This is a genomic window from Nostoc sp. MG11, assembly GCF_014904695.1.
GTDB lineage: Bacteria > Cyanobacteriota > Cyanobacteriia > Cyanobacteriales > Nostocaceae > Komarekiella.
On the sequence record NZ_JACXXN010000037.1, the window covers coordinates 1 to 53,030 of the forward strand.

General features: G+C 42.1%; 42 protein-coding genes, 1 tRNA gene and 1 pseudogene. 16 read left to right on the top strand and 28 right to left on the bottom strand.

Annotation, left to right across the window (positions count from 1 at the left end):
• A pseudogene (locus tag HCR01_RS29405) lies at positions 1-398 on the bottom strand (hypothetical protein); the annotation flags it as partial.
• A 210-nt stretch (positions 399-608) separates the two neighbouring features.
• On the opposite strand from HCR01_RS29405, the gene HCR01_RS29410 reads away from it, so the two are divergent.
• The 5 genes from HCR01_RS29410 to HCR01_RS29425 all read left to right on the top strand — a co-directional run bounded on the left by HCR01_RS29410 (position 609) and on the right by HCR01_RS29425 (position 5,434).
• A complete protein-coding gene (locus tag HCR01_RS29410; RefSeq protein ID WP_193199560.1) occupies positions 609-770 on the top strand; it encodes a hypothetical protein in 162 nt (53 codons plus the stop codon).
• Positions 771-1,544: 774 nt separating this feature from the next.
• Entirely contained in the window at positions 1,545-1,790 is a 246-nt protein-coding gene (locus HCR01_RS39165) for a hypothetical protein (RefSeq protein ID WP_162397317.1), read from the top strand.
• Positions 1,791-1,800: 10 nt separating this feature from the next.
• Positions 1,801-2,838 carry a hypothetical protein gene (locus HCR01_RS29415; RefSeq protein WP_193199561.1) on the top strand — a complete coding sequence of 346 codons (1,038 nt, stop codon included), beginning with the start codon at positions 1,801-1,803 and terminating at the stop codon, positions 2,836-2,838.
• Between the two features lie 279 nt (positions 2,839-3,117).
• Positions 3,118-3,981 carry a nuclease gene (locus HCR01_RS29420; RefSeq protein WP_193199562.1) on the top strand — a complete coding sequence of 288 codons (864 nt, stop codon included), beginning with the start codon at positions 3,118-3,120 and terminating at the stop codon, positions 3,979-3,981.
• A 196-nt stretch (positions 3,982-4,177) separates the two neighbouring features.
• The gene (locus HCR01_RS29425; protein ID WP_193199563.1) at positions 4,178-5,434 is read left to right on the top strand and encodes a DUF3574 domain-containing protein; all 1,257 of its coding nucleotides are present in this window, start codon (positions 4,178-4,180) and stop codon (positions 5,432-5,434) included.
• Between the two features lie 309 nt (positions 5,435-5,743).
• Here HCR01_RS29425 and HCR01_RS29430 read toward each other — a convergent pair whose 3' ends face one another.
• The 5 genes from HCR01_RS29430 to HCR01_RS29450 form a co-directional block, all read right to left on the bottom strand.
• Positions 5,744-6,040: a type II toxin-antitoxin system RelE/ParE family toxin gene (locus HCR01_RS29430; RefSeq protein WP_193199564.1), complete on the bottom strand. Its 297-nt coding sequence runs from the start codon at positions 6,038-6,040 to the stop codon at positions 5,744-5,746.
• Positions 6,037-6,294 carry a type II toxin-antitoxin system ParD family antitoxin gene (locus HCR01_RS29435; RefSeq protein WP_193199565.1) on the bottom strand — a complete coding sequence of 86 codons (258 nt, stop codon included), beginning with the start codon at positions 6,292-6,294 and terminating at the stop codon, positions 6,037-6,039. The genes HCR01_RS29430 and HCR01_RS29435 overlap by 4 nt, the downstream gene beginning before the upstream one ends.
• Before the next feature lie 28 nt (positions 6,295-6,322).
• Positions 6,323-6,466, bottom strand: a complete 144-nt coding sequence (locus HCR01_RS29440) for a hypothetical protein (protein ID WP_193199566.1) — start codon at positions 6,464-6,466, stop codon at positions 6,323-6,325.
• A gap of 38 nt (positions 6,467-6,504) precedes the next feature.
• Positions 6,505-9,279: a M16 family metallopeptidase gene (locus tag HCR01_RS29445; RefSeq protein WP_193199567.1), complete on the bottom strand. Its 2,775-nt coding sequence runs from the start codon at positions 9,277-9,279 to the stop codon at positions 6,505-6,507.
• Between the two features lie 347 nt (positions 9,280-9,626).
• A complete protein-coding gene (locus tag HCR01_RS29450; protein ID WP_193199568.1) occupies positions 9,627-11,696 on the bottom strand; it encodes a prolyl oligopeptidase family serine peptidase in 2,070 nt (689 codons plus the stop codon).
• Between the two features lie 151 nt (positions 11,697-11,847).
• On the opposite strand from HCR01_RS29450, the gene HCR01_RS29455 reads away from it, so the two are divergent.
• On the top strand, positions 11,848-12,492 hold the full coding sequence (locus tag HCR01_RS29455; protein WP_193199569.1) for a transglutaminase-like domain-containing protein: 645 nt from the start codon (positions 11,848-11,850) through the stop codon (positions 12,490-12,492).
• A gap of 52 nt (positions 12,493-12,544) precedes the next feature.
• Here HCR01_RS29455 and HCR01_RS29460 read toward each other — a convergent pair whose 3' ends face one another.
• From HCR01_RS29460 to HCR01_RS29480, 5 genes are all read right to left on the bottom strand, one after another.
• Positions 12,545-18,106 (bottom strand): response regulator, encoded by a 5,562-nt coding sequence (locus tag HCR01_RS29460; RefSeq protein WP_193199570.1) that lies wholly within the window; start codon positions 18,104-18,106, stop codon positions 12,545-12,547.
• A gap of 76 nt (positions 18,107-18,182) precedes the next feature.
• Positions 18,183-21,152, bottom strand: coding sequence for a methyl-accepting chemotaxis protein (locus HCR01_RS29465; RefSeq protein WP_193199571.1), 2,970 nt, complete (start codon positions 21,150-21,152; stop codon positions 18,183-18,185).
• 15 nt (positions 21,153-21,167) lie between these two features.
• A complete protein-coding gene (locus tag HCR01_RS29470; protein ID WP_191759836.1) occupies positions 21,168-21,698 on the bottom strand; it encodes a chemotaxis protein CheW in 531 nt (176 codons plus the stop codon).
• A 13-nt stretch (positions 21,699-21,711) separates the two neighbouring features.
• Positions 21,712-22,077: a response regulator transcription factor gene (locus tag HCR01_RS29475; protein ID WP_191759837.1), complete on the bottom strand. Its 366-nt coding sequence runs from the start codon at positions 22,075-22,077 to the stop codon at positions 21,712-21,714.
• Between the two features lie 193 nt (positions 22,078-22,270).
• Positions 22,271-23,458 carry a response regulator gene (locus tag HCR01_RS29480; RefSeq protein ID WP_193199572.1) on the bottom strand — a complete coding sequence of 396 codons (1,188 nt, stop codon included), beginning with the start codon at positions 23,456-23,458 and terminating at the stop codon, positions 22,271-22,273.
• A gap of 405 nt (positions 23,459-23,863) precedes the next feature.
• On the opposite strand from HCR01_RS29480, the gene hmpF reads away from it, so the two are divergent.
• The gene (hmpF, locus tag HCR01_RS29485; RefSeq protein ID WP_193199573.1) at positions 23,864-25,624 is read left to right on the top strand and encodes a pilus motility taxis protein HmpF; all 1,761 of its coding nucleotides are present in this window, start codon (positions 23,864-23,866) and stop codon (positions 25,622-25,624) included.
• Positions 25,625-25,757: 133 nt separating this feature from the next.
• Here hmpF and tilS read toward each other — a convergent pair whose 3' ends face one another.
• The 6 genes from tilS to HCR01_RS29515 all read right to left on the bottom strand — a co-directional run bounded on the left by tilS (position 25,758) and on the right by HCR01_RS29515 (position 31,975).
• Positions 25,758-26,810, bottom strand: a complete 1,053-nt coding sequence (gene tilS / locus HCR01_RS29490; RefSeq protein WP_193199574.1) for a tRNA lysidine(34) synthetase TilS — start codon at positions 26,808-26,810, stop codon at positions 25,758-25,760.
• Positions 26,811-27,164: 354 nt separating this feature from the next.
• The gene (locus tag HCR01_RS29495; protein ID WP_193199575.1) at positions 27,165-27,476 is read right to left on the bottom strand and encodes a KGK domain-containing protein; all 312 of its coding nucleotides are present in this window, start codon (positions 27,474-27,476) and stop codon (positions 27,165-27,167) included.
• A 130-nt stretch (positions 27,477-27,606) separates the two neighbouring features.
• Complete coding sequence (gene ccsB / locus HCR01_RS29500; RefSeq protein ID WP_193199576.1) at positions 27,607-28,668, bottom strand: c-type cytochrome biogenesis protein CcsB; 1,062 nt, start codon at positions 28,666-28,668, stop codon at positions 27,607-27,609.
• 203 nt (positions 28,669-28,871) lie between these two features.
• Positions 28,872-30,659: a DUF3352 domain-containing protein gene (locus tag HCR01_RS29505; protein ID WP_193199577.1), complete on the bottom strand. Its 1,788-nt coding sequence runs from the start codon at positions 30,657-30,659 to the stop codon at positions 28,872-28,874.
• Positions 30,660-31,131: 472 nt separating this feature from the next.
• Positions 31,132-31,761: a chorismate lyase gene (locus tag HCR01_RS29510; RefSeq protein WP_193199578.1), complete on the bottom strand. Its 630-nt coding sequence runs from the start codon at positions 31,759-31,761 to the stop codon at positions 31,132-31,134.
• Between the two features lie 133 nt (positions 31,762-31,894).
• Positions 31,895-31,975: transfer RNA gene (locus HCR01_RS29515), tRNA-Leu, on the bottom strand.
• A gap of 462 nt (positions 31,976-32,437) precedes the next feature.
• On the opposite strand from HCR01_RS29515, the gene accC reads away from it, so the two are divergent.
• Positions 32,438-33,781, top strand: a complete 1,344-nt coding sequence (gene accC, locus HCR01_RS29520) for an acetyl-CoA carboxylase biotin carboxylase subunit (RefSeq protein ID WP_193199579.1) — start codon at positions 32,438-32,440, stop codon at positions 33,779-33,781.
• A 99-nt stretch (positions 33,782-33,880) separates the two neighbouring features.
• Here the strand turns inward: accC and HCR01_RS29525 are convergent, their stop codons facing one another.
• The gene (locus tag HCR01_RS29525; protein WP_193199580.1) at positions 33,881-34,174 is read right to left on the bottom strand and encodes a YggT family protein; all 294 of its coding nucleotides are present in this window, start codon (positions 34,172-34,174) and stop codon (positions 33,881-33,883) included.
• A gap of 231 nt (positions 34,175-34,405) precedes the next feature.
• Between HCR01_RS29525 and psbX the strand changes: the two genes are divergently transcribed.
• The 4 genes from psbX to HCR01_RS29545 all read left to right on the top strand — a co-directional run bounded on the left by psbX (position 34,406) and on the right by HCR01_RS29545 (position 36,897).
• Positions 34,406-34,525 (top strand): photosystem II reaction center X protein, encoded by a 120-nt coding sequence (gene psbX / locus HCR01_RS29530; protein WP_162397338.1) that lies wholly within the window; start codon positions 34,406-34,408, stop codon positions 34,523-34,525.
• Positions 34,526-34,772: 247 nt separating this feature from the next.
• Positions 34,773-35,681, top strand: coding sequence for a Ycf66 family protein (locus HCR01_RS29535; protein ID WP_193199581.1), 909 nt, complete (start codon positions 34,773-34,775; stop codon positions 35,679-35,681).
• Between the two features lie 47 nt (positions 35,682-35,728).
• Positions 35,729-36,289 carry a TolB family protein gene (locus HCR01_RS29540; RefSeq protein WP_193199582.1) on the top strand — a complete coding sequence of 187 codons (561 nt, stop codon included), beginning with the start codon at positions 35,729-35,731 and terminating at the stop codon, positions 36,287-36,289.
• Between the two features lie 83 nt (positions 36,290-36,372).
• Positions 36,373-36,897, top strand: a complete 525-nt coding sequence (locus tag HCR01_RS29545; RefSeq protein WP_193199583.1) for a TolB family protein — start codon at positions 36,373-36,375, stop codon at positions 36,895-36,897.
• An 81-nt stretch (positions 36,898-36,978) separates the two neighbouring features.
• On the opposite strand, the gene HCR01_RS29550 is transcribed toward HCR01_RS29545, so the two are convergent.
• Positions 36,979-37,992, bottom strand: coding sequence for a succinate dehydrogenase/fumarate reductase iron-sulfur subunit (locus HCR01_RS29550; RefSeq protein WP_193199584.1), 1,014 nt, complete (start codon positions 37,990-37,992; stop codon positions 36,979-36,981).
• 1,430 nt (positions 37,993-39,422) lie between these two features.
• Here HCR01_RS29550 and HCR01_RS29555 point away from each other — a divergent pair.
• Together HCR01_RS29555 and HCR01_RS29560 are read left to right on the top strand one after the other, a co-directional pair.
• A complete protein-coding gene (locus HCR01_RS29555; RefSeq protein WP_162397341.1) occupies positions 39,423-39,863 on the top strand; it encodes an AbrB family transcriptional regulator in 441 nt (146 codons plus the stop codon).
• Positions 39,864-40,052: 189 nt separating this feature from the next.
• Entirely contained in the window at positions 40,053-40,904 is an 852-nt protein-coding gene (locus HCR01_RS29560) for a CPBP family intramembrane glutamic endopeptidase (RefSeq protein WP_320073205.1), read from the top strand.
• Positions 40,905-41,278: 374 nt separating this feature from the next.
• Here HCR01_RS29560 and HCR01_RS29565 read toward each other — a convergent pair whose 3' ends face one another.
• The 4 genes from HCR01_RS29565 to HCR01_RS29580 form a co-directional block, all read right to left on the bottom strand.
• Positions 41,279-42,400 carry a geranylgeranyl reductase family protein gene (locus tag HCR01_RS29565; protein ID WP_193199585.1) on the bottom strand — a complete coding sequence of 374 codons (1,122 nt, stop codon included), beginning with the start codon at positions 42,398-42,400 and terminating at the stop codon, positions 41,279-41,281.
• A gap of 450 nt (positions 42,401-42,850) precedes the next feature.
• Positions 42,851-43,399 (bottom strand): ribosome recycling factor, encoded by a 549-nt coding sequence (gene frr / locus HCR01_RS29570; protein ID WP_193199586.1) that lies wholly within the window; start codon positions 43,397-43,399, stop codon positions 42,851-42,853.
• Entirely contained in the window at positions 43,386-44,114 is a 729-nt protein-coding gene (gene pyrH / locus HCR01_RS29575; protein WP_191759819.1) for a UMP kinase, read from the bottom strand. Before pyrH ends, frr begins: the two co-directional genes overlap by 14 nt.
• Before the next feature lie 71 nt (positions 44,115-44,185).
• The gene (locus HCR01_RS29580; protein ID WP_193199587.1) at positions 44,186-44,740 is read right to left on the bottom strand and encodes a thioredoxin family protein; all 555 of its coding nucleotides are present in this window, start codon (positions 44,738-44,740) and stop codon (positions 44,186-44,188) included.
• Positions 44,741-45,690: 950 nt separating this feature from the next.
• On the opposite strand from HCR01_RS29580, the gene HCR01_RS29585 reads away from it, so the two are divergent.
• A complete protein-coding gene (locus HCR01_RS29585; protein WP_193199588.1) occupies positions 45,691-46,617 on the top strand; it encodes an alpha/beta fold hydrolase in 927 nt (308 codons plus the stop codon).
• Positions 46,618-46,963: 346 nt separating this feature from the next.
• Here HCR01_RS29585 and HCR01_RS29590 read toward each other — a convergent pair whose 3' ends face one another.
• The 5 genes from HCR01_RS29590 to HCR01_RS29610 all read right to left on the bottom strand — a co-directional run bounded on the left by HCR01_RS29590 (position 46,964) and on the right by HCR01_RS29610 (position 51,884).
• A complete protein-coding gene (locus tag HCR01_RS29590; protein ID WP_191759816.1) occupies positions 46,964-47,140 on the bottom strand; it encodes a hypothetical protein in 177 nt (58 codons plus the stop codon).
• A gap of 444 nt (positions 47,141-47,584) precedes the next feature.
• On the bottom strand, positions 47,585-48,382 hold the full coding sequence (locus HCR01_RS29595) for a hypothetical protein (RefSeq protein ID WP_193199589.1): 798 nt from the start codon (positions 48,380-48,382) through the stop codon (positions 47,585-47,587).
• 272 nt (positions 48,383-48,654) lie between these two features.
• Positions 48,655-49,017, bottom strand: a complete 363-nt coding sequence (locus HCR01_RS29600) for a four-helix bundle copper-binding protein (protein ID WP_193199594.1) — start codon at positions 49,015-49,017, stop codon at positions 48,655-48,657.
• A 349-nt stretch (positions 49,018-49,366) separates the two neighbouring features.
• The gene (locus tag HCR01_RS29605; protein WP_193199590.1) at positions 49,367-50,509 is read right to left on the bottom strand and encodes a cystathionine gamma-synthase; all 1,143 of its coding nucleotides are present in this window, start codon (positions 50,507-50,509) and stop codon (positions 49,367-49,369) included.
• Positions 50,499-51,884, bottom strand: coding sequence for a cystathionine beta-synthase (locus tag HCR01_RS29610; RefSeq protein ID WP_193199591.1), 1,386 nt, complete (start codon positions 51,882-51,884; stop codon positions 50,499-50,501). The genes HCR01_RS29605 and HCR01_RS29610 overlap by 11 nt, the downstream gene beginning before the upstream one ends.
• Positions 51,885-52,246: 362 nt before the next feature.
• Between HCR01_RS29610 and HCR01_RS29615 the strand changes: the two genes are divergently transcribed.
• Complete coding sequence (locus HCR01_RS29615; RefSeq protein ID WP_193199592.1) at positions 52,247-52,846, top strand: MBL fold metallo-hydrolase; 600 nt, start codon at positions 52,247-52,249, stop codon at positions 52,844-52,846.
• Positions 52,847-53,030 lie beyond the last annotated feature (184 nt).

The following is a 53,030-nucleotide window of genomic DNA, read 5'->3' on the forward strand; positions in this document are numbered from 1 at the left end:
CCGTAGTCACGACGCCTATTGTTATCACGCCAGTCATTATCCCGCCTATTATCATCCACTTCTACTCTAATGGTGCGGCGTGGACAGCGCCAATTTGCTCCACTAGTGCCAACATCAGTGCAACCTTGAGCTTGCATAGCATCCCGTGAGACATCTTCCGGCTTATAAAATCGCCAACGTCCTCTATCATCTTGCCCTGACTCAGCTCTGAGTCTGCGTGTATCGCGCCCGTAGCCACGACGATTTTGAGATATTACCAAGGGAGTAGAGGTGGATTTAATTTCTTGCGCGAAGACCGATGATTGCTCTGTATTAATAGGAACCGCAGTCAAAATAGTACTACAAGTTACAAAAGTCATTAACTGAGTTAACCGACTTAATTTAGCAAAATCAGGCATCTTTTTTCTCCGTATGCAAAGTGTATATTTATCAGTAATCTCCATGAGTAGGAGACAGGAGTTATTAACTTAGCTGTTTTAAGGACGTGAGTAGATAGATACAATGTTGCTTGTCTGGAATTCGATTTATGCTAAATTCACATTACAAAAATTGTCCAAAACTCCCAAATGTTATGAAGACTAAGAAGCGATCGCTTAGAAGCTGAAGATATGGCGATCGCTAGTCTGGAAGAATATATGCAATACTTCATCACTTTTGTGCTAACTAAGATTGGTACAAGATGTCAATTTACGACGGAAATAGCTTTACCAATGGATACCCCTCTACCACAAGGAAGAGGGGTTGAGTTGAGGGGTGGGGTATTTTTATGATGGGCAATTAGAACCGTTGGAAATAACTTGATTTGCCAATCATGTGAATCGGAAGTGAAAAATCCCGCACTTCCCAATCTCCAACTCCCCAGATAACAGCGATGAAAATCGCTTCCACCTATATCCTCACACATAAAACTCATCCCAATAAATCAAAATTAGGAGTTGAAGCGCGAATACTTTGGTAAGATTTCTACAATCTGTTTAAGTACCTCTCAAAGGTCTTCAAGACACTGTTGTAGAAGAGTAGTCTTATCCAGTTAAACCAATTTGTGCTTGCTTTATTTAGGTAGAGTCAATGCTAGATGTAGTAATTAGAGGGGGAAAGGGTAAAGATTAAGGGGAAAAGGAAGAGTCAATTTTTTTAACCCTTCCCCCTTGCTCTCTTAACAGACTTTTTGCAGAAGTCTATTGAGTTACATCACTAGCATGATAATTAGGGATTTTGTGCTAATGAAGGCTAGCCACTCTGCATATACATGGATCGCGTCAGGCAAAAACAGCTATTAATAAGCATTAGGAGTAAGAATTGTTTACCCAATCAAGCGCTATAAGATGGTGGTAGTGTGTGCTGAATGTGAAGTATATGCTGAAGGGATAGCCGATGAGTAACTCTCATTTTGCTCTACCAAGCAATATCTGTATCTTGTGGTTGGCGTCAAATTCGTTAATTTGAATAAAACTTCCACGTAAACACACACTGATGCAGTTTCATTTGCTTGAATAGCTATATTGATAGGACATTGATACAACGGAAATTCACAATTCCTGATTATGGCAAGTAAACTCATTGATGTTAGGGAATATACTGTCAGGGCGCACAAAAGACAGATTCACACTCGTGTTTTCAACTTTGTCTGTAAAGAGTGTAATGAAGCTACAAAGCGCGAAACTTTTGGGCCGCGACCTTTATATTGTGAGACGTGTCGCCCTCCCCAAGCGCCTAAAAAATCACAACCAACAGCTCACAAGGCTAAACCTAGACCAATGTCTTATAAAAGTGACACCGATTTAAATTGATTAAAGCCTTATGACACCAAAAGGACAATTAGAACCACCTCCAGGCACATTTCTGTCTCCATTGTTGGAATTAAGAGACTACTATGCTCGCCTCACAGAAGAGTACGAACGCTTATTCGTGCAAGCGCGATCGCAACTCGACCATGTAGAAGCGTTGTTGTCTAACTGGTCTTTTTCAAATGCCAATAACCAGACATCTAGACTTGCGGCGATTGATGAGACTTCCAAATCTTCCCAAGAAAGCTCGCTACTATTTCTATCATCACGTGATGATACTTCTCAAATCAACTTAGTCGAGTCTATACACTCGGAACGTAAAGACTCAGACAACTTTGAGATCGAAACCTCCTCTACTGTTGACGATACAGAAGAAAGTCAACCGCCAAGTACATCACCAGTCATAGAGACAGCTTCAGAAAGTAACGATAGCTCAACGAAGGTATCGGAAGTTCCGATGCTACCTCAGTATGCAGATCTGTCTCGGATGGAAGCGATCAAACTGCTCTTGCAAGAATATATTGGGACTGTGTGTCATATAGATTTCATCGTACGATCGCTTTACGGTGAATTAGAGTCTAATCTATTCAAAGTAGTCAAAGGTAGAGTCCAATCTTCCCTTACCCAAGGAAGAGAAAGAAATGCCTGGGTAGCTGTTCCCGAAGAACCGGGTTGTTACACTCTGGATTTAAGCTTGATAATTCCAAGTAATGGCAATGGTTCTGCTAGGAGTATCAAACACAAAAAGAAGAAATCTTTTGTACCCCCAAAGACAAAAGTAGTAACGATGCTCAGAGCATTTGAGGGTCAATTTTTGATTGACGCTATCACCTCTCTCCTCGAACAAAATCCAGGCAAAGTTTTCAGCGTTGCGGAAGTAATCGCAGGAATTTATGGAGAACTAGATTCTGAGGAAATTAGAGAGATCAAAAATAAAGTGCTGAATGAATTATCTAGAGGTCATCGGACAGGTAGATTCTCTAGGGTTCCTGACCAAATTGGCTTTTACACTTGGGACTTCAATCTGGTATCCAAGGGAGGCTCACGTTGAAATATTTCTAGACATGCCTCCTAAAACTTACTCGGATGAGAAGGTGCTTCTTGTTTTTAGATAAACGCAAATACTGCTGCAATAGCTACTCTACCTTACGGAAAAGCCTGCGGCAGACAGGATGCAAAAATCACGCCTCTACATCCAATTTTGAGAAGGGGTTGTTTAGTAAAACCCTAAATTCCATATAAGATACTTCCCACCCATAGGAAGTATCTTATATGGGATAATCCTCCAACTTCCTAAAAGTCAAAAACTTTAGCGATATTTTTTGAGTACATGGGACTAACTCTAATCCAAGGCAACTTTAGAGTCATCAAAGCTGCACCCGACGGCGATTCGATCCGCTTCTATCCCAACAACCCCAAGTTGTGGGAGAAATTACCAACACGAGTTACACCTAACCGCGCCGGAGGCGTACAACTACGCTTAGATAGCATCGATACCTTGGAAACACACTTCCAGGCTAGAGGAGGTATAGGTATGCAGCACCAACCGCTGGAATTTGCTCATAGTGCAGCCAGCGAGTTACTGAAATTCGTGGGCTTTAAAAAGATTACCCGTAATGATAATGAAGTAGTCACTGCGGCAGAACCAGAACAAGTGCCTGGTTTTATACTTACCAGATTTGCAGACATCTATGGCAGAGCTATAGCTTTTGCCTTCAAAGGTAATTCAGATGAAGCTGATGGTAGTAGCATCTATTTAGATAAATCGTTACTCAAAAAAAGTGCCAACTATCATCTTTTAGCTAAAGGGTTCGCTTATCCTACCTTTTACTCGAAGTTATATCCTGACATTCGCCAGGAATTGGCTAGTGTCACCGAAAAAGTTCGTAAGGAAAATAAAGGTTTGTGGGCAGAAGACAAGACTAAAAAGGGTTTCATCTTAGAAGAATTAGAAACCATTACTGAGAGGGTTGTCATTCTACCAAAACTATTTCGTAGGCTCCTTGGCTACCTTGCAATTAATGATGGCAGTGTAGCTCTAGACGGATTTTCAAATTACCTTGAGTCACTCAACGATCGCTTAGTAATTCTCCCAGAAGGTCATATTACTGGATTCGACTTTGTGGTTAAAGTTGAGGGTCAGAATATCAAGTTAACTACTCAGCCTGAAGATTTGATTTTCCTAGAAAAATAAATTTTTAGAGACTCTGAAGATGAGCAACCTGTAAATTCTATTTAAAGATTTTATGAAATCTAGTGTTTATACTAGATTTTTTTGATAGATAGAGTAATTTCACTGTAGTGCAAAAAAGTATTCACATTGATTGAGTACCTACCTGCATGAGCTAAATCTTAGGGATTCAGTTCATTTACTTGGGAGCGTTACAGCTGTGTCTAAAAAAAATATTTTCAACAAAATTACTACAGCTTTAGCCACTAGTGCCACCATTTCTCTGGCGATCACAATAGAATTACCTAAAGCCAGAGCATTTTCCCTGATTCAGGAAGATTTATTTTTTGGACGCAATATTGCTGGAGATGGAGAGGTATCCGAGAGCGAGTTTCAGACGTTTGTTGACGATGTAATTACCCCTCGTTTCCCAGCCGGGTTAACTATTCTTAATAGCAATGGGCAATTTCTGGATAGTACAGGAAGACTCATCGAAGAATCTACCAAAGTTGTTACTCTCTTCCGAGAAAACACTTCAGCAAACGAAGTTTCTATTAGCGAGATTGTCAAGACTTACCGCAAGCAGTTCAACCAAGAAAGTGTTTTGCAAGTAGCAAACAAAGACGATCTCACGGTTAGCTTCGGTTCAGGTGAGGATTTATTTAATAACAGTTCAGTTCCAAAATTCATTCAAACGGAATTATTTTTTGGGCGTAACATTCCGGGAGGTGGCGAAGTATCTCAAAGCCAGTTTCAGGCATTTGTTGATAGTGTGATTACCCCTCGTTTTCCAGCCGGCTTAACAACTTTTGATGGCAATGGGCAATTTCTAAACAGCACTGGAACCACTATAGAAGAACCCTCGAAGGTTGTCACCCTACTTTTAGAAGACGGCTTGAGCAATGAAACCGCAGTTAACGAAATTGTAGCGGCGTATCGCCAACAATTTAATCAAGAAAGTGTTTTGGTTGCAGCCAATCAAGATGTAAAAGTTAGCTTCGGCTTAGGAGATGACCTAATTGACAACAGTTCAGTTCCAGAATTAATCCAAGCAGATTTATTTTTTGGGCGCAACATTCCGGGAGGTGGAGAAGTATCCGAAAACGAGTTTCAAACGTTTGTTGATATTGTGATTACCCCTCGTTTCCCAGCCGGCTTAACAATTTTCGATGCCAATGGGCAATTCCTGAACAGCACTGGAACCCTTATTGAAGAACCCTCAAAGGTTATTAGCTTTATCTTTGAAGATACTCTGGATAACGAAAATTCTATTAATCAAATTATTGGAACGTACCTTCAACAGTTTAATCAAGAAAGTGTGCTGACAGTTGTTGATGAAGATATCCGTGTGCGTTTTGTCGAGTCTGAACCTGTTCCAGAACCTTCTTCTGTTGCTGGAGTGCTTCTATTTAGCACTTCTATAATCGCTTTGAGACTAAAAAAGAAACGTCAGAAGCAACATTCTTCAATTCAGTGAGTAAGAGAATACCAAAAAGTAAATGGTAGTAAGTAGCTAGGCGTAAATAAATTAAAGTTTGTAGTGAGTTAGCGCGGTCTTCTCTACGAGAGGCTGCGCCAAGGGGGTTTCCCCCATGAGCGACTAACGATAGCGTAGCGTTAGCGACGTAGGAGCGTCACCCGTTCGCGCAGCGTCTCCGTTAGGAGAAGGGTAAGGACTTTAGTCCTGATCATCCTTGTTTTGAGCGATGAATCGCTCACTACGAACTAATTTTTTTTTATATTTAATTATATTTACCTAGCGCGTCTATCCTTTGGTAAAATTTAATCATTCATCGGCAAACAAAGATTCTAAATCTCGATAACCACTCGTAACACGAGTAATACTAATTCCAGATTCTCTGGGATAGTAAAATACGATATAATCATCCACAGCAAAACCGCGTAAATTTGGTACAAGCCTTCCATAACTTTTTCCCATATTGGGAAAACTAGCTACTAATTTACACTTTTGGCGAATGTCGTCAAAAAGCTTACTAGCTGCTTTTGGGTTGCTGCGGGCAATATATTCACAAATTTCATCTAAATCTTGAATTGCTGCATCTGAAAATGAATAATTACTCATTCAGATGACTCCTCAGCAATTAGACGAATTTTTTCTTGGAATCTGGCAAATACAACTTCGCCATCAGTTACTTGCCCCTTAGCAATTTGTTCAGTTCCTACAGCAATTTTTTGCCGTAATTCTTCAATTCGCTGTTCTCTTTCTTGTAGCAGCTTAAAAGCTTCATTTATGACATCATCTGCACTAGCGAATCTACCACTTGCAAGCTGTACTTGAATAAATTGCTCTAGTTCTGGTTTAATTTTGATGTACATATTTTCTATCTGTAGATAATTAATACTCTTACCCAAGTTTTAGCAACATCGCCACATTCTCAAAAATTCTTGCCTCTAACTCCTGAACAGCCTTTGGATCGCGTGGCTTGAGTTCAGTTACAGCCAAGCCTTGAGTATGAGCATTGGGAAAAGATTTTCTATCAAGATGCAAAAACGCAAAGATTTGTTTTGCGTCTTTGCGTGAGATAATTAGCTGCCCTTGGGTACAGTATCTCCAGGCCCAGCTGTAACAATCACCAGATTCTCCGGTCTAATTAAATCCTGGATTGCCTGCTGCATTTGAGTCATACTCACTGCTTGAATGCGCTTGGGAAACTCTTGGATTTCTGCTCGTGACAGTCCCAAGACAGCATTATCCAAAATGATACTAGATACATTACTAGGATTAGCTAAATCCACGGGGTAGCTGTTGCTAATTGAGCGTTTTGCTGTGTTCAATTCCGCCTCAGTTACTCCTTGCTCACGCAACTGTTTGAGTAAAGCCAGGGTGCTGGCGATCGCTTGAGGGGCATCTCCTGGAGCAGTCTGCATTTGAATTAAGAACGGGCCGGGATTGATTCCTGCTGCAAATCCACTGTAGATCCCATAGGTCAGACCTTGGCGATCGCGTACCTCCGTACCCAAGCGGCTAGACAAGGTATCGCCACCCAAAATCTGATTCAGTACTAGTGCTGCATAAAAACGCGGATCTTTCCGAGAAATGCCGTTATAGCCAATGTAAGTAACGGCCTCTGTCTTACCGGGAATCACTTTGTTTAAACGTGTCAAAGTTTGCGGTAATGGTACTGTGGGTATGTTGAGAACAGGTGGCTTACCTGTAGCTTGCCATTTACCGAACTCCTGATTTAGCAACGCTTTTACCTTAACTGGATCAAAATCTCCCACTAAGGCGATCGTTGTGGTGTCGGGTCGATAGTGTTCCTGATAGAAACGGAGCAAATCATCACGAGTAATGCTCTTTAAACTCTCGACTGTAGGAAAGCTGTAGAACGGATGACTTTCTGGGTAAATAGCTTGCTGGAATACTCTTCGTCCCAGTCCACTGGGGTCATCTAACTGGACTTTGAGACTGGTTAATGCTCGCTGACGACTCAGTTCCAATTGATCGGCTGGTAAAGTAGCATTTCTGACTACATCACCCAGGGTTTGAATCAATATTGGCAGGTTCGTCGAAAGTCCCTGACCGCTAATGCTGACTCCTTCGCGGCTAGAACTGAAATCTAGACTAGATCCCCGGTCTTCTAGGGTTTTCGCTAGGGTGAGAGCATTCTTAGTCTGCGTTCCATTCATTAAGTTGTTAGCAGTCAGATTTGCTAATCCGGCTTTTTGATTGCCGTCAAATTCACTACCAGCGTCAATTTGTCCGCTGAGGTTAATTGTAGGAACGCTTTTATCTGGTAGTAACAGAACTCGTAAGCCATTGGCCAGAGTGAACTGTTCAGGTAATGATTTTTTATTGGAATCTGTAGCTGATGTGGCGGGTGGTAGGTATTTTGCCAGTTCTGCTGGGTCTACAGGCTTACCAGGGCTGAAGTTTTCCACAGTCCGACCAGAACCAACATTAGAAGTCCCTGGTTTACCATCTGGTTGGGTTGGCTCAAAAAAGCCGATGGTTTGTTTCGCTGAATTCAGATAAGTTTTTGCAACTCGTTGTATCTGTGCTGGTGTTACCTTGGCGATCGCAGCTAAATACTGTTCAATAAAACGATAGTCTCCAGTGACAGTTTGGTTATACCCCAGTTGACTTGCCTGACTGGTGATGTCTTGATTACCCAATATAAATGAGGCTTGTAGTTGCGTCTTCGCCCGGTTTAATTCTTCTAAGGTTACTGGCTGTTGTTGGAATTTTGTTAAAGATTGCTGGAGTACCTGAGCAATTTTGGCTAACTCTTGACCTGGAGCCGCCGTAGCGTTAATTTCATACCACCCCGGTTCAATGAGTTCAGCAGCAGCACCACTCACTGAACTGGCGAGTCCAGATTCCACCAAAGCCTGGTAAAGCCTAGAACTACGTCCACCTGTAAGGATGGCATCCATCACATCGATCGCAGGTACATCGGGGTGCTTGATATCTGGTAGCGGATAAACGGTTTGCAACAGTGCTGCACTTCCGGGTTGCTTCAAAACTATAGGTGCTTTTTGAATAACAGGGGTAGGCGCAGTCACTGGAGTAGAGTTTTTAGCCGCAGCTGTTTTGCCTCGTTTTGGCAACTTCCCGTAAGTTTCTTTAACAACTTTGAGGACAGGTGTTGTGGCAAAATCCCCTGTAATTACCAAAGTGGCATTATCTGGACTGTAGTAGGTTTGGTAATAATTCTGTACCTGCTCCAGAGTGAATTTCTCTACATCAGCTTTTGTACCTCCCACAGGTAAACCATAGGCTCTATTGGGGAAAGCACTTCGCATCACTGCTTCACTCAGACGGATATTGGGAAAATTTTGATATCCTTGTAACTCTGAGATTACTACTCGCTTCTCACTTGTCAGCTGATCAGAGCCAATCAACGCGTTTTCCATACGATCAGCTTCTAAAGTCAGCAGTGCTTCGAGTTTATCTTTCTGTACTGTACCAAAGTAGGCTGTTTCGTCGTAGCTGGTAAAAGCATTGAATTGACTACCCAAAGCACTAAATAGCCGTCCAAACTGCACGGGACGGTCAGTAGTGCCTTTAAACATTAAATGCTCTAATTGGTGAGAGATGCCATTCATCCCGGCTCCTTCATTACGTGAGCCTACTTTATACCAAACTTGCACACTCACCACCGGAGCGGTATGGACTTCCTTAATTAGCACCGTTAAGCCGTTGTCCAATACTGTTTTCTGCACACCTTGGGTGAAGGAAGGAGCAGACACGGGTGCAACTGCTGTTGGCGTTGCAGCATTGGTGAAAGTGCCCGAAAGCGGTACAACACTTAGGAGAAGACTGAGTAAAAGCCCGATAAGCATATATAAGCGTAGCTTCATAAGCAATGCGAAATTCAATTTGATGAAACTCAATTAAAGAAGAAATGCAAAACCCTCATTTTTAATTTGGTATCTGGCTAAGCAAGTACTTAGAGCAAAGGCTCAGAAGTAGCTCAGCAACTTATTGCCACAGGTTTTCTCACCTATTAATTTATTAGTTTAATGAGCGATCGCCTTTGTAAACTGGTAATTATTTAATAGTAAATTATGTTTCAAATTCCCATCAGGCTAGAAAAATTGCAGACATTCTCAATTACTGATAACGAAAATCTCACGCAAAGACGCCAAGCCGCTAATAAAAAACTTTGTGCCCTACGTCTTTGCGTGAAAAAATCAATCACACTAGTCTAAACATTTACATCCAAAGTACGAATCAAAAAAGCCCACTTGTCTGCGGCTTCCTCGATAATTTTAGTTGTGGGTTTACCAGCACCATGTCCCGCTTTCGTCTCAATTCTAATTAGCACTGGTGCATCACCTGCTTGAGCGGCTTGCAAAGTTGCAGCAAATTTGAAACTATGAGCAGGGACAACGCGATCGTCATGATCGGCTGTGGTAATCAAGGTTGCTGGGTAAGCTTGATCTGGCTTAATGTTGTGCAGTGGCGAATAGGCATAAAGCGTTTTAAACTCTTCTGGATCATCCGGCGAACCATATTCAGAAGTCCAAGCCCAGCCGATGGTAAATTTGTGGAACCGCAACATATCCATCACACCTACTGCTGGCAAAGCTGCACCAAACAAATCGGGACGCTGCGTCATACAAGCACCTACTAGTAAGCCGCCATTACTACCACCCGCGATCGCTAGTTTTGCAGGTTTTGTATACTTATTGGCAATCAGCCATTCAGCTGCGGTAATAAAGTCATCAAAGACATTCTGCTTTTTCTCTTTCATTCCTGCTTGATGCCATTCCTCGCCGTACTCGCCACCACCGCGGATATTAGGCATAGCATGGATACCACCCATCTCCATCCACACCAAAAGACTCACAGAAAAACCAGGTGTCATTGAAGCATTAAAACCGCCATAAGCATAGAGATATGTGGGATTATTTCCATCCAATTGAATGCTTTTTTTATGGGTGATAAACATTGGCACTCTGGTATTATCTTTGCTGTGATAAAAGACTTGTTTTGTTTCGTAGTCATCAGGATTAAAATCTACATTTGGCTGACGGAAAACCTCACTTTTTCCTGTCACCATGTTGTAGCGATAGATAATTCCTGGTATAGTAAAGCTGGTAAAACTATAAAAAGTCTCAGTATCATTACGCTTACCACCAAAACCACCTGCCGAGCCAATTCCAGGCAATTCGACCTCACGGATAAATGCACCTTTGAGGTCAAAAACTTTGATTTGAGTATAAGCATCCTGAAGATAATCAGCAACAAATTGGTTATTAAGTATGCCAACACTTTCCAAAGTTTCTGCTGATTGAGGAATGATTTCTTGCCAATTTTCTGAAGCTGGGTTATTGCTATCAATAGCAATAACTCGTCCTCGTGGCGCATTTAAATCTGTGCGAAAATAGAAGACGCTATCATCATTATCGATAAAACTGTAATCTGCTTCAAATTGATTAACTAGTTCTATTACTTCAGCACTAGGATTAGTCAAATCTTTGTAGAAAACCAAATTTTTGGGGTCAGTTCCCAGCCAAACTGAGATAATTAGATAACGTCCATCTTCAGTAACATCTCCACTAAAACCCCATTCTTTCTGATCAGGACGATGATAAATTAGTACATCTTCTGATTGGGGTGTACCTAATTGATGATAATAGAGCTTTTGATAATAGTTAACATCTTCTAATTTGGTTTTTTTGTTCGGCTCATCGTAACGACTATAGAAAAAACCTTTGTGATCATGTGTCCACGATGCGCCGGAGAATTTAATCCAGTTCAATTGGTCTTGCAGGTCTTCACTAGTTTCAACATCGCGCACTTTCCACTCTTGCCAGTCAGAACCAGAGGTTGATAGACCGTATGCTAAAAGTTTACCATCTTCACTAATAGATAATCCCGCAAGGGCAACAGTGCCATCTTCTGAAAGTTTGTTGGGGTCGAGTAAAACCCTGGGTTCAGAATCAAGTGTTTCTAAGGTATAAAGAACACTTTGATTTTGCAGTCCGTCATTTTTGAAATAAAAGTAGCGATCGCCTTCTTTGAATGGGATACCATATTTTTCATAATCCCAAAGTTTGGTGAGACGCTGTTGAATTTTTTCCCTAGCAGTAATTTCGCTGAGGTAAGCAAAAGTAACTTTATTTTGTGCCTCAATCCAAGCCTTTGTTTCTTCAGAGTCAGGATCCTCTAACCAGCGGTAGGGATCTGAAACTAAAGTACCGTGGTAGTTATCAGCTTGGTTACTCTGGCGGCAGGATGGATAAGTTAGACGTTTTTTAGAGTAGGGCATAGTCTCAGGTCAAAAGTGCGCTTCACATACTATAAAGATAGACCCTATACTTGAGTTATATACTTGCCAAATCTGTGGGAAAAAGTTTCCTGTTGTTGAGTAGGTGAGAGTCTTGTATTCTGGATACAATGCCTTCTAGGAAACAAGCAGTATGGAAGAATATTTGCAAGCGAGTGAAGTTATTGACTGGCAGCATCCGACAATTCTAAAACTTGCGAAAAAGATTGCATCAAAACATCAAACATCAGAAGCGATCACAAAAGCTTGTTTCGAGTGGGTGCGTGATGAAATTTATCATAGCTATGACTATCAAATGAATCCTGTAACCTGTCGAGCTTCAGATGTACTCAAATACAAAACAGGATATTGTTTTGCAAAGAGCCATTTGTTAGCGGCACTACTCAGAGGAAATGGCATTCCAGCAGGCTTTTGTTATCAGAGATTGCGTTTTCATGATGATGGTGAGCTTTATAGCTTACATGGTTTCAATGCAGTATACTTACCCGAAATAGGTTGGTATCGTATTGATGCAAGGGGAAATCGTAAAGATGTTGACGCTCAATTTGTCCCTTCAAAAGAACAATTAGCCTTTAGGATTCAATTTCCCCAAGAAGCAGACTTTCAAAACATTTTGTGTGAGCCATTGCCAGTAGTTGTAGAGGCTTTACAAACTTCCAGTACATGGGATGATATGCTTCTTAAGCTTCCAGATATTCCCTTAGAATTATTAGAAAAACATGGTTTTGTTTTGAGAGTTGATATTAATGGACAGCAGAGTAATCAATTAGCGGTATAAGAGTAGGAGCGCTACAGATAAAGTTAACGTCAACTAACAAATACCTTAATTACTAAACATTACTAGTACTGTTAACTAGTTTCTCCCCTTTCAGCATCCGCGCCGCAGCTTCAAGTAAAGCTTCCTCTAGGTAAGGCTTAGTGAAGTAGCCACTAGCACCGAGTTGAACTGCCATTTGTCTGTGCTTGTCTGCACCCCGCGAGGTAAGCATAGCGATCGGTAGGTGGTTGAGGTTAGAGTCTTTCTGGATGCGAGAGAGTAACTCTAGACCATCGCAACGGGGCATCTCGATATCGCAAAACACTATATCACAAGGCAAACCGGAGCGGAGTTTATCCCAAGCTTCCTGTCCATCACGCGCCTGTTCTACGCGATAACCTGCCTTGTTAAACGTTAAGGAGAGCAATTCTCGGACTGTAATTGAGTCATCAACAATTAGCACAGTCGGGTCAATCTTCACAGCAGGTGGGTCTATAGGAGTAGCTTTCTGTTGCCAAGAACTGCCACCAGTTTGTGTAGAAATTCGTCCTTGGAAGATGTCAATGATTTCCAGCACGTCAGCAATGGGCATAATACGACCATCACCTAGGACTGTAGCACCAGCTACGCCAATTGGTTTAGGCGCTGGCCCTTCAAATTGCTTAATTACAATTTCTTGTTCGCTGAGCACCAGATCAATTTGTAGGGCAATTAGAGTACTGGCCGATCGCACCACGATCACAGAAACCATGTCATCATCTCGATTACCGCCATAGACATTACCACGGCTAATCTGGCGATTAAAGGTTAAAAGCTCCTTCAGGGGTCGGAATGGCAGTAGTGTATCACGCCAAGAAATAAACGATTCCCCATTGGCATTATGCTGAATATTTTTGAGTGGTATGTCTAGCGTATCTTCTACACCGTCCATAGGGAAGGCAATACGCGCTTTATCGGAAACGCAGCAAAGGGCTTTACAAATACTCAGAGTCAGTGGCAGACGGATGGTGAAGGTCGTTCCCTTACCGAGAGTGGAATCGGTGTTAACTGTCCCACGAATTTCGCTAATCTCAGAGCGAACTACATCCATTCCCACACCTCGACCAGAAATTTCATCTGCTTGGTCTTTGATTGTAAAACCAGATTGGAACAGCAGATCGTAGACTTCTAGGCGAGAGATGGTTTTTGCCTGAGCTTCTGTAATCATACCAATCTTCACCGCCTTGGCCTTAACTCGTTCTGAATCGATACCTGCACCGTCATCGCCCACGGAAATGATGGTTTGGTTGCCTTGGTGAAAAGCACGAATTGTAATGATTCCTACGGGTGGTTTACCGATGGCTTGTCGCTCGTCTGGCGTTTCAATACCATGAGCGATCGCATTATTGAGCATGTGAGTTAGCGGATCGGTTAGATGATCCAAAATCATTTTGTCAATCAAGGTATCCCCACCTTCAATCACCAACTCCACTTGTTTGCCACACTTGATGGCGTTGTCGCGCACTCCTCGCCGCCAACGATCAATAGTTTGGGCAAAAGGTACCATCCGCGCTCTTGTTAATCCCTCTTGTAGTTGGGTAGTTACCTGGCGGAATTGTCGCGCTACTCGTTCGGTTTCCTCGGTAACAAAGTCAATATCACTAGCCGACTCACGCACCCGCACAATGCGCTCAATCATCTGTTGGGATAATGTATGGAAAGGAGTAAAGCGATCCATTTCTAGCTCACTAAAACCTCTGTCCGAATTAGAGTCCTGGGATGGGATGCTAGAGTCTTGGGTTTTGCGACCGGCTAAAAGAGAGGCTTCCAGTAGCGATCGCTCATATAACTCCTGCATTCTCGCCCCTACATCTGAGAGTTGTTGCACCTGAATTAGCAAGTTATCTAGTGCCTGTCGCAGCCGTTCATGATCCTGCTCTAAGGTATTGCGATTTACCACCATCTCCCCAACTAAATTGCTCATATCATCCAGTTGCTTGACTGGAACCTTCATTGTTTCTTCAAATCTCGCAGCACGACGAGTAGAGGGGCGTGGAGTTTTTCCTGTATTCGATTTTATAAGTGATGAGTGAGATATCGTTTGATCCGCTTCTGCCAATAACTTTTCCAAATCACCAAATTCATCCTCTATGCGCGGTGATGAAACGGTGTTGACAGGCGGTATCAAGGCTGGTTGAGTTCTGAAGGACTGCTGATAGTTAGATATGGCTGCTGTCTCAGCGTTGTTTTCACCTAGCAATGCTTCCAAGGCAGCAAAATCTACTTCTGGTATGGAGGTAGCATTGGGGCTGGGTGCTACTTCCTCTCCTAGTAATGCTTCCAAGTCGGCAAATTCATCTAGGACAGGGCTGTCATTTTCTAGAGCAGCTACTTCAACTGATGTCACCTCCAATTCTTCAGTTGAGGTAACAATAATATTCTCTGCCTCATTTACTAATGCAAGTTCATTTGTCTCTTCTAAATCCCATACATGCTCAGACAAATCTACTTCTAGATTTTCATCAGTTTCTAGATTTGACTCATCTAAGCCTGCTATTATCGGTTCTTGAATAACTGTTTGTGCAAAATCATTGACGGCTTGCAAGTTAATGTTTGCCGTGTTTTCTAAATTCTCGACTAATTCTTCTTGATTCGCAGCTTCTATAAAAGATAAATCATTCTCTGTATTATCTGTAGTCTCTATTTGAATATAAGTGAGGTTAGCTATATCCTCAGACAGCAGTTGTGAATTTTCATCTGTGTTGTCATCGGGAGCATTGAACAAATCGCTTGGCTGTGTCTGGGGTGATGCTAAGTCTGAAATTTCTCCAAAACTTATATCTTCTAAAGAAGTTTCTGTAGGCAATAAATCATTTTCTATATTGTCTGTAGTCTCAATTTGAATATAAGTAAGGTCAGCTACATCCTCAGACAGCAGTTGTGAATTTTCATCTGTGTTGTCATCAAAAGTATCAAAACCAATTTCTAGATCAGCAAATGTTTTAGCATCTACAGATGATATATCTATGGACTGATTGGTAAATTCTGGTATAAAATCTAAAGCTTCTGGTTCTTGCGATAAGCTGCGAATCTCTCTGGGAGTTACTGACTCTCTATGACTCGCTAACTCTACGCTATCCATGTTTTCAAGTGCGGAGCGCTGTACGCTGTCTTCTGTTGTAAGAGAAGCTAAGTTGTTTGGCGCTAAATCCTCAAATAAATTATCTTCAGCATCTAAAGAAAACAGCATATCTTGCTGCTGGCGCTGCTGGAAAGTGATATCAAAATCTTCTATATCAAAGCTAGCTGATATGGATTGCTGACTGTCGGCAAAAATGTCATCAGCAGCCGCAGCAAACAAACTCTCCTCTAATGCCCTTGCTACGTCTTGCTCAACTACAGAATCGAATTCATGCTGTTGTTCTGATGTGTCCGGGTTCCAGAAGGTGCTCAAGTCATCCTCTGAGTAAGAAAGATCAGATGGTGTTATCGAAGGAGTATCAAATAGATCACTAAGTTCTAACTCACCCGTATATGGTAGTGTATATTCTTCTGTTTGAGTAAATAGATTTTCCAAAGACAAGCCTGACTGAGACAAGGTAGGTGATTCTATATAGTCATTAGGGGTAATTTCCTCTACCCAATCTGCATGTCCCGTTTCTAAAAATAATTCATCAAAACTATTTTGTTGGTTAGTGGATAGTTCTATGCTGGCGATCGTCTCAGCCACGGGTTGATTTACTTCGCTTGCAAGCAGTGGTTCATCATTTAGTGCTTGTAACAATAAATCTTCAACCACATCATTTTCGTTGGCAATATTTTGAGTCTCCGCAGGCAATTGCTCTGAGTCGCCAGAACTTTCCGTAAATTCTTGTAAAATATCTAAAGAGGAAGCATCTAAATTTATATTAGAAGTTGCAATATTGCTAAACTCTACGGTCGTAGCAGGTGTTTGTTGATTTTGTGGTTCTTGATTCTCCTTGTCTAGGAAGTTGTCACCAAATAATAAGGATAAGTCTTCTGTTTCAGTTGTGATTGTTAGATGCTGCTCGTTGCTTGGGTCTTCATCAAACGAGAGTAAATCGGATAAATCGCTATCAGCATCCTCATTCTCAATGTCATTGTGACTGAAGTCAATTCCTAATTTATCGGTAGCAACAATCTCTAAAATTTCCTCTTGTTGCCAGGTTTCATCTAGATCGGGAGTTTCGCCTTCAAACAAATCGGCAAGCGTATTTAATTCAGCTATGCCTACCTCTGGCCCATTGGGGTCAATATTACTATTGAGCGGATGTATCTCATCTTCATGATCAGACAAGGAGTTAATAGAAAGATTAGGCTGAGTAGCAACGTTTTCTGATGTTGCTTGTAATTCAACAGAGGTATGTTCTTCTAAGGCGTTGGCATAGCCATCGCCTGTATCCTCATCGAGGTTAAGTTGCTCTGTTAGCTCAGATAGGCTAGTTATGCTGTCTTGTAGTGGTAAATTAACTGTAGGTGGCACTAACTGCTCGGCGTTATCAGTAGTATCGAGTGTGTTAGCAAATAGAATTGGCTCTGGCGTAATTGATACTTCTGTCAAAACCGCAGACTGTTCATCAACCAAATCAGGGATAATTTCTAGCAACTCAATTTCTGCAAAGCTTAAAAGTACTTCTAGTTGCTGACTAATTACAATTTCGGCTTCCCTACCTTGTAGCACTAATTCCTGAGCTTGCTTGATTTCAGTAATGACGATTTTAGCCAAAGTCAGATAAGTGTTTTCCGAATTGCCGATCGCACTAGCCGCTGCTTGACACAAACCACACCAATTGGACAAATTCTGGGCTGCGCCGAGTCTAACTAACTGATGACAGCATTGCTGAAGATTTTGCCGTGTTTCGGGTGTTGTTGTTTGCTTAAACAATTGCAACATTTCCCGTAGTGTTTGTAGCACATGGGCTTGAAACTCGCCCCAACTATCAGTTGCTTTTGCTGCTACTGGTGATCGCGCCGATTTGCCATATCCGCTAGCGTCTGGCTGCGCCAACGTTTTTTCCCTTGAAGACCCGGCGAACGACGAACTCACCTCTTGAGATGCTACCGAGAAGGATATTTCTGTAGATTCCTTCCGGGCGTCTTCTGGCAAACTCGGAATATCTCGCCGCAGAAAAAGTTCTGTGAGTGTGGTGAGATTATCTGTGGAAGCTGAATGTCTTTCCGGTGCAGTAGTACTATTTGCTACATTATTACCTTGCTCTACGAGTAATTCCAAATGCTGATTTAGCCATTGAAAGACCGGCTCGGTTTCTGACATGAGAGTATTAGCCGCATCTTCAGACAGACCAAACGGGCCACTCAAATGCTCTAAAAGCACTTTGAGAGTATCAGACACACCGAGAAATAAAGACTCTAGCTTTTCGTCAACCTTAACTGGATGCTCTTTAAGAACTTTGAAACAATCTTCTAGACGGTGGGAGGTGTGCTGGATACTAGTCAGACCAAGCATCGCCGCTCCTCCTTTGATGGAGTGAGCTGCCCGGAAGACTTCGTTAATCATTTCCGGGTCGTTCAGGGTACTCTCAAGATTCAGCAACCCCTGCTCAATTGTATTCAGGTGGTCTCTGGCTTCTTCAATAAAGTAACCCAAAATCCGCTGTTGTTGTTCCGGCAGCATAGTTTTTTAGTCAAGAGTCAAGGGTCAAGAGTTAACAGTCAAGGGTCAATAATTTGGACTTTGGACTATTGATTAATTACCTAGTTTCCATAGTTTCCACCCGGAAACGTTCAACGGAGGCAATCAAGTCGCGGGATACACCTACTAAGTTTTGTAAAGCACCAGAAACTCTTTGTGCTTCTTGGGAAGTTTCTTGGGCGGTGAGTTCCACTGATTGCATTACGTGAGCAACGGCGCGGGAGGTTTCCGTTTGTTCCACAGTATCGGTGGTAATTGAGCGCACAAGAATGTCAATACGATTTGCTACTTGAATAATATTTTCTAGCGATCGCTTGGCTTCTTCTGCCAATTTTGTACCTTTAATTACCTGTTGTGTGCCTTCTTCCATCGCGGTCATTACGGAGCCTGTTTCGCTTTGGATTTGCATCACAATTTGTTCAATTTCTTTCAAGGATTTTGCAGATTTGTCTGCTAGCTGACGCACTTCATCCGCCACGATCGCAAACCCGCGTCCAGCTTCTCCTGCCCTTGCCGCCTCGATACTAGCATTGAGTGCCAGCAAGTTGGTTCTAGAGGCAATCTGGGAAATCAACGCCACAATTTTAGAAATTTCTTGGGAAGATTCCGCCAGTCTTTTAACTTTCCGGGTAGTTTCAGCGACAGTTTCCCGAATTTCCAAAATACCCGCTACGGTATTTTCTACTGCTTCCCCACCTTTAAGGGCAATAGTGCTAGCATCGCGGGCAACAGTTTCAGCTTCCCGCGCCGCCTCTGCTACCCGCTGAATCGAATCAGTCATTACCTGTACAGAATTAAGCGTGACTGCCAACTCTTCTGCTTGTCGCAAGGCATCACTAGATAAGGCTCTAGCAAAAGTTTCAGAATTGGTTGCACCTTTTGTTACTTCCTTGGCTGCCACTTTTACCTGTTGCACAATATCCCGCAGGTTTTGAATTGTCAGGTTAAAGGCGTCGGCGACTGCTCCTAGTACGTCGGCTGTCACCTCCGCTTGGACTGTTAAATCTCCTCTAGCAGCTCCTTCTACATCGTCCAATAGACGAATCACCTGACGTTGCAGGTTTTCTTTAGCTTCCTCTTGTTCATCAGCTTTACGTTGGGCTTCATTCGTGGTGGTGAAAATTACCCGCGCCATTTCATTAAAGCCAGCGGCTAGCTGCCCAAATTCATCTTCAGAATATACTGTGGCTTGAGCATTGAGATTTCCTTGGCGTACAGCATCAAACTGAGTTTGCAGATCGTGGGTTGTGCGCCGAATTTGCTTGAGTGTGAGAGTCCCCATGAAGCCCGCGGTAGCAAAACCTGCAATCCCGGCTGCTAGTGACATTGCCCAACCTGTGTTTCTGACTGATTCCCGTTGTTGCGCTGGAGAAAATGTCGTGGCTACAAAGCTGACTGTGGCTACAACCAGTGCCGATATGATACCCACACTCCCAGCGACTAACCACTGTTTCCTTTCGATAGGAGCATTTTCTAATGGTGCTAACAAACCCTGTTCGACCGTAACATTGGGTTCTATCTTCGAGGCATCTGTTTGAGTAAAAACTGGGACTGCTTCATGTGAACCAGTAATTGTGAACAGTTCTTCTTCGCGATCGCTAGCTGCATTATTTAAAGTAGGCTCCACAGTTTTACTGCGTAGGCTGCCATTGGTTTCTAACGCACCAGAATGCATCGCCACATCACCGAAGTTAGAATCTCCTCCTATCAGGTCAAATCCAGGAATATTCCCTAGATCGTCAAATTCTTCAAAGTCGTCTAAAAATTCTATATTGCTCTTAGAATTTTCTCTACTTGGTATACTGTTTGTATCTTCATCAGAGGTAAATTCCTCTGAACCGAAAGTAGACTCAAATGCTTCAATATCAAAACTTTCATCGTCATCAAAGTTATTTTGAGCTATGAGTTCACCCGATTTTACTTGCTTTTCTTCCTGGGCAAAATTGCTGTTAAAAGATGAGGATACCTCTGCTTGGTTCGGCTGCAATGCTTCCGAAACTCCGACTTCCTCCTGTTGCAACCAATTATTTGGTTCGGTTTTAGACAAATTATCTGGACTGCTATATTCTAAGTTATTTGCTACCATTGATCCATTTTTGAGTTCCCTTTCGATGATCAATAAAGTTTCATCCCCTAAACTACTTTTTTTAAATTCCAAATTCTCAATACTAGACTCTTGAGACTTGGACTCAATCAATAAATCAGGGAAATTTTTCTGGCTATTGCTAGTTTGTGGATTGGCTGAGGCAAAAGGTGAATAGTTATTGCTATTATTCTCAATTGCTAAATTTTCGTTAGTTAAATTTGCGCCAATTTCTGGAAAATTACTATTCTCTACTGGTTCTTCAAGGCTATCTTCTGAAATATTTTCTTGCCAGAAAGCAGGTAGCTCTAATTCTGCTTGCCCCTCCCAATTGCTGCCATTCAACTCTTGCTCCTCTAATTGTTGACTCAAGTCAAAAGGATCTTCAGCTTCACCAAAAGTTGTAGAGGAATCTGATGTGTTGCCAAATTCAATACTGTCTGTAGGTATATCAAATGGACTATCCAAGGATAACTCTTCCAGTGCATTCACACCTTGTTGATCCTCCGCAAAGGATTTTAAATCAAGGCTACTGCTATCAAACTCCTCACTAGTAGCCAAATCTGAAAATTCTTGTTCACTAGATAATAGAGAAAGAGAATCAGACATATCTACGGGATTGATTTGCTCTTGATCTGCGGATGTATCAATCTGGCTAACTAATAATTGTAGGTGTTGATTAATATTTTCAAGTCCATTATTGGCAAAGCCAATGATTTCTTGCTCGTCAGTCAAATACAACACCTGTTGATATTCTTCTCGTGCTACATCATACTCCTGCAAAACGTAGTAGATGTGACCTCGTAACAAACGAGAGTTAGGGTCATTTGGTAAACTTTGCACCACTTGGTCAACTAAAGTAGCGGCAACTTCATAGTTCCTCTGAACATAGGCTGTCATTGCCTGCTGATATGTTGGCTCGTAATCATCTATACTTGCTGCCATTTCCTCCTCCCAATTTCATCCTGCCCACCGCGCACTCCGCAAAATTGCCATTTGATCGAGTAGTCGTAGACACTGATTTTTTCTAGTATCTAATAACCACTCTCCGCGCAAAAAGGGAGCCATAGTATCTGGAATATTAGTTGGTGGCATGAGATGCTGTATATCCAGCCAGTCCATGCCACCAATTTCCTCGACTGCTAAACCCACTATTGTGTCTTGCTCTTCAATGGCAATCACCGGAATTTCAGCTCTATCTGTGTTTAATGCACTTGCTTCTCCAAGGAATTGGCCCAAATCAGCCACCCAAATAACTCGACCTCGTAAATTTAGAGTACCCAAAAGTAAAGGAGAAGCATTAGGAATCGGAGTGATTCTATCAGGACTTAGTTCAATTACCTCCCGGATGCCAGTTGCTTGTAGTGCAAACTCCTGATGCGAGGGAATGTAAAATCTCAAATGTAACTCACCTTCAGGACTTTCTACTTGTAATTCAGGACGAAAGTGGTCTTGACCACTACCACTTAAAAAGTCCGGTTTGCTGACCATATTGTTTTCATCCTTATCCTCGCAGCAGTTGTTTGACTGTTCCCACCAATTCGGTTGGTTGAAACGGTTTGGCTATATAAGCGTCTGCACCTTGTTTCATGCCCCAGTAGCGATCAAATTCTTCGCCTTTAGAAGAACACATCACTACAGGGACATTTTGGGTTTTCGGATCTGACTTTAACCGACGACAAACTTCGTAGCCGTTCATCCGGGGCATGACAATATCCAATACCACTAAATCGGGAGGTGCGCTTTGAATTGCCTCCAATGCTTCTAATCCATCACTGGCATGGGTGACTGTTAGGCCAGTTGCTTTCAGGAGGTCTGTAATCATCTCCCTTTGCGCGATACTGTCTTCCACAATCAGAACTGTACTCATAAGTGTCTATCTACCTCCTGATGTAGACGTTCCTATTTGGAACATTCCCTGATTCCCCCGCAATCATTTAGTGTATAAATTAATTTTATTTTTTCACTAATTTACTGAATATTGATGTTTCACCGGGTTTGCTGACTCTGTGATAACATTTTTTACCTCATCTTTTATTAAATCAACAAGTCTTAGATCTCGTTTATGCAGATACACAAGACTCTTTACTGATATATTTCTCTATGAGCATTAGTAACTCAGTGTCTGTAAATGGTTTTGTCAAATAATCTGTTGCCCCGACCATACTAGCCCTGACTCGATCAATAAATCCATCTTTACCAGTAAGCATGATAATTGGTACAAGCCGAAATACTGTTGAGTGTCGCAGCATGGCACAAATTTCGTACCCTTCCAATTGCGGCATCGTAATATCACACAAAATTAAATCCGGCTTGAGTTGAAAAACAAGACTGAGAGCCTCTAAGGGATTTGTCAGAGAGATTGCCTCATACCCTTGTGGTTGCAAGATAGACTCTATAGTTTCACCGATGGCGATCGCATCGTCAATACATACTATCCGCTTTCTATGATTTCCTTCCAATCTATCTTTTATGTAGTTTTCTTGCTTAGGTGTAACTGAATATACTAGTTGTAGCCAATTTTGTTGCACGTATGGATATATAGCCTTGGCAACTGTCAAAATGTCTCGGTTGAGATGACGAGCCAGTTGACGCAGGGATGTTTTACCATCTGCCCAATGCTGTAACTTGTTTAATGTTGCTGCGGGGAGTGAGGAGCGTAGTAGAACTTGGTCAGCCAACACTGGTAGTTGCTCAGGAGATTGAATATGTGGATATAGCTGCTTCCAATCTTGTACTTGCTTCGTAATTGTAGTAACTAGTGGAGCAATCTCCAAAGTGTTTAATTGTGGGGCAAGTGCTGTACCCTGATGGAAAATGAAATTACCTTGGTGCAAACTCAGCAGGTCAAAGAGGGTTTCATGCACCAGGCCGTGGATTATACTACCAGCTATCTTCGGTTGAATTATATTTCGTTCTAAGAGTGCCCAGAGATATGCATATTCTGGCGCGTTTGTTGATGATAGGCAGGCAAGTTGTATTTCTTCGAGCTGCATCTCAACTCGGTAATGATGTAAATAATCACTAATTCGGGATAAACGACTCTCGCCTTCTTGGCAATAGATAATTTTACCGTTGAGGAAAAAGACGAACCAAGACTGTTGTTTAGGGCGATATCCAAGAGATTCTCCATCTAGTTTGTCGTTATGGTGAGAGCTAGGGGCTTCTACCAATAGTTGTCCAGTTCGCTGTCCTAACTCAATCAATTGCAAGATACTGCAAATATCAATTTCATTTAAATTTCCCTGCATTTAGCTAAAAGGTACTCCTTGTAATACTGTTGACATTTTTATTAGTTATGCGCCTTAATTTTTCCATGTTTTAAGCAGGCGTATTAGGTATTGATTATGAGGTATTAGAAAGATTTTTCTCTAATTCCTTGCTTTGATCGGGAGATATATTAAGCTATAAACCTTAAACTTTCGTAATAACCTTTGACAAAGCTAGTGTTAACACGGAAGTCATCATCACTATCATCAGTACAAAATATAAAGGCGCGACCAAATCGCCCCTATAAATATCAAGACGTAATATCTCACGTATATAAGTAGTTTTGTCTGTCTTCCCTAAACTTAGGTTCAGTGAGACAAGTTAACAGAATTATCTAAGGTATATTCCAAAACACGAGTTTGAGTGCATCAATAAGGACTAAAGGTGTGCTGTATTTAGCAGAAGTACAAAAACAAAAAGGCGGCTTACTCGGTGGTGGTTCTAAAACTGAACTGAAACTGCTAGCTTGTCAGCGGACTGACCAAAATTGGAATACTGTGTCGGAAGAAGTAATTACAGCTGAAGACGCAAGCAAACTAAATGATGGCGCACTAGTGCTGGTTGAAATGAATCCGAATCGTCAAATACAACGGATTCAAGAAGCAGGGCGTCCGCTAGTGAATATTTTGCAGAATTTTTCTCGCCAGTTGGAAAAATTTAAGCTCAAGGAAGACGAGATTGACCAGTGGAAACAGTCGTTAACGTTTCAGGCGCAAGAGTTGAATCGCCGTGAAATGGACATGGAAGTACGCTCGGAACAACTGCAAGAACTGGAGGGTGAGTTGCAACGCCTGGAGGAGCAAAAACAGGTAGTTGACACATCCCGCGAGGAGATTGAACGTTTGCAAGCAGAAATTGAGCGTAACCGCCAGGAACTCGAAGGAGCTTGGGAGCATTTACGAGGTGAGCAGCGTCGTTTGGAGGAGCGTCAAGCGGATTTCCTACAGGGGACGGTCTTGGATGAGGAACAAAGTCGAGTGATGAGTGAGTTACTTGATCGCTTGTCTAGTCGCGTTGCTCCCACGGAAACTGTAAGGGAACATCTCCATCTAGCTTTTGAATTAGTTGAAAGGCAGCAAGCTACGCTTAATCCACATTGGCAACAACTGGAGCAGCAAAAAACTGTGGCTGCTGAACAGCAAGAGGAAGTGGAGCGCTTGTTGCAAACATTTAGTGATCGCCAAAACACATGGCAACAGGCACAAAATTCTTTAGCACAGCAAACAGCCCAGTTGCAAGTGGATACAGCAAATCTTACCAACAAGCAAGAGTGTAGTCGGATACTCAAGGAGCAGTTACGAAATCAGGAAGATTTATACCAGCAGATTCACTCCTTGGCTGCAACATCGGGTGATGTAGTTCTCGGTCAACAAGCTGATGTGGAAGCTTTGCAGAACATGGCTTTAGAAGAGCTGCAAAAGATAGTGCAAGACCTACAGTATAAGTTAGAAATAGACGCTAGCTTTGTTCATGATCAAGAACAAGAACTGACATATAAGCAAGAAACTATAGAAGAACTGCAAAATAAATTAAATAATGCGTCTGACCATGACCACATCAATTTAGAAATGGAACTGGCGGATGAAAAAGACCTCTATCAAATGTTAAACGAAACTTTAGTGGGACAACGCCGCAATATGCTACAGCGGCAGAAGTTTCTTAAGCAACACCAAGCTGTTCTGCTAAGACGGCAAGGACATACTGTTGCCAATGAAGAAGAGGGTAACAAAATTAATTTAGAACCGATTTTATTACAAGTTGAAACTCAGCGACAACAACATTCACAGGAAATACAAAAGCTGGAACGTGAGATTGAGCAGATGCGTAGTGGTGTTGAGCTAGCGCAGGGAATGATTGACAATCAAACCCACGATTTGGAGGAGAAGCGCCAGGAACTAAAAGCGATCGAGGAGAATCTACTGTCTCTGCGAACAGCAACCGCTCAATGCTGGAGTCGGGTAAATCTCTATCAAGAAGCACTACAACCAATTCAGGATTCCTTAGACGAATTACGGCATAAGCTGCAAGGAATTGGAGAATCTTTGGCTCAAATCCAAGAAACTGGTGATTATCAACTCCAGACGATCGCCCAGATGCGCCATACTCTACAGAGTTTAATGTCTCAACCAGAATTACTAGCGTCTTAAAAAGTTCTGGGGCTTTGGTGAGACAAGGGGCTTAAGCCCCAGGGCAAACGCATATGTAACTCGTGACTATAGTTAAGCATGTGACTATCAATAGTGATAGCGAGCTTTGGATAAAATTATAAAATCTTATATATCAAAAGGATGATTTCAAGCTGATCCAGTCACCTTCTACTTGAGCGATCGCACCACCAGGAAATGGATCAGTTTGCGAACGATTTGGCGCTATGATTAGCGCCGTTAATTTTTCAATATGTTCAAAACTGGGCGCATCAGGAAGTATTTGCTGCAATACCTGACGCATCACGCGACGTTGCAATGCCAGTGGTGCTGTCTGCAATACTCGACGATTTACCCTTAAGGGAAGAGGAAGAGAAGAGGAGGAGGGAGGATAGTATAATTGCTCACTAACTTCTAATCCTCCACTCTCCCACTCTCCCACTTCTATTTTCATCGCTTCTTGCCTCAACTTTTGGGCTGCTTGCTCTAAATATTCCACTTCTGCTTGTAGAAGTTCTGCTGTTTGGGCTAAAGCAGATTCTACTTGGGGGTTGAAATTCTCTTGTAAATACGGTAACAACTCTTGGCGAATACGGTTGCGGGCGTATCTTAAATCAAGATTTGTGGAATCTTCCCAAACTGGTAGTTGAAACTCTTGACAAAATTGTTCTGTTTGTGAGCGAGTGATTTCTAAAAGTGGACGTACTAATACAACACCCGTAGTTAGTGGGCGTTGCCAAGTCAGGGCTTGCAAACCATCAGCACCAGTACCGCGAATTAAGTTGTAAAGCAGAGTTTCGGCACGATCACTGGCTGTGTGTCCTGTAATAATAAATTGATAATTATTGGCTTGGGCGATCGCACTTAAAGCTTGATATCGCCAATTGCGTGCAGCAGCTTCACTATTTAAAGCCTGATTGGCTGTTTCTAAATAAAAGGATATATCCCAAGTTTTAGCTAATTTTTCTACATGATTAGCATTAGCTTGGGAATCAGAACGCCAACGATGATCGCAGTGTGCGATACCTAGATGCCATCCCCATTTGGGTTGTAAATCTAACAATAGCTTTATTAAGCATAGGGAATCTTGTCCACCTGAAACAGCTACTAATAGCCGCTGTTTATGCTTAAATAAATGGCGCGATCTGATGGTGCGATGTGTTTTTGCATGTAAAGGAGTCCATGTCATTTTAGGTTTTTAACCACAGATGGACGCAGCGAAAAGTTCCTATAGCAGGTTTCCCAACCTAGGAAACTTTTCAAGACAGCGAAGAGTTTGCGCGTCCGGGTTTACCGACGCAAAACTTTTCAAGACAGATAATTTTCTATTTTATCGGCGTCCATCTACGTTGGTAAATTGAAATTTAAGATTTGCAACCCGTTAAGACGCTAATATCATTTCACGAAATATCTAATACACAAACATGGTTAGAAAAGTACGTATGCTCATACAACCTATTCATTTATTGCAAAGATTTTTGGAAATGGTATGTGAAGCGTTTGCGCTTTTGCGTGAGAATTTTTTTAGTTGGATCTGCCAACTCTATAAGTTTTCCACTTGTTTGAGTTGTTGATGAATTCCATCAAGTGGTGATTCAGGTTCATCAAGACAAAATTCTAAAGCAAGTCTAACTTTTCCTTTTCTCCATCCCTCGGTACTAAATTGCAAAACTTCACAATTTAATCCTTGAGTATACAGATTTGCTTCAGTTGTCCCTTCTGCTCCAATGTATTCCTTAATCGCTGTAATCAAATCACGAACTTTGAAAGTTTTAGCAATATCTAATTTATTAAAAGTGTCTGCTTCTATAGACACAACTTCATCGTGATTGAGTCTCTCGAATCCATCTCCCATAAAAACCTCCTATCACTAAATCTATAGCTTCTACAGACATAGCGGCTCATCCGAAATAAAATGATGATTTTAAAGATTTAGTGCTGCTTTCCCTCTCTTTGGCAGTGGAGAGAGGGAAAGAATGAGGTTTTTAGAAAAACCAACCGTAAGAATGCAAACCTTTACCTAGAAGATTTACACCAAGATAGCAAACCCAGACGACAACAAAGCCGGTGGCAGCTAAAATTGCGGGACTACGCCCTTGCCAACCGCGAGTAATTCTGGAGTGGAGGTAGGCGGCGAATACCAACCAGGTAATTAATGCCCAGGTTTCTTTGGGATCCCAACTCCAGTAAGAACCCCAAGCTTCATTTGCCCAAACGCCACCAGCAATAATGCCAATAGTTAACAGAGGAAATCCCAGCCCGATGACGCGATAGCTAATATTATCAAGGGTTTCGGCGAGACTAAGGCGCTGGGGTGAAAGGGGTTCTACAGATGCGATCACTTGAGACTCAGGGGCAGTTACTAAATTTAAAACAGCAGTGCTAGCGTTGCCGTTACCGTTGTTATTGCGCTCATTACGAGCAAAGCCATTATTTTCGACAGGGGGTGTTGTTGGTTGAGAAATTAATTCAGTTGCTTTGTGCAAGCGATAACCGTTGCTGCGATAGCCACCAGTACCTACAGAACTACCTTGTAGCTGAATATTTTGACCGCGAGTGACAATTAGAAAAGCGATCGCTAGCAAAGAACCTACCATCAAAGCGGCATAACTCAACATCATGACACTGACATGCATCATCAGCCAATTTGACTTCAAAGCCGGCACTAAAGGTTCTGACATTTGCATTTGGGATGGTAGTGTCAGGGTGGCAAAAGCAGCGACCGCCATTGCCACGGGGGCTGTCACAACTCCCACTAAGCGGCTACGGCTGGTATTTTCGGCAATTAGATGGATGGTGGTAATCCCCCAGGTTAAGAAAAATAGGGATTCATACAGATTACTCAAGGGGAAATAACCGGCTTCTATCCATCGTGCGCCTAGTAGGGTGGCTATGCACAAATTAGCGATCGCCATTCCAGCTGTTCCCAAAGCGGCTAGATAAGGCAGATTCGGAAAAGCCGCCCCTCCCCAATACACCAGCATTGTGAGGAATAATATGGCAAATGAGGCGTTGTCCAGCCAGTTCTGGAGTACAACCAGATTCATAAAGTGTTCTCCCCAGTGAATTCGTTAAAATATGGATTCTGACTGTTATGATCCTATCTGCTTACAGGGCAATGGGACATGGGAAAGGCGAAATCGGATGAAGCTGATAAGGAAGAAGATATAAATATTACAGCATTACAGTATTTTGGGATTGATTAAACTATATTACTTCCTACTCCTTTATCTCCCCTATCTGAATGATGTCAAGGTGATTTAGTTACAGATGGTGTAGTAGTTGGCAGAGAAATAGCTGCTTTGCTGGGGCTGCTGATTGGACTAGGCAAAGCTGCTGGTTTGCCAGCTTTCTTGAGTGCTAAAAAAATATCGTAGCGGTTACTACGGTTGTCGCTGACAGATGCAGTCACTCCAATTGAACGTGTTGCTGCTAGTAAAGGTTGTTGATTGGAAGTCAGAGTTGGGAGGGGAAAATTTTTCACAGTTCGTTCCACATCTAGGAAAAATTGACCATTTGTGGGATTGGGTTCTCTAGGAACTGTTTGTTGGAAAGGCAAAGTATTAGCTAGTGGGTTGCTGGGTTTGGGAAGAATTTTACTTGAGATGGGAGCACCCACAACTAAGAAAGCGACGTTTTCATCTAACCAGCCGTGGGTTGCGGTTAGTGTACCATAGGGTGCAATCCAGTTAATAACGGGTTGACCTGCGACTTTCCCTCGTTGGATCTGGAATTGATATTGATTTTTCATGACATCATCCAGCTTTTGTAAGGATGCTTCAGCTAATTGGCGATTACTTGCCTGTACCATAACTACCAAACCTGCACGAAAATCCTCTGGTGAACCTTCTTTTTGGGTAGTTGGAATCACTGAGACGGAAAACTCGCCTTTCATCCAGCTGAGTAAATCCTGATCTAAATCTAGATTGGTCAGAGATTTTACTCCACCGCGCAGTTGTTCTGGTGATATTGGTGAGAGGGGATTTCCTTGAGATGTTAAAATATAGTCTCCCCACAATTGTTGTAAGTTACCGCCAGATAGCATCATCAAGGTTTCTGCTGGTACGCGGCTTTGCATTTTTCCAGCTTTGTTTTCCACCGCTAGCACACGCTGACTATTGGGGTTGAGCCAAGAAACGCCTTTTAGGCGGATTCCTTCTGACTCTAAGGTAATTGTCCCTGCTAAACCTTGGTTATTCTGAAGTTGAGCCAGGACTTGAGTCGGTAAATGACGATTTGGAGAAGCGGCAGCTATTTTTGCTGCTGTTGGCACATTGACGTAAAACTGGGCAAAGGGTTGGTAGTTGGTAATTTTCGGGAAATTTTCGGCAAAGCCTCCAATCCTTGCTAGAGATGTTTTATTTTTATAGGCATTGATCGCTCTTTCTGTGGCTTTGGGATTATCAGTGATGACTAGGAACCGCCCGTCTAGTAATGCTGCTGAAAAGTTTTCCCCAGATTGTCCCTCGTTTTGTTTGATGGCGATCCCTTGATATGTGCGGTCAATCCATTTGCCTTGTTTAAGAGTTTTGGGTTGTGCCAAAATGTTTTTGGCTATTTCTGAATTTTTTACTGGCAGAACCATTACCATCGATTGCTGACTGCTAGCAGCATCTCCATCAGTAGCAATTGGTTTAGGTACAGGTTGACTCGCTGCTTGAGGGGCAAGAATTGCGATTGTGACTTCATCGCCTACCCAAGGAGCGATATCTTTTTGGAAGTCATAACCATTGTTAGTCAGAAAGCGATCGCGCAACTGCACTAAATTTTTATCCAATTCTGCTTGGGTTTCTTTTGTCCCAAACTCCCGCAATTTTTGCCACTGCCTGGGATCTGTTGTTAAAGAAACCGTAAACAGGGCATCTTGAGGAATAATATTTGCACCTACTGGCAAATTTCTAAAAGATGGCTGCCCCTGAGTTAATAACCAGTATGCTGCACTCCCTGCACCAATCAATAACCCAGCAGACGAGAGCGTTAACATCAGAGATGGTTTCTTTTTTTTCTTCATTGGAACAGACACAATAGGCAGTGCCATTGAAACCTATACCTCATACTTGCAAACTCATTACTTACCTGATTGGTTGATTCAACCAAAAGGGTTCCCATTAGCTAAAGCAGCTAATTACATAAATTTCTTTACCCTGAATGTGATGATACTTCAGGAACAAAACTTCTCTACTGTCTCAAAAGCAGTGTTTTCATGGTTAGTTACCTTTTTTAACACGCTGTGTTGGATTTTGCAGGATGATTTCCTAAGACAGTTGCCTCTGCCGAAAATTTTCCGAGAGTAAAATGCTTCATTCCAAGCACTCTGAGGATATAACCTAAGTTGACAAAGTTGCAAGTCATTAGTTTTAAGTTTGAGGAAACAGCAGTCAAGGGTCAAAAGTCAAGAGTTATTTTCTCCACCCTGCTCCTCTGCTTGCCGTATCAACATTAAGGTAAAACGAGATGGCTAAGCTGCTTGATAACAAACATTTTGCAATTGTTGATTAATTTAAGCGGCACTATGTCGATGCATTAACAACACTCATCTGCATAGGCCCCAAATATTTAGTTAAATAAGGCGAGAAAACTTCATAAATTAAAGTTAGTGGCTGTCCATGATGCCAAAACAAATAGTGGCGACCCCAAAAAGGCCCAGTTTCATTAAAACCTGACTGTAGTGCATCTGAGTAACCGTAGTAAATTCCTTGGACATCTCGATACAACTCTGTGCGGAGACGGGCTAAACTCGCCCAAATTGGTAATGATCGATTTTGTAGATATTCATCTACATGACTAGCTTCCCACCACGAGGTTGCATAAGCTAATCGCTGACCAGAGGGGGTACGCAGCCACACTTGTCGCCGTAGTCGTGGCCCTGGGACAGCTTGGATTAAGTCAGGAGCATCATCTAAATCCATGCCAATTAATGACATATCAATGACATCTACTTCTGTGGGCTTGCCTGTAAGCAATTCTAAGTGTCTTGTTGGCGAGCCGTCGCCTAAAAGTAGCATTTGCCAAGTCGGTGCCAGATGGGTGTGAGATAAACCTTGTTGAATGACTACCTCCCCACCTTGCCAAATTGGAGTTAGGCGATGCCACGCTGCTGGCAGTATTAAGTTGTTTGTCGGCGTAAAAGTAGTAGTCAATGCTTTTTACAAAACTTCACCTATTTCTATAAAAGCATAAAAATTCAGAGCTAAGTCTAGGTTAAAAGTTAAAAGCCAACAGTCTCAGGTTTTTTAACCCTTGACTATTGACTTTTGACTAATATTTAAACAATGCGGATGGCGAGACTCGAACTCGCAAGCCACAGGCACACGCACCTCAAGCGTGCGCGTATACCAATTCCGCCACATCCGCATGGATTGTCTAAATATAGAATATAGCATATCAAGATAATTAAAGTAAGGTGATATCTAAGTTCAAGTTCCAAAAAATTTAGGTGTACGGTTTCACAAATTTTCTGAAAGCGGATATCAGACTAACAGAAATTTAGCAGCTGCACAAGTGATATTTAAAGAGGTATAGGCATGGTGCGATCGCTCCCTTGGGTTTGACATGAGCGTAAAATCTTCCAGATTTGGCGCTCGTGGAGTTTCGCTGTTGCGATCGCAACAGCCTAGTTTGGGAAACTGGCAAAGCTTGACAGCAGCAATGTTGCTACTCTAGTTAAGACCCGTAGAGGCAGCAAGCCCGATCCTATACTCTGCTGAAGATGAAGGTTGGAAATCTCCTGTCATAATTTGAAATATAACGGAAGTTTTATTTCAAATTGGATGGAAGAAAATGACAATCTACTGGTACTGATATCGAAACTAGAAAATGAAGTTTGACAAAATATTAATTGCCAATCGGGGAGAAATAGCCCTTCGCATTCTTCGCGCTTGTGAAGAAATGGGAATTGCGACGGTTGCGATTCACTCCACTGTTGATCGTAATGCTCTCCACGTCCAACTTGCTGATGAAGCGGTTTGCATAGGCGAACCTGCCAGCAGTAAAAGTTATTTGAATATTCCCAATATTATTGCTGCCGCATTGACGCGCAATGCCAGCGCCATTCATCCTGGTTATGGCTTTTTAGCAGAAAATGCCCGGTTTGCAGAAATTTGTGCTGACCATCATATTGCCTTCATTGGCCCAACTCCAGAAGCCATAAGGCGAATGGGGGATAAGTCCACCGCTAAAGAAACCATGCAAAGGGCTGGAGTGCCAACTGTACCAGGTAGTGAAGGATTGGTAGAGTCTGAGCAAGAAGGATTGGCATTCGCCAAGGATATTGGCTATCCAGTAATGATCAAAGCTACAGCAGGTGGTGGTGGACGGGGTATGCGTCTGGTACGTGCTGAAAGCGAATTTGTCAAACTATTTATGGCAGCTCAAGGGGAAGCGGGAGCAGCTTTTGGCAATTCTGGCGTTTATATAGAAAAATTTATTGAACGTCCGCGCCACATTGAATTTCAAATTTTGGCGGATAACTACGGTAATGTCATTCACTTAGGTGAACGGGATTGCTCGATTCAGCGTCGGAATCAAAAACTACTTGAAGAAGCCCCTAGCCCTGCTCTCGATTCTGACCTGCGAGAGAAAATGGGACAAGCTGCTGTCAAAGCTGCCCAGTTCATCAACTACACTGGGGCGGGAACTATTGAGTTTCTCTTAGATAGATCCGGGAAATTCTACTTTATGGAAATGAATACCCGGATTCAAGTCGAGCATCCAGTAACAGAGATGATTACAGGGGTAGACTTGGTTGTTGAGCAAATCCGAATTGCTCAAGGAGAAAGACTTAAGCTTACCCAAGATCAAGTAGTTTTGCAGGGTCATGCGATCGAATGCCGCATAAATGCCGAAGACCCCGACCATGACTTTCGACCTTCCCCTGGACGTATCAGTGGTTATCTGCCTCCTGGCGGCCCTGGTGTTCGGATTGATTCTCATGTTTACACAGATTACCAAATCCCGCCTTACTACGACTCTTTGATAGGCAAGTTAATTGTTTGGGGGCCAGACCGACCAACTGCTATTAATCGGATGAAACGCGCACTCCGGGAGTGTGCCATCACGGGACTTCCTACTACCATCCCGTTCCATCAAAAAATTATGGAAACACCACAGTTTTTACAGGGTAATATTTATACCAATTTTGTGCAGGAGATGAATAGTTAAGAGACTGGGGGATAGGGATTGGTGAAATAGAAAGAGGTAAGAGGAAAAGGGAAGAACCTCGCCCTTTAACCTTTGCACCTCTTCCCCAATGCCCAATCCCTAACTTACACGAGACATCATAGTCAGCAATCCTTGTTGACCTAGCAAAATTTCTCGCACCAGACTGAAGATACCAACCCAAATAATGGGAGTAATGTCCACTCCACCTATAGGTGGTATTAACTTTCGCATCGGTACTAAAAAAGGTTCAGTAGGCCAAGCTATTAAATTAAAGGGCAAACGATTTAGATCCACTTGGGGATACCAAGTGAGAATTATGCGAAAAATAAACAAAAACGTCATCAGTCCCAATACAGGGCCGAGAATCCAAGCAGTCAGGTTGGCACCAGTCATCAGTTTGAGTAACTATCTGTGAATGAAGGAAGAACTTGGGCGAACGGCATCGCCAGAAAATTTTAAGCTTTGTAAAGCACTCTCTCTATTATTTTATTTCAATCCTTAATACGGATTAACAATGATTTGTGATGGCGGTTATTAAGTTTGGTCGCTCATGCTCAGAGGCTTCTCAAGAAAGTAATACACCATTAGAATTATTATGAAGTGTGTAAAAACAGGTTTAGAACTATGACGCCTTCTTTAGCAAATTTTCTTTGGAGTTTGGTTTTTGGTGCTGCAATTGTAGTTATCCCTGCTACAGTTGGTCTAATTTTCATTAGCCAGAAAGATAAAATCCAACGTTCATAATGTTTGAGAGAGTCGCTTGGACTCTCATACCCGATTGTCTGTCAGCTATTTCTCTAATTGCACCAAGCGCAGCAATTTTTCCCCTTAAAGGCGGTCGTAGTTGACACACGTCGGCTTTTTTAGCTTTCGGTGGACAGCTTCAGAGCTTCTTTGCCAGATGCTTTGAAGCTTCAATATATTGCGCCTAATTAGAGTAGTGATTTTAATTGTGACTCGCTAACATAGATTTGATATTGGGAAAACAGCAATGATAAATTTTGGGCTGAACTCAGCCAGTGTTCTGGCTCAGGTAAATTTTGGGGCAAACTCAGCCAGTATTCTAGGAATTTTCCTGGCTGTGGCTGGGGCAGCACTGTATTTTCTCCGCACTGTGCGTCCCGAACTGTCAAGAGATCAAGATATCTTTTTTGCCGCAGTGGGCTTACTTTGCGGTTTCATTCTCATCTTCCAAGGGTGGCGACTAGACCCAATTTTACAATTTGGTCAGTTGCTATTAGTCGGCACAACTGTGTTTTTTGCTGTTGAAAGTATTCGCTTGCGGAGTATAGCTACTCAGCAAGCCAAGCGCAATACTCCGATTGTGGATGAAGACAGACCAGTAAGCGATCGCTATTCGTACAATGATCGCAGAAAGTATCAGGCTGAGATGGAAGATGACTTTGAGCCACTGCCTTATGAAGAAGAGGAGCGCCCTGTACGTCCCCGGATTCGGGCTAGCAGGGATGAAATTTCATCTCGTGATAACTACTACGAGGATCAATCTCCCCGTCGTCCAGAACGCCGCAAAGGCAACGAAAGTACAGAAGCCGGGGATAGAGGGCGTCGGCGTAATTCTGGGCGTCCAGTGAATCGTACTTCTGACAGCTTTGAAGAGGAGAATTGGGGTTCTTCGCCTAGGGAAGTTGATGATTGGGACAGTTCAGGCGGGGAAGCTAGAAAACCTTCTCGTCGTAGTAATAACGGGCCCCAGCGACCAGAAAGTCGCGAGGACGATGTTGCTTCTACCAGACCAAAAAGGCGTCGTCCGCCAACTGACTCGTCTTCTCGGAGAGTGCGCGAAGATGATGAGGCTATACCAACTGAATATGTACCCTACAATCCGATTGAAAAGCCAAATGAGGAGCCAGATAATTCAACCGATTTTGATAATGTTTAAAATAGCCAGGGTGCAGGGAGACTGAGAGACGACGGAACACAGTTGAGGTGAAAAAATTTACGTCTACATTTTGGCTCCAAAGACCAATTCATTGGAGCCTGGTTTTTAGCTTGATAAGTTTACTTGTAGCTTGTAATTCTAATGATATTCCTGTAGGGCCTACTTCCCTCAACAGTCGCTACACCGAGGAGCAACCTGCTTTGAGTGGAAATGGGCGCTTTTTAGCGTTTGTATCTAATCGAAATGGTAATCATCAACTGCTGGTGTACAACTTGGAGGAGCAAAGGTTGATTCGTATACAGGGCTTAAATCGACCGGAAACAATTGCTGAAAGTCCAAGTTTGAGCTATACCGGGCGTTACATTACTTATATTACTAGTGACCAAGGTAGACCAGTAGTGGCGCTTTATGATCGCGCTATGCAACAGTCGCAAATCCTCACTCCAACCTATCGCGGCTGGGTAAGAAAACCTAATATCAGCCCAGATGGACGTTATGTTGTCTTTGAAACCGCTAGCCGTGGTCAGTGGGATATTGAAGTACTAGACCGGGGGCCGAATATAGAGTTAGATATTCCTAACGGTGCAACCGTTGGTTCGCCTCCGTAGGGGAGCAGAGAGAGGAGTAGAGGAGCGGGGCGTAGCTCATTGCGAATTAGTTTGACTCTTGACTTTTGACTGATGATTGATATATGAAACCCGTTATTTTTATACCTGTATTTATATGCTCAGGCTTTTTGACTGGATGTTTTGGCTATCCTCGCCTGTTGAATTATCCCTTTGATCCAGGAGGTAGGGGTCTTAACAGTTTAGCTTCGGAATTAGAACCTCAAATTTCTAGGAGATACATTGTTTTTATTTCCGACCGGCGGGGTAGTCAAGATGTTTATATGTTTGATACGATAACTCGTAATTTGGTTGATTTGCCAGGTTTAAACTCCTTGGATACGATCGCAACTCATCCTAGTGTTTCCGAAAATGGTCGTTACATTGTGTTTGCTGCTAGTCGTCAAGGGCGATCGGCTATTTTTCTTTACGACCAGGAAACACGCCAGTCACGGAATTTGACTACTAATCTGCAAGCAGAAGTTCGCAACCCTGCAATTAGCGCTGATGGTAATAGGATTGCTTTTGAATCCACTAACAATGGGCAGTGGGATATTTTAGTGTATAACCGTTCTGGACAACCGTTAAACATACCTCAAGAACCGCGTTGAAGATGAGGACTGGTGAATGGTGACTGGTGACTGGAGAAGAGTTCCCAATACTTAAAATATTCAACCTTGAAGACACAATACCTAATCCCTAGTCCCCAGTCCCTTTTCTTGTTGCACAGATTCGATTAGCGATCGCACTTGTTGCGTTCCTTGGGAAGGTTCAAATGACATGGGAAATTTACCCCGACATAACATCCTGAAACCTAAAGGTGCAAGACTAAGTAATCCTTTGAGATCTCGAAAATAGTTACCGACAACTTGTAAACCAAATTGACGTTCATCAATCCAACCACCTTCTTTAACTAAGTCTACCAATACTTTCCGGTGGCGAATTGTGCGACTGTCATCAGCTTGTTTGTGCGTGAGAATTTCTTGTTTAATTTTAGTGATTTGTTCTAGTGGTGCAACTTCCATTGGACAAACTGAGTCACAGTACAAACAACGAGTGCAACCCCACACTCCTTTAGTACCTTCGTTGTAGCTTTCTAAGCGATTTTCAGTGTCGCTATCGCGAGAGTCTGCTACCATGCGGTAGGCTTTGGCAAGGGCGTGGGGGCCAACGAAATCTGGATTTACTTCACGGGCATTGCATTCAGAGTAGCAAGCACCGCACATAATACAGTTACCAGTTTGATCGAGTTGCGATCGCTCTAGTGGTGTTTGCAAAAACTCCTTTTCTGGCACTTGTCGCGCAGCTGTACTCACATAAGGAGCTACTGCTTCTAAATTATTCCAAAAACTGCTCATATCCACGACCAAATCTTTGATCACGGGCATATTACCTAAAGGAGCCACTGTGATTTCTGGAATGTCACTTACTTTACTTGCTAATGATGGTATCTGTTGTAATCTAGCAAGTTCACTGCCAATATTTTCCTTGCAAGCTAAAGCTGAACGCCCATTGATTCGCATAGCACAGCTACCACAAATCGTATTGCGACAATTTTTGCGAAACGCTAATGTTCCATCTTGCTCCCACTTAATCCGATTGAGACAATCTAGGATTGTATTGCCAGATTCGGTCTCTAAAAGGTAAGTTTGCACAACAGGAGAGGAATTTTCTTGTTGCCGAATGACCTTAAAAATAACTTCCATTACTACCAACCAAAGTCTTAAAATTTCCTCATCTGCCCTAGAGATCACGAGTAAAGGCAGATGATTGTGAAAAAATGAGTGATACTCTACTCTGTGTTGCCCTTTATTCAATGCCAGGTTTTAATAGGCTGATGAAAAGGCTACTGATTCTAATTTAAGGATAACCATTAAAATTTTAGTTGTAATAGCGCAGTAGGCAACATTTATCTCAAGCTCTACACCCAAAAACCAAAGAGGTTATTGTGGTTTCGCATTTAATTTACATGTTTGAGAGTGTATCGAAGAGAGACTTCATCTGTAGCCAGACTTGTATTCATCCCCGAATTAGCGAAAATATTTAAATTAAATACATATATTAGGTTATCACTGCATCTTGATGTCAACTTGAGTTTAGCAGCCCTGGCAGTAAAAATCTCTTAAGCTGTGGCGAATCAGGAGTTTTTTGGTTATATAGAAGTGTTAAAGCGGATATTAACATCTAGTGGTGGCAATAAAGCACCAGGCATATATAGGAAGATTTATTCTTCCCATAGATGGACGTGCAGAATTGTCTGACTGCTTTCAAATAAAAGTTCTTGCGCTGGGAACCCCGGATGCGTGAGACTTTTCGCTTTTTGTCTACTCTCAATCAAGAAAATCTTGGATTTAACTCATTGGACAAAACTACTCGTCTAAATTAGATGAACTTTTATAAAAGCCATCCCACAATACTCACTAGGCAATGCAGCGGGAGGAAAATCCTCACCACTTTTTCCCTTCTTAAGTCCAGGGATTTAGATAAAATTTTATCTACAACTTTAATTCAAAATTAAACAACAATTTTGCTATTATTAGTCCATGCTAGTATTTAATATAAAATTACGAAGTAGCAAAACCAGAATCAATAGCCGCGCTTATGCGGCTACTACTGCTTTGTTGATTCGTAGTGTAGAGACAAGAAAATTCATGTCTCTACTGGCAGAACAAAAGGGTGTATGCCCGTAGTACCCTATTCAAATACTATGCTGTCCTAAGCTTGAGAGGACGAGTAGGGAAAAATCTACAATTTTAGGGCAAGAAAGGCAAGCACTAAAAGTGAAAAACCTGCAATTGCTTGGGTCTAAGACTTATTTGTAGTAGAACTCATCCAATTCGTAAAGGTGGCTTCAAGTTACGCCGCTACAGTAGCGCCAAAAGAGAAAATAATTTAATTTCCGATGGCGAATGATGGTTAAAAGTGCCGTAAAATCACCGAAATAAATGTCTGTGATAACTTTGACTTCTAATCTATTGTGGGCAACCATAATAGAGGTGCTTGTGTCTTCTATCAGCAGGAATTAACCCTTCACCCTAGGGTTACGATAAGCTCTATGCAAATGCTAAAAAGCCAAATACTGGCATGAAACGACATTGTTTATCAGTTTGGAGAGAGTAAGGAAAACTTGAGCATAATGACTGAAACTGCAACTGCGCCATTAACCGGAAAAGCACTACTTGCTAAAGTAAAAGAACTTTCCACTTTACCACGACGAGAAAGAGCCAAGCAGTGCGGCTATTACACTGTTACTAAGAATAACCAGGTTCGCGTCAATCTCACAGATTTTTATGACGCTTTACTATCGGCTAGAGGAATTCCTCTGAGTCCAGAAGCACCTAAAGATGGTCGGGGTCGTGAACCGACATATCGGGTTAGCGTTCATCAAAACGGTCAAATTGTAATTGGTGCCACCTACACCAAAGCAATGGGCTTAAAGCCTGGAGATGAGTTTGAAATTAGACTAGGATACAAGCATATTCACTTGATTCAACTTGGTGAAAGTGATAAAAAAGAAACGTCACTGGATATAGACTCCGACGAATCAGACGAAGAAGATTTTGAAGAGGAGGAGTAAATTTTTCTGATGGTAGGGATAAGTTAAAGGTGAATGCTTGATAACTTATCCTGACCTTTACAGGAAATGAATAGTTCTCTTTTAAAAATTTGTTTTAGTAGAAAATACGATTAGACCCCTTGCGGAATTCACAAATTTTAGTAGAGTCTTGATTAATAACCAAGAAATCTATTTTGCAAGAAGTCTATCGTGTTTTTTTTACCAACGTTTTTTGAATCTTTAATCAATACCTTGCTGGCATTTATAGAAAATGCACCAGCACTAGTCGTAGTAATGGTATTTTTCATTTTCTGGGTAGGGTGTTGGTTGCCAGTAGCAGTAATATCAGCATTTAAACTCAATTGGCAACCCACTAAACCTTTAGAGCCAGAGCAAAAGTTGCCGTTACTCGTGTCGCTCTACTTATTAGCCCCTCTGAGTCTTTGGGGAATTAGTTGGCTAACTAATACGTCTTTCTCAAATTACGGTGTTGCCAATATTTCAATGCTAGGTTCTTTAGTACTAGGTTTTGGTTTGGGGGTACTGAGCCTAGCTATTGTTTTTAGTGGGCAATTTGGGCTGGGTTGGTGTTCTTTTCAATGGTCGAATGTCAAGTTAATACCACCTATCTTGCTACCGATTTTATTGATAGCGTTGTTAGTCGGTGGTATTGAAGAGTTGATTTTTCGTGGTTTCTTGTTCAGTGAATTAGCGCAGGATTACCCAATTTGGATAGCAGCAACAATTTCTAGTTTAATTTTTGCTATTCTACACCTAGTTTGGGAGCGAAGCGAAACCATACCTCAAGTTCCTGGACTTTGGTTAATGGGAATGGTGCTGGTGTTAGCACGGTTTGTTGATCGCGGCAATTTGGGCTTAGCTTGGGGGTTGCACGCGGGATGGGTATGGGCGATCGCTACCATAGACACAGCAGAACTGGTTACTTACACTGCTAAAGTCTCCGAGTGGTTCACGGGGAAGAACAAAAAACCTCTGGCTGGCTTGGCAGGAATTATTTGTGTACTGGGAACTGGAGTAATTCTTTGGTTGTATTTAATTTGACTTAGTGCATAGACGCCAGGTTATGGAAGTAGATGTAAAGCAGACTTAGGCTTTGTTCAGGCAGCTATCTGCACCCTAAAAGATGATGGTGATCGTTAACCGAACTGTATCGGTAATAGATTTATTGCAGGGATAGAGAAGCAATACACAATTAAGATATAAGGGTAAGGGTGCGTTAGTGATTACTTGACGCACCTCAGCTTAATTTACAATTAATGGCTAGTAGAGTATGGCGGAAACAAAGTTACTATTCAAAACAGCCTAAAAGCCTGGAATCAAAGGTTTTTGGATTTTGAGAGAAGTCAGAGCGGCTTGTCACTTGACATCTGAACTTCGGTAATTTTTAATTCCGCGTTCCCCGCAAGGTAGCAGTACTAGCCCCCAAAACCAGGAATTAAACGCTTCAAAGCGCGACCTGCAACATCGCCGTAGCGCAGTTCACCACACAGGATCTTACCCATAATCTGAGCACCGGAAGGGCGCTTGACACCAACTTTATAGCCAATACCAGGGAAGCGATAGAATGCTCCAGCTAATTTTTGTGCCCAAGCCATTTCACTGCCCCATTGTTCATTAATGGCATCGCTGTATTTTTCTAAAGCGTTAATATCACCAGAAAGAGCCTCATTAATGGCTCCAGCTGCAAGCAAACCACTAAAAATTGAAGGGCGAATGCCTTCTGCTGTCATGGGGTCAACTACGCAAGCAGCTTCCCCAGCCAAAACTGCATTTTGAGTATGCAACTTTTGATTGCCATCCCACAGGCAAATTGGATGACCATACTGCTTACTAGTTTTGAAATCTACATTAAATGATTGGGCGTACTCATCCAAAATCTTTTTGAAGTCTTGGGGTTCGCCACCGATGAAAGTACCGACACCAATTGAATAACCATCAGCTTTTGGAAAATTCCAGATGTAGCCGTTTTTCACCAAGCCAAACTCGAAGTGAATTGTGGATTTGTCTTGCACAGCTGCAGGAACTTCTGCCTCTAAAGCTCCTGCTAAGCGGCGTTTGCGTTCTTTGAAGCCCAACCATTTTGCCATTGAGCCCTTGGCTCCATCAGCAGCGATTAAGTAGCGTCCTGTAACCGGGCCATTTGCTGTATTAACTTGCCAATAATCGCTTTTAAACTCAATACCAGTGACTTCCGTATTATCTTGCAGTTGGGCCCCTTGCTTTTGCGCTTGCTGCACTAGGAAATGGTCAAAAACATCTCGTCGCACCATCCAAACTGGTTCTTTAGTGGCGATTTTCGCTTCTACGGGGTCGCCCAATTTCCAGGTAAAGCGCAGGGAGTCTGCTTTTAAAGAAATTGCTGGGCTAAAGTCGAAGTCAAACCATTGGGCGATCGCTGGCGATACACCACCACCACAAGGTTTATATCTTGGTAGGGATTCTTTTTCTAAAACTAATACTGAACGACCCTGTTTGGCTAAATGATATGCAGCTGTTCCACCAGAGGGCCCAGCACCGATGATGATGCAGTCGTACATAGGGCTGAATTTTTGCTCCTGAATGAGTTGATCTTCCAGTGTATCTCTGTACTCTACAAAGATGTATCCTGACCAGACTTTAACTGATTTTAAAATTTACTGCTGAAAATTCTATAGCATTCTGTTTTACTTAGTTAAATATTTAGCTATTTTTATAGTAAATATTTGGATGTAAAACCTCTGCTTTAATTAATTGAGATTTAATTTAACTGGATTATTAGGCTTTTTTGCTTCAAATTTGCTTTTTATTGATCTTAATTTCCATCATTTATCTTATGTGATCGCTTCTACAATACAATTTCTTAGTTCGACTGTTTACAAATTTTTAAGTAAATGTTTGCGACTTTTTATAAACTTTTAGTAAATATCTTCAGAAAGTATAAAGGCTGAAATACTCAGTACTTCAGCCTTTATAACTCGTACTATCCTTTGTATAGAAGTCTACACATTTTAGACAGTTGTAATGTCTTTTTCTTTTTCTGCCAGCAATTCGTCTATTCTGGCGGTGTACTCGTTTGTTAGTTTTTGCAGTTTGTCTTGTTGATCTCGTGCTTCATCTTCCGAAATTTCAGCACTTTTTTCCTGTTTGCGAATGGAATCTATAACATCTCGACGGATGTTGCGAATAGCAACGCGACCTTCTTCGGCATACTTAGCAGCCATTTTGACGAATTCTTTACGACGATCGCTCGTCAAGGGCGGAATATTCAGCCGAATTACAGAACCGTCGTTGCTGGGGGTTAATCCTACATCTGACAGAGAAATCGCCTTTTCGACTATGTTTAAACTGCTGCGATCGTAGGGCTGAATCAAGATTGTCGTGGCATCTGGCGTGCTAATGTTTGCCAGTGACTTCAGAGACGTGGGCGAACCGTAGTAATCCACCAATACTTTATCTAGTAGACTCGCATTGGCGCGACCAGTGCGAATCGTGTTAAAAGCTCGCTGAGTTGCCTCAACGGTCTTTTGCATCGTAGTTTTTGCTTCAGCTAATTTCACAAGAACCTCCCACAAGAGTGCCAATGGATTCTCCCATGACTGCTCGGTGGATGTTACCTCGCACCGTTAAGTCAAATACAAGAATTGGGATATTATTTTCTTTACATAAGGCAATCGCAGTACTATCCATTACCCGCAAATCTTTAGCCAAAACGTGCGCGTAGGTGAGGCTGGTGAAACGTTTGGCGTCAGGATGAATATGGGGATCAGCATCGTACACTCCGTCTACCTTGGTGGCTTTAAAAATCACTTCGGCATCAATTTCTGCTGCTCTTAAGGCAGCAGTGGTGTCTGTAGTAAAGAAGGGATTTCCAGATCCAGCACCAAAAATTACCACCCGTCCTTTTTCAAGATGACGGATGGCACGACGACGTATGTACGGTTCCGCTAATTCTTGCATAGCGATCGCGGTTTGCACCCGCGTCTGTACTCCTATTCGTTCCAGCGAATCTTGCAGCGTCATGGCATTCATTACCGTGGCAATCATCCCAATGTAGTCAGCGGTTGCCCTGTCCATCCCCGCCGACGCCGCTTTGACGCCACGAAAAATATTGCCGCCGCCAACGACGATGGCGATCTGAACGCCAGTGGCTACCACCTCTTCCACTTCTTGGGCTATTTCTTTCACCACTTCTGGATCAATACCATAGCCCATGTTGCCCATTAAGGCTTCACCGCTCAGTTTGAGTAAAACCCGTCGGTAATTCGTTCCCATGAAGTTACGCTTTATCAAAAAAGTTGCAATTGCCTCCAATTTAAGATAACAGTTACGGGGACTATCTATGTCTAGTTACGCCAGATCAATATAGAACCATTAGGTTCTGTCTGTGGTAAATGTATTTCTTGATCTTGAAACAGAGAGGCGATCGCGGTTCTCAGATAATCCTCTGCCTGAGCTGATGGATTTTGACGATGAGCGGCAATTTGACCTTTGTAGCGCACTATACCGTTACTATCTATTAAGAAGGCCATTGGTGTTTTTGTAGCACCAAAGCTGCGAGTCACATCTTGAGTTGAATCCCACAGGTAGGGGAAGTTCAATTTATAACGCTCGGCAAAAGCTTTCATATTTTCAAAGCTTTCTCTAGGATCATGATTACCATCACTACCATTCATGCCAATTAGCGTAAAGCCACTTTGAGCAAATTCCGCTTGAATATTTTTTAGGCTGTCTAGATACAACTGTACATAAGGACAGTGGTTGCATATGGAAACAACGCCGATTGCACGGAACTTGTTGAGATAACGGCTGAGATGATGTACTTGATTGTCAATTCCTGGCAGTTCAAAATCTGGTGCGTAGCCCCCAACAGGAGTACCAATTGCTTCTAGTATAGTCATCTTCTCTGGCTCGAAGGAACTAAGGACAAAAAGAATAAGCTAATGTGTGTCCAATGTGTTTTAGCTTATTGTCAAATTTAGCGTCAGTTTCCAGATGCAAACCATCCCTTGGCCGATGCTTGATATCCAATAATTTTATAAATCAATTTGGCTACCGTAAATTGTGAAACTACTGAATCTACTACTGATACTAATTCATCAGATTCTTGATGATATTTCTGTCTAATCTGGATGTTGAGTAATTGTCTGCGATCGCAACGCCGCTAGTTATTTTAATTAAGTCAGTTTTTTATTGACAAATCGCACGAGCATCAATTTGTATCGTTAATAAATCTATATCTCTAATTTGCTGTGTTACACAAAACTGGTTGCGAATTGAGACTTCATCTTCATAGGGTAAGTTACTGACAGCATCAATTTGCCCAACTGTAAATATTCATTTATGTCGGCTTTACAATATTCTTCTTGAATTGCCGTAGGAATACTGTATTGTCTAGTAATCTTCTACGTGCCAGGATACATCTAAAATAGTATTTAGACTGTTTTGGCATAACCATATAGACAGTTATTGCTACATACTCAATAAGCAGTATTACCAAATATAAAGTATCAGAAGTAGCAGCAACATCTAAGTCTAAGCATGGCATCACAAGATTAGAAATTTGTGCCAACATGGCATAAACCTGGCTCAAATTACAGGAATTGTGATTCCTAATATTGACATAATCTCAGAGAATAGATGAAAATCCATACTGGATTAAACTGTTAGCTATATGCTGGTGCTAACCGCCTAGATACTATCGGGGAGGATGTCTAATAATATCCAGAGAGTGAACTACTTATGATTTTAAAGTTTTAACAAATTTCATCAAAATAAAAACAGTGATGCTTAAAGCAACTCACTCAAGTCCAAGCCTCTTATTCATAACATTGTATTCATCAAATTCCTCATGACAACCTCTAGTTCAAAAACAACACTTGCTTCCACAAAAACCTGGGTTTGGCAAGATTTCTCTATCTGCTATCAAACCCAAGGAAGTACTGGGCCAGCTGTTGTTCTGGTGCATGGCTTTGGTGCTTGTTGGTGGCACTGGCGGAAAAACATACCTGTATTAGCAGAAAATTGCCGTGTTTATTCTATTGATTTGATTGGTTTTGGTGCTTCAGCTAAACCTCAACCGGGTGAAAAAATTACCTACACACTGGAAACTTGGGGACAGCAAGTAGCAGATTTTTGCCGCGAAGTCGTGGGTGAACCAGCTTTTTTGGTAGGAAATTCTATTGGCTGTATTGTAGTCATGCAAGCCGCAGTAACCAATCCAGATATTGCTTTAGGAGTTGCTCTGCTCAATTGTTCTCTACGGCTCTTACACGATCGCAAACGGGCAACTCTACCTTGGTATCGTCGTGTCGGAGCACCTTTGTTACAACGCCTATTATCTATCAAACCACTTGGCAAGTTCTTTTTCAATCAAGTTGCTAAACCGAAAACAGTACGGAAGATTTTATTAAAAGCCTATGCTAATTCTGAAGTGGTAACAGATGAGTTGGTGGATATTCTCATGTCACCAGCAAGTGATCCCGGTGCTGTGGCTGTGTTTCTTGCCTTTACTGGTTATTCTACAGGGCCATTACCAGAAGACCTTTTACCACTGCTACCTTGTCCCGCGATCCTCTTGTGGGGAACTGCTGATCCTTGGGAACCAGTTGAGTTAGGGAGAGAATTAGCCAACTTCCCGCAAGTACTCAAGTTTATTCCCCTAGAAGGAGTAGGCCATTGTCCCCAAGATGAAGCTCCTGAGTTAGTAAATCCGATTTTACAAGATTGGGTTTGGGAGCGATTAGCGGTAATAAACTCGGAAAAGTTAGAGGCATAATTTCTAATCAATAACCCCCATCCTTCAAGCTTGGGGGTTACATACTTCAAGAATGATTCTATTGTATGTTTACACTTGTAAAGTCTGACGTAAAAAATTTATTTTTCAACTAATCAAAGTCATTTTTTCATCAATGCGGGCGAAGTAGAAAGGTAGGCACTAATCATATAGGTTTCCTTTCTTGTTTCTCAGCCGTTAATTTATTAAACGTCTTGAGAAAACAAAGAAGACTGTACAAACTCTCTCAAAACTTATTTTGTATTAAGCGAGTTATGCAAGTCATCTCCTCCCCCGCTAATTACAACATTGAAACTACAAGACTACCTAATGAGTAGGCTTTAGCGACTTACCACCAACCGCGGCGGCCCCAGCGACGTCCGCGCCAACCGCCACCCCAGCGGCGTCCACGCCAACCTCCGCGCCAGCCCCCGCGCCAGCCGCCCCAGCGACCTCCAGATAAAAGCTGCTGTTCTTCTGTGGGTAAGTCTACAAGCAAATCGGATTTGATGACTTGATCTGACATAATTATTGACCTCAATTTATTACATAGATGTTACACACATGTATACAACTAATTTAGTTGAGGTGTGTAATACCTACGCCTTTAGTTCTAGACATATTTTCTAGAGATTAAACTCTCCTAAAGTTAGAAACAAATATGCTAGAGATCTAGCTTTTGGCTGACATTAGATTCAGTCTTTAGTTGAAGGAAATATACTACTTTGATTAATTAAATAATTTAGCTCATATTATGCACTTCAATTAGTATTACAAGTAGATTACATGTGGGTAAATCCAAAAATTATAACTTTGACACTTGTGTAAACTTAAAAAAAGAAATAAAACAGGAGAATTTCCCAGCTTTTGTCTATTTATTATTCAAACAGCTAGTTATGCCAGGATATTTAATTTAAATTTGATTTCTACAGCAGCGGACTTGGTAACTTTGTTACAAGTAATCAACTATTCACTCAATTTCTTCACAGCGGATTAACAGTGTTTCCATTGCCTCAGCTAAGGAAATTAACTCTATCCAAGAAGAACCGCTAACTAAACTTTGGGCGTGAGCCAATCGGTTTCGCAACTGTTCGGCAGATTTTAGGAAGCGTTCGCCAAACCTCTTAGACTTCAACCCAAGTTGCTGGAGAAGTTCTGGTTGATTTAAAACCAACTCTCGCTTATCGCAAAATTGTAAGTAATCTAATAAATCTGTTGCTTCGTTTCTTTCCTGACTCTCTCGCCATAGGCGTTGGGCAACTCTTAACCGCTCAGGTTTCAGGACTTGCTGCCAAGAATCTTGGGGATAATAAAGCCGCACTAACCGCAGCAAATTCATCTCTAGCAAGGTTACTAAACCAAACAGCAGCATCCGCGCGGGTGCTTTTTGCAAGTCACCACAGGTAATAATCCCACTCACTTGATTACAGTCAAGGACAAACAATCTAGGAGTTTGTTGTAGGATGGGTAGCAACTTCATTAATGGGGTGGAAATGGCGATGAGTTCTTTGGGATGAAATACCCGTTGATAGTCTTTACACTTGCCAGATTTGGCTTGCATCAAACTAGAGCGTTCGACATAGCCGCTAATAGTATCTCCCGTCTCAAGACCAACAACATCAAAATCCTGTGCGCGCATCCAATACAGCACCTCTGACACTTCAGCATCAGCTGGCACAGATTTCAAGGGTTCTGCCACATATTCAATTGTGATATTGTTTTCAAACAAACTCCGCAGGTCTTGGGAACGAGATTTTAGGTGTTTCATCTGTCTTTAGCCATAAGACATCAGCAGGATTAGTATTTCATAGAAGCCTGCTTTGTGTCAGTGCAAGCTATGCACTCTTGTAGATGCCACTTGTGCAAAAATTGAGCGAAAAGCTGAAAGCGATCGCAGCCTTGCTAAATTTGAGTATGAACTGGGATTTTTTCTTGGCGCTTTGGCTTGGAACCAATGGCTAAAAACTTCAAGCGCCCAGACCCGATGAGCCTGAGCGCTTGAATATTAGGTTGCAGAGAAACTTCTGCTGGGTAGTGGAATTAAGCAGGCATCATTTGCATAGATTTGCAAGATTCTGCACACTTACGGCAGGCAGCGGCGCATTCCATCATCTTGGAGTCATCGCTCATTTTTTCACAAACCATTGCACAGCGATCGCACATTTCAGCACAAAGCATACAAGTGCGTCCCATGAACTCAGAACCGCCCATCATCATGTTCATACACATCATGCACATTTCCGAACAATCGCGCATCATGCTCATCATGCTCATGTCCATGTACTTACCGCCTTTGCTCATGCAGTAAGCCATAGTTTCCATGCACATTTTATGACATTCCATGCAAGCATTCATGCAAGTTTGCATTTCGGTGGTCATGGATTCGGTCATCATCATCATCATCATAAGAAATATCTCCTGATTTTTTGATGCATAGAGAGTGTCCTTAGAAGGACTACTTTTAACAGTAGTTCTATCTTTTTAAGGAGTCAATAGTATTTTTTATCCCAGATTTATAAGCCGGCTATTCCGATATAATTACCGGAAATTATGACTAATTCCACATAAAATTAGTGCTGTTTTCACGAAAAGCATTACGAATTAAGGGTTACAAACTCCCATGATGAAGTAGAGATTTTCAAGCGATTAAGCTTTTAACTTGGTGAGCAAAATTTAAGTTGATATTTTACTAAGAACTTACGTCTTATTTTTTAACAAAGGGTTGCTGGACATAATAATTTATGAACTTCTATTAACTTGAAGATAGAGCATTTTCCAAATCAGCTTGTAAATCTAGCAGATGCTCAATTCCTACTGAAAGACGGACTAAATTATCGTTGATTCCGCGTTTGAGCCTTTCCGCTTCTGGTAGAGAACCGTGAGTCATTTTTGCTGGATAGCAAAGCAGCGACTCCACCCCTCCTAAACTTTCAGCCAACAAAAATAACTTGAGTCGAGAAGCGAATCTTTCCACTTCAGCAAAACCGCCTTTTAATTCCAAACTTATCATCCCCCCAAAGCCAGACATTTGCTCTTTTGCTAGTTGATGTTGTTCATGACTAGGCAAACCTGGGTAATAAATTCGTTCAACTTTCGGATGCTTTTCTAAAAATTCAGCTAAAAATAAAGCGTTTTTTTCATGTTCGCGCATTCTTACAGCTAAGGTTTTAATACCTCGCAACACTAACCAGCTATCAAAGGGACTAGGAATTGCTCCGATCGCATTTTGATAAAACTTCAGTTCAGTGTATAGTTGCTCGTTAGAAGTGATAAGTGCGCCACCAATAATATCGCTGTGTCCGCCTAGATATTTAGTTGTGCTGTGAACTACAATGTCAGCGCCTAAATCTAGCGGTTTTTGAAAGTAGGGGCTAGCAAAGGTATTATCAACTACTAAAATAATGTTGTGTTTACGGGCAATATTTGCCAGCACGGCAATATCAATAATTTTTAATAGTGGGTTGGTGGGAGTTTCAATCCAAATCAACTTGGTATTGGGTTGAATGGCAGTTTCAAAATCAGCAATATGATCAATATCTACATAGGTAGTATTCACTCCCCAATTTTTCACAACCTTTTCTAGTAAACGATAAGTACCACCATACAAATCATCACCAGCTATAATATGGTCGCCACTTTTAAGCAGACTTAATATAGTTGTAGTAGCAGCTAAACCAGAGGCGAATGCTAAGCCAAATTTACCATTTTCAATTGAAGCTAAAGCCTCTTCTAAAGCTGTGCGGGTGGGGTTTCCAGTGCGAGAGTATTCATACCCTTTATGCTGGCCTATGGCATCTTGTTGGTATGTAGAAGTTAAATAAATGGGAACAATTACCGCACCTGTCTGGGAATCTGGTTGTTGTCCTTCATGAATCGCTCTAGTTTCAAATTCCATTGTTTTCTATTAATTCCTCTTGGGTTTGACTAATCCAATATCTAATTAAATCGGCTCTAGTAATTAATCCAATTGGGACACTATGTCGCGTAATAATAATCGCTGTTGTCCCCGATAAAAGCACTCGATAAGCTTCAGAAACCTCCACATCCTCATCCAGAATCGGCAGCGGTTTACCCATAACTGCTGAAACTTCCTGGTTAGAAAAATTTATACCATCATGGAGAAATTTCATCAAAGAAGCTTCATTGAGGCTTCCTACTACGTGATTGTTATCAATTACAGGTAATTGCGATATATTCAGCTTTTGCAGGTAACTTGTGGCTTTGCTTAAAGTGTCGCGGGGACTAACAGCAACAATAGAGGGGAAATCTGTTTTCTGAGCCAAAATTTCGCCAATTTTTATAGCTCTTACTGTTTTTCCTTCCCAAAAACCATTTTCTTGCATCCAGACATCAGAGTAGATTTTATTGATGTAGTTTCTTCCTGTATCTGGTAATAACACTACAATATATTTGGGCTGCGATAATCGGGCTGCATATTTTAAGGCTGCGGCTACTGCTGTACCACAGGAACCTCCCACTAGTAAGCCTTCCTCTCGTGCAAGACGACGAGCCATATTAAAAGACTCTTTATCACTAACTCGAATCATTTCATCAACTATTTGGCGATTAAAAGTTTTAGGAATAAAGTCTTCACCAATCCCCTCAACTTTGTAAGATTTTGGCGCGTCGCCGGAAAGAATTGAACCCTCTGGATCTGCACCGACAATTACTATATTTGGATTTTGCTCTTTGAGATATTTGGCAACTCCTGAAATTGTGCCACCTGTTCCCATACCTGCAACAAAAACATCAATTTCACGATTACTATCTAACCAGATTTCTGGGCCTGTAGTTAAGTAATGAGCTAAAGGATTATGCGGATTTTCAAACTGATTTGGTCTATACGCTCCTGGTATTTCTTTGGCAAGTCTTTCCGCTACACCGTTATAACTTTCTGGTGAGTCAGGTGCTACGGATGTGGGGGTAACAACTACTTCGGCACCATAAGCTTTGAGCAGGTTGATTTTATCCTGGCTCATTTTATCAGGCATTACAAAAATACAGCGATATTTTTTGACGGCTGCAATTAATGCTAGTCCTACACCTGTATTGCCTGCGGTAGCTTCAATAATTGTGCCACCTGGTTGCAGTTGACCTGTTTTTTCTGCGGCTTCAATCATGGTGAGAGCAATTCTGTCTTTGGTACTCCCGCCAGGATTGAGATATTCTACTTTGGTGTAGATAGTTGAGTGTATGTCTTCGGTAATTCTGTTAAGTCTGACTAATGGAGTTCTGCCAATTGCTTGCAAAATGTTGTCGTAAGTTGCCATAGTTTCTCCTTGTCAGTTGTGGGAGATATGTGTTTATGGGTGTTTCATGTTGGATGAGTTGGGATGATGTTTCACGCAGAGGAGCCAGTGCGTTGCGCGGGTTCCCCGCGTTGTAGCAACTGGCGTCGCGCAGAGGCGCAGAGGCGTGGAGAGAAGAAAGGGAGGTTAAGATGGTTGCAGGGTTAGCTGTAGTTTAAGTAAGTGTTATCTGAGAATTTACGTAATTTTGATAATAGGCGTAATATCGATAGATTTATCGTAGTATATTCAGATCTCAGATTTAGATGGAATGCAACCGTTAATCTATATACTGAATTATTGAGATTAATAGTCAACTATTAAGGTACTAATCCCAAATCATCATGAAATCTCTGCACCGTCCCGATCTTTATGGCTGGTCTAATTTCAATCCGGCAAGAAATATTGATTTCAATGGGATTGCCTGGATTCGTCCCGATGGCAACATCTTGATTGACCCAGTAGCCCTATCAAACCATGATTGGAATCACCTGAAATCCCTCGGTGGTGTAGTTTGGATTGTACTAACTAACTCCGAGCATATCAGAGCAGCTAAAGAAATTGCTGATCAAACCTATGCCAAGATAGCCGGCCCTGTGGGAGAAAAAGATTCTTTCCCTATATTTTGCGATCGCTGGCTCTCTGATGGTGAAGAATTAGTACCAGGACTCCAGGTAATTGAACTGCAAGGTTCTAAAACTCCCGGTGAACTAGCTCTACTGCTGGAGGAAACAACCTTGATTACAGGGGATTTAGTGCGAGCGCGCAAAGCAGGTAGCTTAACGATTTTACCAGATGACAAGTTGCTGAATCGAGAAGAGGCGATCGCTTCTGTTCGCAGGTTGGCCCAACTAAGTCAGGTGGAAGCGGTGCTGGTGGGAGATGGTTGGCCAGTATTCCGAGATGGACACGAGCGCTTAAAGGAACTTGTGGCGACACTGTGATTAAGTTAGGGGGCGATGCTTGCGGTGGTTACAGCCTACGCACAGTTGAAGATTTGGGAAGTTGGGTGCGATCGCCTCACTCAACCATATAGAACCCATTTGACATCTTTTACTGTATTGAAGTAAAGTTACCGCAAAAGCCGTATCCAGCAGCCATGCAGTACTCTAGCAGCCTAACAGACGA

Excerpts from the sequence above, each read along its gene's own strand:
- HCR01_RS29475 (WP_191759837.1), bottom strand. The coding sequence starts at position 22,077 with ATGAGTACAGTTCTGATTGTGGAAGACAGTATCGCGCAAAGGGAGATG.
- HCR01_RS29595 (WP_193199589.1), bottom strand. The coding sequence starts at position 48,382 with ATGAAACACCTAAAATCTCGTTCCCAAGACCTGCGGAGTTTGTTTGAA.
- HCR01_RS29555 (WP_162397341.1), top strand. The coding sequence starts at position 39,423 with ATGACTGAAACTGCAACTGCGCCATTAACCGGAAAAGCACTACTTGCT.
- HCR01_RS29465 (WP_193199571.1), bottom strand. The coding sequence starts at position 21,152 with ATGGCAGCAAGTATAGATGATTACGAGCCAACATATCAGCAGGCAATG.
- HCR01_RS29505 (WP_193199577.1), bottom strand. The coding sequence starts at position 30,659 with ATGGCACTGCCTATTGTGTCTGTTCCAATGAAGAAAAAAAAGAAACCA.
- ccsB (WP_193199576.1), bottom strand. The coding sequence starts at position 28,668 with ATGAATCTGGTTGTACTCCAGAACTGGCTGGACAACGCCTCATTTGCC.
- HCR01_RS29410 (WP_193199560.1), top strand. The coding sequence starts at position 609 with ATGGCGATCGCTAGTCTGGAAGAATATATGCAATACTTCATCACTTTT.
- HCR01_RS29600 (WP_193199594.1), bottom strand. The coding sequence starts at position 49,017 with ATGATGATGATGATGACCGAATCCATGACCACCGAAATGCAAACTTGC.
- HCR01_RS29615 (WP_193199592.1), top strand. The coding sequence starts at position 52,247 with ATGAAATCTCTGCACCGTCCCGATCTTTATGGCTGGTCTAATTTCAAT.
- HCR01_RS29585 (WP_193199588.1), top strand. The coding sequence starts at position 45,691 with ATGACAACCTCTAGTTCAAAAACAACACTTGCTTCCACAAAAACCTGG.
- HCR01_RS39165 (WP_162397317.1), top strand. The coding sequence starts at position 1,545 with ATGGCAAGTAAACTCATTGATGTTAGGGAATATACTGTCAGGGCGCAC.
- HCR01_RS29495 (WP_193199575.1), bottom strand. The coding sequence starts at position 27,476 with ATGGGAGATGGATTCGAGAGACTCAATCACGATGAAGTTGTGTCTATA.
- HCR01_RS29605 (WP_193199590.1), bottom strand. The coding sequence starts at position 50,509 with ATGGAATTTGAAACTAGAGCGATTCATGAAGGACAACAACCAGATTCC.
- HCR01_RS29590 (WP_191759816.1), bottom strand. The coding sequence starts at position 47,140 with ATGTCAGATCAAGTCATCAAATCCGATTTGCTTGTAGACTTACCCACA.
- HCR01_RS29565 (WP_193199585.1), bottom strand. The coding sequence starts at position 42,400 with ATGTACGACTGCATCATCATCGGTGCTGGGCCCTCTGGTGGAACAGCT.
- HCR01_RS29480 (WP_193199572.1), bottom strand. The coding sequence starts at position 23,458 with ATGCAGGGAAATTTAAATGAAATTGATATTTGCAGTATCTTGCAATTG.
- psbX (WP_162397338.1), top strand. The coding sequence starts at position 34,406 with ATGACGCCTTCTTTAGCAAATTTTCTTTGGAGTTTGGTTTTTGGTGCT.
- HCR01_RS29420 (WP_193199562.1), top strand. The coding sequence starts at position 3,118 with ATGGGACTAACTCTAATCCAAGGCAACTTTAGAGTCATCAAAGCTGCA.
- HCR01_RS29435 (WP_193199565.1), bottom strand. The coding sequence starts at position 6,294 with ATGTACATCAAAATTAAACCAGAACTAGAGCAATTTATTCAAGTACAG.
- HCR01_RS29445 (WP_193199567.1), bottom strand. The coding sequence starts at position 9,279 with ATGAAGCTACGCTTATATATGCTTATCGGGCTTTTACTCAGTCTTCTC.
- HCR01_RS29450 (WP_193199568.1), bottom strand. The coding sequence starts at position 11,696 with ATGCCCTACTCTAAAAAACGTCTAACTTATCCATCCTGCCGCCAGAGT.
- HCR01_RS29525 (WP_193199580.1), bottom strand. The coding sequence starts at position 34,174 with ATGACTGGTGCCAACCTGACTGCTTGGATTCTCGGCCCTGTATTGGGA.
- HCR01_RS29580 (WP_193199587.1), bottom strand. The coding sequence starts at position 44,740 with ATGACTATACTAGAAGCAATTGGTACTCCTGTTGGGGGCTACGCACCA.
- HCR01_RS29610 (WP_193199591.1), bottom strand. The coding sequence starts at position 51,884 with ATGGCAACTTACGACAACATTTTGCAAGCAATTGGCAGAACTCCATTA.
- HCR01_RS29535 (WP_193199581.1), top strand. The coding sequence starts at position 34,773 with ATGATAAATTTTGGGCTGAACTCAGCCAGTGTTCTGGCTCAGGTAAAT.
- HCR01_RS29460 (WP_193199570.1), bottom strand. The coding sequence starts at position 18,106 with ATGCTGCCGGAACAACAACAGCGGATTTTGGGTTACTTTATTGAAGAA.
- HCR01_RS29470 (WP_191759836.1), bottom strand. The coding sequence starts at position 21,698 with ATGGTCAGCAAACCGGACTTTTTAAGTGGTAGTGGTCAAGACCACTTT.
- HCR01_RS29455 (WP_193199569.1), top strand. The coding sequence starts at position 11,848 with ATGGAAGAATATTTGCAAGCGAGTGAAGTTATTGACTGGCAGCATCCG.
- HCR01_RS29550 (WP_193199584.1), bottom strand. The coding sequence starts at position 37,992 with ATGGAAGTTATTTTTAAGGTCATTCGGCAACAAGAAAATTCCTCTCCT.
- HCR01_RS29545 (WP_193199583.1), top strand. The coding sequence starts at position 36,373 with ATGAAACCCGTTATTTTTATACCTGTATTTATATGCTCAGGCTTTTTG.
- HCR01_RS29430 (WP_193199564.1), bottom strand. The coding sequence starts at position 6,040 with ATGAGTAATTATTCATTTTCAGATGCAGCAATTCAAGATTTAGATGAA.
- accC (WP_193199579.1), top strand. The coding sequence starts at position 32,438 with ATGAAGTTTGACAAAATATTAATTGCCAATCGGGGAGAAATAGCCCTT.
- HCR01_RS29415 (WP_193199561.1), top strand. The coding sequence starts at position 1,801 with ATGACACCAAAAGGACAATTAGAACCACCTCCAGGCACATTTCTGTCT.
- tilS (WP_193199574.1), bottom strand. The coding sequence starts at position 26,810 with ATGACATGGACTCCTTTACATGCAAAAACACATCGCACCATCAGATCG.
- pyrH (WP_191759819.1), bottom strand. The coding sequence starts at position 44,114 with ATGGGAACGAATTACCGACGGGTTTTACTCAAACTGAGCGGTGAAGCC.